The organism is Synechococcus sp. CS-1332 (genome assembly GCF_025127995.1).
Classification (GTDB): Bacteria; Cyanobacteriota; Cyanobacteriia; order PCC-6307; family Cyanobiaceae; genus Cyanobium.
In genome coordinates, this window is record NZ_JAHLYP010000038.1 from 110,244 (window position 1) to 164,777 (window position 54,534).

55 protein-coding genes, 1 tRNA gene and 1 other RNA gene (2 of these 57 running past the window's edge) are annotated in these 54,534 nt (G+C 66.9%); 29 read left to right on the plus strand and 28 right to left on the minus strand.

Annotated elements, in window-relative coordinates:
* From mfd to KQ305_RS07895, 3 genes are all read left to right on the plus strand, one after another.
* Positions 1 to 2,416, plus strand: partial view of a transcription-repair coupling factor gene (gene mfd / locus KQ305_RS07885; protein WP_259724860.1) — the 3' portion only. Its footprint begins 1,193 nt before the window's first position; only the last 2,416 of its 3,609 coding nucleotides appear in the window; its start codon lies beyond the left edge, outside the window; it ends in the stop codon at positions 2,414 to 2,416.
* 67 nt (positions 2,417 to 2,483) lie between these two features.
* Positions 2,484 to 3,725 carry a hypothetical protein gene (locus KQ305_RS07890; protein WP_259724861.1) on the plus strand — a complete coding sequence of 414 codons (1,242 nt, stop codon included), beginning with the start codon at positions 2,484 to 2,486 and terminating at the stop codon, positions 3,723 to 3,725.
* Between the two features lie 59 nt (positions 3,726 to 3,784).
* The gene (locus KQ305_RS07895) at positions 3,785 to 3,952 is read left to right on the plus strand and encodes a hypothetical protein (RefSeq protein WP_259724862.1); all 168 of its coding nucleotides are present in this window, start codon (positions 3,785 to 3,787) and stop codon (positions 3,950 to 3,952) included.
* A gap of 10 nt (positions 3,953 to 3,962) precedes the next feature.
* Here the strand turns inward: KQ305_RS07895 and KQ305_RS07900 are convergent, their stop codons facing one another.
* The 4 genes from KQ305_RS07900 to KQ305_RS07915 all read right to left on the minus strand — a co-directional run bounded on the left by KQ305_RS07900 (position 3,963) and on the right by KQ305_RS07915 (position 7,540).
* The gene (locus KQ305_RS07900; protein WP_259724863.1) at positions 3,963 to 4,184 is read right to left on the minus strand and encodes a DUF6737 family protein; all 222 of its coding nucleotides are present in this window, start codon (positions 4,182 to 4,184) and stop codon (positions 3,963 to 3,965) included.
* A gap of 2 nt (positions 4,185 to 4,186) precedes the next feature.
* Positions 4,187 to 5,518: a S41 family peptidase gene (locus tag KQ305_RS07905; protein ID WP_259724864.1), complete on the minus strand. Its 1,332-nt coding sequence runs from the start codon at positions 5,516 to 5,518 to the stop codon at positions 4,187 to 4,189.
* A gap of 69 nt (positions 5,519 to 5,587) precedes the next feature.
* Entirely contained in the window at positions 5,588 to 6,841 is a 1,254-nt protein-coding gene (gene ispG, locus KQ305_RS07910) for a (E)-4-hydroxy-3-methylbut-2-enyl-diphosphate synthase (protein WP_259724865.1), read from the minus strand.
* Between the two features lie 30 nt (positions 6,842 to 6,871).
* Positions 6,872 to 7,540 (minus strand): uracil-DNA glycosylase family protein, encoded by a 669-nt coding sequence (locus KQ305_RS07915; protein ID WP_259724866.1) that lies wholly within the window; start codon positions 7,538 to 7,540, stop codon positions 6,872 to 6,874.
* A 66-nt stretch (positions 7,541 to 7,606) separates the two neighbouring features.
* Here KQ305_RS07915 and KQ305_RS07920 point away from each other — a divergent pair, with 66 nt between their 5' ends.
* The 3 genes from KQ305_RS07920 to KQ305_RS07930 all read left to right on the plus strand — a co-directional run bounded on the left by KQ305_RS07920 (position 7,607) and on the right by KQ305_RS07930 (position 10,663).
* Positions 7,607 to 8,785: a pyridoxal phosphate-dependent aminotransferase gene (locus tag KQ305_RS07920; protein WP_259724954.1), complete on the plus strand. Its 1,179-nt coding sequence runs from the start codon at positions 7,607 to 7,609 to the stop codon at positions 8,783 to 8,785.
* A 44-nt stretch (positions 8,786 to 8,829) separates the two neighbouring features.
* Positions 8,830 to 9,501 (plus strand): GDSL-type esterase/lipase family protein, encoded by a 672-nt coding sequence (locus KQ305_RS07925; protein WP_259724867.1) that lies wholly within the window; start codon positions 8,830 to 8,832, stop codon positions 9,499 to 9,501.
* Between the two features lie 166 nt (positions 9,502 to 9,667).
* On the plus strand, positions 9,668 to 10,663 hold the full coding sequence (locus KQ305_RS07930; RefSeq protein ID WP_259724868.1) for a sigma-70 family RNA polymerase sigma factor: 996 nt from the start codon (positions 9,668 to 9,670) through the stop codon (positions 10,661 to 10,663).
* On the opposite strand, the gene KQ305_RS07935 is transcribed toward KQ305_RS07930, so the two are convergent.
* A complete protein-coding gene (locus KQ305_RS07935) occupies positions 10,587 to 11,348 on the minus strand; it encodes a DUF92 domain-containing protein (RefSeq protein WP_259724869.1) in 762 nt (253 codons plus the stop codon). The genes KQ305_RS07930 and KQ305_RS07935 overlap by 77 nt on opposite strands.
* A gap of 79 nt (positions 11,349 to 11,427) precedes the next feature.
* Between KQ305_RS07935 and KQ305_RS07940 the strand changes: the two genes are divergently transcribed.
* On the plus strand, positions 11,428 to 11,808 hold the full coding sequence (locus KQ305_RS07940) for a hypothetical protein (RefSeq protein WP_259724870.1): 381 nt from the start codon (positions 11,428 to 11,430) through the stop codon (positions 11,806 to 11,808).
* On the opposite strand, the gene KQ305_RS07945 is transcribed toward KQ305_RS07940, so the two are convergent.
* Together KQ305_RS07945 and KQ305_RS07950 are read right to left on the minus strand one after the other, a co-directional pair.
* Entirely contained in the window at positions 11,774 to 12,565 is a 792-nt protein-coding gene (locus KQ305_RS07945; protein ID WP_259724871.1) for a 16S rRNA (uracil(1498)-N(3))-methyltransferase, read from the minus strand. The genes KQ305_RS07940 and KQ305_RS07945 overlap by 35 nt on opposite strands.
* A gap of 11 nt (positions 12,566 to 12,576) precedes the next feature.
* Positions 12,577 to 13,023 carry a DUF3531 family protein gene (locus tag KQ305_RS07950; protein ID WP_259724872.1) on the minus strand — a complete coding sequence of 149 codons (447 nt, stop codon included), beginning with the start codon at positions 13,021 to 13,023 and terminating at the stop codon, positions 12,577 to 12,579.
* A gap of 80 nt (positions 13,024 to 13,103) precedes the next feature.
* Between KQ305_RS07950 and KQ305_RS07955 the strand changes: the two genes are divergently transcribed.
* On the plus strand, positions 13,104 to 13,757 hold the full coding sequence (locus KQ305_RS07955; RefSeq protein ID WP_259724873.1) for an ABC transporter ATP-binding protein: 654 nt from the start codon (positions 13,104 to 13,106) through the stop codon (positions 13,755 to 13,757).
* A 25-nt stretch (positions 13,758 to 13,782) separates the two neighbouring features.
* Complete coding sequence (gene hslO, locus KQ305_RS07960; protein ID WP_259724874.1) at positions 13,783 to 14,700, plus strand: Hsp33 family molecular chaperone HslO; 918 nt, start codon at positions 13,783 to 13,785, stop codon at positions 14,698 to 14,700.
* 25 nt (positions 14,701 to 14,725) lie between these two features.
* On the opposite strand, the gene KQ305_RS07965 is transcribed toward hslO, so the two are convergent.
* From KQ305_RS07965 to KQ305_RS07975, 3 genes are all read right to left on the minus strand, one after another.
* Positions 14,726 to 15,412 (minus strand): CPP1-like family protein, encoded by a 687-nt coding sequence (locus KQ305_RS07965; protein ID WP_259724875.1) that lies wholly within the window; start codon positions 15,410 to 15,412, stop codon positions 14,726 to 14,728.
* Positions 15,413 to 15,436: 24 nt separating this feature from the next.
* Positions 15,437 to 15,676 (minus strand): hypothetical protein, encoded by a 240-nt coding sequence (locus KQ305_RS07970; RefSeq protein ID WP_259724876.1) that lies wholly within the window; start codon positions 15,674 to 15,676, stop codon positions 15,437 to 15,439.
* Positions 15,677 to 15,788: 112 nt separating this feature from the next.
* Positions 15,789 to 17,441 (minus strand): peptide chain release factor 3, encoded by a 1,653-nt coding sequence (locus KQ305_RS07975; protein WP_259724877.1) that lies wholly within the window; start codon positions 17,439 to 17,441, stop codon positions 15,789 to 15,791.
* 146 nt (positions 17,442 to 17,587) lie between these two features.
* On the opposite strand from KQ305_RS07975, the gene KQ305_RS07980 reads away from it, so the two are divergent.
* Together KQ305_RS07980 and KQ305_RS07985 are read left to right on the plus strand one after the other, a co-directional pair.
* Complete coding sequence (locus KQ305_RS07980; protein ID WP_259724878.1) at positions 17,588 to 18,373, plus strand: MinD/ParA family protein; 786 nt, start codon at positions 17,588 to 17,590, stop codon at positions 18,371 to 18,373.
* Positions 18,370 to 19,269 carry a hypothetical protein gene (locus KQ305_RS07985; RefSeq protein ID WP_259724879.1) on the plus strand — a complete coding sequence of 300 codons (900 nt, stop codon included), beginning with the start codon at positions 18,370 to 18,372 and terminating at the stop codon, positions 19,267 to 19,269. The genes KQ305_RS07980 and KQ305_RS07985 overlap by 4 nt, the downstream gene beginning before the upstream one ends.
* Positions 19,270 to 19,302: 33 nt before the next feature.
* Here the strand turns inward: KQ305_RS07985 and KQ305_RS07990 are convergent, their stop codons facing one another.
* Positions 19,303 to 20,091 (minus strand): cyclic nucleotide-binding domain-containing protein, encoded by a 789-nt coding sequence (locus KQ305_RS07990; RefSeq protein WP_259724880.1) that lies wholly within the window; start codon positions 20,089 to 20,091, stop codon positions 19,303 to 19,305.
* Positions 20,092 to 20,327: 236 nt separating this feature from the next.
* Entirely contained in the window at positions 20,328 to 21,005 is a 678-nt protein-coding gene (locus KQ305_RS07995; RefSeq protein WP_259724881.1) for a class I SAM-dependent methyltransferase, read from the minus strand.
* A gap of 145 nt (positions 21,006 to 21,150) precedes the next feature.
* Here KQ305_RS07995 and nrdJ point away from each other — a divergent pair, with 145 nt between their 5' ends.
* Positions 21,151 to 23,508: a ribonucleoside-triphosphate reductase, adenosylcobalamin-dependent gene (gene nrdJ, locus KQ305_RS08000; protein ID WP_259724882.1), complete on the plus strand. Its 2,358-nt coding sequence runs from the start codon at positions 21,151 to 21,153 to the stop codon at positions 23,506 to 23,508.
* A gap of 85 nt (positions 23,509 to 23,593) precedes the next feature.
* Here the strand turns inward: nrdJ and siaD are convergent, their stop codons facing one another.
* The 4 genes from siaD to KQ305_RS08020 all read right to left on the minus strand — a co-directional run bounded on the left by siaD (position 23,594) and on the right by KQ305_RS08020 (position 26,773).
* Positions 23,594 to 24,451 carry a biofilm regulation diguanylate cyclase SiaD gene (siaD, locus tag KQ305_RS08005; protein ID WP_259724883.1) on the minus strand — a complete coding sequence of 286 codons (858 nt, stop codon included), beginning with the start codon at positions 24,449 to 24,451 and terminating at the stop codon, positions 23,594 to 23,596.
* Between the two features lies 1 nt (position 24,452).
* On the minus strand, positions 24,453 to 24,896 hold the full coding sequence (gene siaC / locus KQ305_RS08010) for a biofilm regulation phosphoprotein SiaC (RefSeq protein ID WP_259724884.1): 444 nt from the start codon (positions 24,894 to 24,896) through the stop codon (positions 24,453 to 24,455).
* Positions 24,853 to 25,401, minus strand: a complete 549-nt coding sequence (siaB, locus tag KQ305_RS08015) for a biofilm regulation protein kinase SiaB (protein ID WP_259724885.1) — start codon at positions 25,399 to 25,401, stop codon at positions 24,853 to 24,855. The genes siaC and siaB overlap by 44 nt, the downstream gene beginning before the upstream one ends.
* 88 nt (positions 25,402 to 25,489) lie before the next feature.
* On the minus strand, positions 25,490 to 26,773 hold the full coding sequence (locus tag KQ305_RS08020; RefSeq protein ID WP_259724886.1) for a SpoIIE family protein phosphatase: 1,284 nt from the start codon (positions 26,771 to 26,773) through the stop codon (positions 25,490 to 25,492).
* Between the two features lie 177 nt (positions 26,774 to 26,950).
* Between KQ305_RS08020 and cax the strand changes: the two genes are divergently transcribed.
* The 3 genes from cax (at position 26,951) to KQ305_RS08035 (ending at position 29,344) form a co-directional block, all read left to right on the plus strand.
* Positions 26,951 to 28,066, plus strand: coding sequence for a calcium/proton exchanger (cax, locus tag KQ305_RS08025; protein WP_259724887.1), 1,116 nt, complete (start codon positions 26,951 to 26,953; stop codon positions 28,064 to 28,066).
* Positions 28,063 to 29,241: a pentapeptide repeat-containing protein gene (locus KQ305_RS08030; RefSeq protein ID WP_259724888.1), complete on the plus strand. Its 1,179-nt coding sequence runs from the start codon at positions 28,063 to 28,065 to the stop codon at positions 29,239 to 29,241. The genes cax and KQ305_RS08030 overlap by 4 nt, the downstream gene beginning before the upstream one ends.
* An 18-nt stretch (positions 29,242 to 29,259) precedes the next feature.
* Positions 29,260 to 29,344, plus strand: a tRNA-Ser gene (locus KQ305_RS08035).
* Between the two features lie 44 nt (positions 29,345 to 29,388).
* On the opposite strand, the gene KQ305_RS08040 is transcribed toward KQ305_RS08035, so the two are convergent.
* Entirely contained in the window at positions 29,389 to 31,899 is a 2,511-nt protein-coding gene (locus KQ305_RS08040) for a ligase-associated DNA damage response DEXH box helicase (protein ID WP_259724889.1), read from the minus strand.
* A 13-nt stretch (positions 31,900 to 31,912) separates the two neighbouring features.
* The gene (locus KQ305_RS08045) at positions 31,913 to 32,122 is read right to left on the minus strand and encodes a DUF350 domain-containing protein (protein ID WP_216908808.1); all 210 of its coding nucleotides are present in this window, start codon (positions 32,120 to 32,122) and stop codon (positions 31,913 to 31,915) included.
* Between the two features lie 54 nt (positions 32,123 to 32,176).
* Here KQ305_RS08045 and KQ305_RS08050 point away from each other — a divergent pair, with 54 nt between their 5' ends.
* The 4 genes from KQ305_RS08050 (at position 32,177) to KQ305_RS08065 (ending at position 35,646) form a co-directional block, all read left to right on the plus strand.
* Positions 32,177 to 33,211, plus strand: a complete 1,035-nt coding sequence (locus KQ305_RS08050) for a hypothetical protein (RefSeq protein ID WP_259724890.1) — start codon at positions 32,177 to 32,179, stop codon at positions 33,209 to 33,211.
* 1 nt (position 33,212) lies between these two features.
* Complete coding sequence (locus KQ305_RS08055) at positions 33,213 to 33,446, plus strand: hypothetical protein (RefSeq protein ID WP_259724891.1); 234 nt, start codon at positions 33,213 to 33,215, stop codon at positions 33,444 to 33,446.
* On the plus strand, positions 33,443 to 34,990 hold the full coding sequence (locus KQ305_RS08060; RefSeq protein ID WP_259724892.1) for a polyamine aminopropyltransferase: 1,548 nt from the start codon (positions 33,443 to 33,445) through the stop codon (positions 34,988 to 34,990). The genes KQ305_RS08055 and KQ305_RS08060 overlap by 4 nt, the downstream gene beginning before the upstream one ends.
* 62 nt (positions 34,991 to 35,052) lie before the next feature.
* Entirely contained in the window at positions 35,053 to 35,646 is a 594-nt protein-coding gene (locus tag KQ305_RS08065) for a DUF4178 domain-containing protein (RefSeq protein ID WP_259724893.1), read from the plus strand.
* On the opposite strand, the gene KQ305_RS08070 is transcribed toward KQ305_RS08065, so the two are convergent.
* The gene (locus tag KQ305_RS08070) at positions 35,637 to 37,301 is read right to left on the minus strand and encodes an ATP-dependent DNA ligase (RefSeq protein ID WP_259724894.1); all 1,665 of its coding nucleotides are present in this window, start codon (positions 37,299 to 37,301) and stop codon (positions 35,637 to 35,639) included. The genes KQ305_RS08065 and KQ305_RS08070 overlap by 10 nt on opposite strands.
* A 4-nt stretch (positions 37,302 to 37,305) precedes the next feature.
* A complete protein-coding gene (locus tag KQ305_RS08075) occupies positions 37,306 to 38,355 on the minus strand; it encodes a ligase-associated DNA damage response exonuclease (protein ID WP_259724895.1) in 1,050 nt (349 codons plus the stop codon).
* 118 nt (positions 38,356 to 38,473) lie between these two features.
* On the opposite strand from KQ305_RS08075, the gene KQ305_RS08080 reads away from it, so the two are divergent.
* Positions 38,474 to 39,559 (plus strand): class I fructose-bisphosphate aldolase, encoded by a 1,086-nt coding sequence (locus KQ305_RS08080; protein ID WP_259724896.1) that lies wholly within the window; start codon positions 38,474 to 38,476, stop codon positions 39,557 to 39,559.
* Between the two features lie 15 nt (positions 39,560 to 39,574).
* Here the strand turns inward: KQ305_RS08080 and nadA are convergent, their stop codons facing one another.
* Positions 39,575 to 40,540 (minus strand): quinolinate synthase NadA, encoded by a 966-nt coding sequence (nadA, locus tag KQ305_RS08085; protein ID WP_399231036.1) that lies wholly within the window; start codon positions 40,538 to 40,540, stop codon positions 39,575 to 39,577.
* A gap of 68 nt (positions 40,541 to 40,608) precedes the next feature.
* Between nadA and KQ305_RS08090 the strand changes: the two genes are divergently transcribed.
* The 3 genes from KQ305_RS08090 to KQ305_RS08100 all read left to right on the plus strand — a co-directional run bounded on the left by KQ305_RS08090 (position 40,609) and on the right by KQ305_RS08100 (position 43,626).
* On the plus strand, positions 40,609 to 41,484 hold the full coding sequence (locus tag KQ305_RS08090) for a TIGR04168 family protein (protein WP_259724897.1): 876 nt from the start codon (positions 40,609 to 40,611) through the stop codon (positions 41,482 to 41,484).
* Positions 41,478 to 42,578: a hypothetical protein gene (locus tag KQ305_RS08095; RefSeq protein ID WP_259724898.1), complete on the plus strand. Its 1,101-nt coding sequence runs from the start codon at positions 41,478 to 41,480 to the stop codon at positions 42,576 to 42,578. Before KQ305_RS08090 ends, KQ305_RS08095 begins: the two co-directional genes overlap by 7 nt.
* A 301-nt stretch (positions 42,579 to 42,879) precedes the next feature.
* Entirely contained in the window at positions 42,880 to 43,626 is a 747-nt protein-coding gene (locus KQ305_RS08100; protein WP_259724899.1) for a glycoside hydrolase family 104 protein, read from the plus strand.
* Between the two features lie 28 nt (positions 43,627 to 43,654).
* Here KQ305_RS08100 and KQ305_RS08105 read toward each other — a convergent pair whose 3' ends face one another.
* Positions 43,655 to 44,539 carry a TPM domain-containing protein gene (locus KQ305_RS08105; RefSeq protein ID WP_259724900.1) on the minus strand — a complete coding sequence of 295 codons (885 nt, stop codon included), beginning with the start codon at positions 44,537 to 44,539 and terminating at the stop codon, positions 43,655 to 43,657.
* A gap of 50 nt (positions 44,540 to 44,589) precedes the next feature.
* On the opposite strand from KQ305_RS08105, the gene KQ305_RS08110 reads away from it, so the two are divergent.
* On the plus strand, positions 44,590 to 45,780 hold the full coding sequence (locus KQ305_RS08110) for a class I SAM-dependent methyltransferase (protein WP_259724901.1): 1,191 nt from the start codon (positions 44,590 to 44,592) through the stop codon (positions 45,778 to 45,780).
* 55 nt (positions 45,781 to 45,835) lie between these two features.
* Positions 45,836 to 46,123, plus strand: coding sequence for a hypothetical protein (locus KQ305_RS08115; RefSeq protein WP_259724958.1), 288 nt, complete (start codon positions 45,836 to 45,838; stop codon positions 46,121 to 46,123).
* A gap of 6 nt (positions 46,124 to 46,129) precedes the next feature.
* On the opposite strand, the gene KQ305_RS08120 is transcribed toward KQ305_RS08115, so the two are convergent.
* From KQ305_RS08120 to recQ, 3 genes are all read right to left on the minus strand, one after another.
* A complete protein-coding gene (locus KQ305_RS08120) occupies positions 46,130 to 47,218 on the minus strand; it encodes a DUF4912 domain-containing protein (RefSeq protein WP_259724902.1) in 1,089 nt (362 codons plus the stop codon).
* A 64-nt stretch (positions 47,219 to 47,282) separates the two neighbouring features.
* Positions 47,283 to 48,425: a 3-dehydroquinate synthase gene (aroB, locus tag KQ305_RS08125; protein ID WP_259724903.1), complete on the minus strand. Its 1,143-nt coding sequence runs from the start codon at positions 48,423 to 48,425 to the stop codon at positions 47,283 to 47,285.
* 27 nt (positions 48,426 to 48,452) lie between these two features.
* Complete coding sequence (gene recQ / locus KQ305_RS08130; protein WP_259724904.1) at positions 48,453 to 50,282, minus strand: DNA helicase RecQ; 1,830 nt, start codon at positions 50,280 to 50,282, stop codon at positions 48,453 to 48,455.
* A 97-nt stretch (positions 50,283 to 50,379) separates the two neighbouring features.
* On the opposite strand from recQ, the gene KQ305_RS08135 reads away from it, so the two are divergent.
* The 3 genes from KQ305_RS08135 (at position 50,380) to ssrS (ending at position 52,822) form a co-directional block, all read left to right on the plus strand.
* Positions 50,380 to 51,276, plus strand: coding sequence for a carbohydrate ABC transporter permease (locus tag KQ305_RS08135; protein WP_259724905.1), 897 nt, complete (start codon positions 50,380 to 50,382; stop codon positions 51,274 to 51,276).
* A 76-nt stretch (positions 51,277 to 51,352) separates the two neighbouring features.
* Positions 51,353 to 52,633: a 5-(carboxyamino)imidazole ribonucleotide synthase gene (locus KQ305_RS08140; RefSeq protein WP_311134331.1), complete on the plus strand. Its 1,281-nt coding sequence runs from the start codon at positions 51,353 to 51,355 to the stop codon at positions 52,631 to 52,633.
* Positions 52,634 to 52,639: 6 nt separating this feature from the next.
* A non-coding RNA gene (gene ssrS / locus KQ305_RS08145) (6S RNA) lies at positions 52,640 to 52,822 on the plus strand.
* Positions 52,823 to 52,850: 28 nt separating this feature from the next.
* Here the strand turns inward: ssrS and KQ305_RS08150 are convergent.
* The gene (locus tag KQ305_RS08150; RefSeq protein ID WP_259724906.1) at positions 52,851 to 53,498 is read right to left on the minus strand and encodes an NAD(P)H-dependent oxidoreductase; all 648 of its coding nucleotides are present in this window, start codon (positions 53,496 to 53,498) and stop codon (positions 52,851 to 52,853) included.
* A 53-nt stretch (positions 53,499 to 53,551) separates the two neighbouring features.
* Here KQ305_RS08150 and KQ305_RS08155 point away from each other — a divergent pair, with 53 nt between their 5' ends.
* On the plus strand, positions 53,552 to 54,022 hold the full coding sequence (locus KQ305_RS08155) for a hypothetical protein (protein WP_259724907.1): 471 nt from the start codon (positions 53,552 to 53,554) through the stop codon (positions 54,020 to 54,022).
* Here the strand turns inward: KQ305_RS08155 and KQ305_RS08160 are convergent.
* Together KQ305_RS08160 and clpS are read right to left on the minus strand one after the other, a co-directional pair.
* The gene (locus tag KQ305_RS08160) at positions 53,967 to 54,242 is read right to left on the minus strand and encodes a DUF2103 domain-containing protein (RefSeq protein WP_259724908.1); all 276 of its coding nucleotides are present in this window, start codon (positions 54,240 to 54,242) and stop codon (positions 53,967 to 53,969) included. The genes KQ305_RS08155 and KQ305_RS08160 overlap by 56 nt on opposite strands.
* 9 nt (positions 54,243 to 54,251) lie before the next feature.
* On the minus strand, positions 54,252 to 54,534 hold the 3' portion of the coding sequence (gene clpS / locus KQ305_RS08165) for an ATP-dependent Clp protease adapter ClpS (RefSeq protein WP_259724909.1). Its footprint extends 11 nt past the window's final position; the window shows 283 of its 294 coding nt (coding positions 12–294); the start codon falls outside the window, past its right edge — the gene reads right to left on this strand; it ends in the stop codon at positions 54,252 to 54,254.

The following is a 54,534-nucleotide window of genomic DNA, read 5'->3' on the forward strand; positions in this document are numbered from 1 at the left end:
GCAGATCAAGGGGCACCTGCGCGAGAAGGCCCGGCCCTGGATTGTCTCCGCCCAGCCGTCAAGGGCTGTGGCGCTGCTGGAGGAGCACGACTGCGTCACCCGCTTCGTGCCCAACGCCCGCGACTTTCCTGCCATCGAGCGGCTGGTGGAGCAGGCCACCCCGGTGGCGCTCAAGCTGCGCGGCACCGCCGAACTGGAGGGGTTCCAGCTGCCGGCCTGGAAGCTGGTGCTGTTCACCGACCGGGAGATCTTCGGCCAGCACAGCCTGGCCGCCGGGGGCTACGTGCGCCGACGCCGCAAGGCGGCCAGCCGCACGGTGGATCCCAACAAGATGCTCCCCGGCGACTTCGTGGTACACCGCAACCACGGCATCGGCCGCTTCCTGAAGCTGGAGAAGCTGGCCATCGGCGGCGAGGCCCGCGACTACCTGGTGGTGCAGTACGCCGACGGCTTGCTTCGGGTGGCGGCCGACCAGCTGGGCAGCCTCGGCCGCTACCGGGCCAGCAGCGACAGCCCTCCCGAGCTGAACCGCATGGGCGGCACGGCCTGGACCAAGGCCAAGGAGCGGGCCCGCAAGGCTGTCGTCAAGGTGGCGATGGATCTGGTCAAGCTCTACGCCGAGCGCCACCAGGCGCCGGGCTTCGCCTTCCCCGCCGATGGACCCTGGCAGAGCGAACTGGAGGATTCCTTCCCCTACGACCCCACACCCGACCAGCTCAAGGCGATCGTGGACGTCAAGCGCGACATGGAGCGGGACCAGCCGATGGACCGCTTGGTGTGCGGCGATGTGGGCTTCGGCAAGACGGAAGTCGCGATCCGGGCCATCTTCAAGGCGGTCACCGCCGGCAAGCAGTGCGCCCTGCTGGCCCCCACCACCGTGCTGGCCCAGCAGCACTGGCGCACCCTCAGCGAGCGTTTCGCCCCCTACCCGCTCAAGGTGGCCTTGCTCAACCGCTTCCGCACCGCCGCTGAGCGCAAGACGATCCTCGAGAGCCTGGCCAGCGGCGCCACCGACGTGGTGGTGGGCACCCACCAGTTGCTCGGCAAGGGCACGGGTTTCCGCCAGCTGGGCCTGCTGGTGGTGGATGAGGAGCAGCGCTTCGGTGTCAATCAGAAGGAAAAGATCAAGGCGCTGCGCAAGGACGTCGACGTGTTGACCCTCTCGGCCACGCCGATCCCCCGCACCCTCTACATGAGCCTCTCGGGCGTGCGGGAGATGAGTCTGATCACCACGCCGCCGCCGCTGCGGCGCCCGATCAAGACCCACTTGGCCAGCCTCCATGAGGAGGCGGTGCGTAGCGCCATCCGCCAGGAACTCGACCGCGGCGGCCAGGTGTTCTACGTGGTGCCGCGGGTGGAGGGCATCGAGGAGGTGGCGGGCCAGCTGCGGGCGATGCTGCCGGGGCTGCGGTTGCAGGTGGCCCACGGCCAGATGCCGGAGGGGGAGCTGGAGAGCGCCATGGTGGCCTTCAATGCCGGCGAGGCCGACGTGATGCTCTGCACCACGATCATCGAGTCGGGCCTCGACATCCCCCGGGTGAACACGATCCTGGTGGAGGACGCCCACAAATTCGGTCTGGCCCAGCTGTACCAGCTGCGGGGCCGGGTGGGCCGCAGCGGTATCCAGGCCCATGCCTGGCTGTTTTATCCGGGCGATGCCTCCTTGAGTGACGCAGCCCGCCAGAGGCTGCGGGCGATCCAGGAATTCGCCCAACTGGGCTCGGGCTACCAGCTGGCCATGCGCGACATGGAGATCCGCGGCGTCGGCAACTTGCTGGGGGTGGAGCAGAGCGGCCAGATGGAGGCGATCGGCTTCGATCTCTACATGGAGATGCTGCAGGACTGCCTGGCCGAGATCCAGGGCCAGGACATTCCGGCGGTGGACGAGACCCAGATCGACCTGCCGGTGACGGCTTTCATCCCGGCCGACTGGATCACCGAGGCCGACGAGAAGATGGCCGCCTACCGGGCCGCCGCCGAGTGTGGCGGCAAGGCGGCCCTGGTGGAGCTGGCCGCCGGCTGGGCCGATCGCTACGGACCCATCCCGGCGCCGGTGCAGAGCCTGCTGCAGCTGATGGAACTGAAGCTGCTGGCGCGCCGCTGCGGCTTCTCGCGCATCAAACCGGAAAAACCCAACATCGCCCTGGAAACGCCGATGGAGGAACCTGCCTTCCGCCGTCTGCGTCAGGCCCTGCCCCAGCACCTCCACGGCCGGTTGGTGTATCAGGGCGGCGCCGGCAGCACCGCCAAGGTGCTGGCCCGGGGCCTGGGCGCCCTGGGCCCCGCCCAGCAGCTGGAGCAGCTGATGGAGTGGCTCACGGCCATGGCCGGCCAGATCCCCGAGGCCGACGGGCTCACCTCCGGCCAGCGCGCCGACGAGCAGAGCGCGAAGAACGCGGCGGTGCTGGTGGTGTGAAGGGGAAACGCTGGGGCTTGGGGCCTGGGGCGCTTCTTGCTAGCAGAGGGGCTGTTCCGCTTTACCGATGATCGATCTCGCCAGCTACCGGCCCAAGGGCGACAAGCGGAACACGCCCTTCTTCGAGACGTTTCTGCCCCGGGTCTATGCCCGGCGGGCCAGCTCGGGGCTGGAGCAGGTGTTGGGGCCGATGGCCGCCCTCGTCATCCAGGTGGACCACGGCAACGGCCTGCCCTATCTGGCCGAGCTGGCGCTCACCGGCCCCTACCGCTACCAGGAGTGCTGGATCAACGCCACCCACCGCCTCTACCTGCTCAAGGGGGGCGAGGCCTTTCCGCGCCTGATCGTGCTGGAGCCGCTCTTCGATGATTTCGAGGATGAGGTCACGCGCTGGAACGCGATGTATCCCCTCTCGATCGACAAGCCCAACGCCCGCTACATCGGCGAGATCTTCCAGGTGTCCTGCTGCCACGATCTGCGCGCCATCCTCGAACCCCAGAACATCCGTTTCGCCTATCCCGGGGAGACCGCCAACCCCTTCTATGCCTCTAAGCACCTCTGTTTCACGTTTCTTTCCGACTACACCTACAACCGGGTCGGTTATGTGGACCGGCCGCTCGATGGCCTGGCGGCCCTGGATCTGGGCGATCGGGTGCTGCTCGATGCGGACGCCCTGGCGCCCATCACCGAAGCCGCCCGATGCCACCGGGAGCACGGCCTGGAGGGCAAGATCCTGGGCATCGATCACCTGGCCACCCGGGTCCTGGCCGGTGAACGGGAGGATGCCATCCTCGAATATCTGACGATGGTTCCCTACTACTACTGGGGCTCCTATGACATCGCCGAGATGAACTCTTCTACCAATGTCACGCGCCATCCCTCGGTGGGGGACGACAAGCTGTCCCCCGCCCGCGTCTTCACGGCCAACAACACCCCCTCCTATCTCAACTCCCTGACCAACCTGCCCATGCCCACCGAAGACTTCGTGCGCAATTTCGGGCGGCGCATGCATCACATGGCCTATGAGGTGGTCGATGGCGACAGCAACGGCGAGAAGAACGTTGATGTGGTGGTGCACACCCTGCGCGAGCTGGGCATCCCCTTTCTCGCCGACATGGTGGGGGAATGCGGTGACGAACCGAATCTGCGCCAGATCTTCTCGAGGAGCTCGCCCTATTCCCAGCTCATCACCGAGTACGTCGAACGCTGCCTGGGCTACGACGGCTTCTTCACCCGCGAGAACGTGGCGGCCCTCACCGAGGCCGCGGGCCATGCGGAGCGCTACGAGCACGGCCACGTCTTCGACTGAACGGGCCACAGGAATGAGAAGGAACGTTAAGATGGCTACATCTTTCGTTACGTGGCCCCATGGGTGAGCTGATCGAGGTCGCAGGCGCCACCCAGAATCCCCTGCTGCTGCCGGCCTTCCTGGGGGTCCTCGGCCTCGGTTTCTTTGCACTGTTCCAGTCCGGCGCCGGCAACAACGACGACGACGACTCCTCCCCCGGTGGCGGCCTGATGCAGCCGGTCGCCTGATCTCAGGGGCTCAGCTGTTCTCGCCGCTGGCCTGCGACCGTTTCCAGGCGGCTGGCATCAGCACCAGGAACAGCAGCCACCAGGCGCCAATCACCAGCGAGACCCCGGCGGTGATCCACCAGAGGTGCAGCACCAGCCAGCTCACTCCGACGATGCCCAACCCTGTGAGCAGGATGCTCCAGGGCTGACACCACCACGGCTTCAGTTGCCAGACCGATTCAGGAAGAGGCAACTTCAGGGTTTAGCAAGGGCCGCCGGCAGATTGGCACTGCCGGGCTGGAAGGCCTTCTGCAACACGGCGCTGGCCTGCATCTGCTTGCGCAGGGTGGATTCGGCCGCCCGGTACTGGCTGTCCCGGTTAGTGCCGATGTCTTCCAGTTTGAGGCGCTGCACCTCCTGCTCGGTCATCTTCACCGGCACGTCCGGGTTGATGCCGTGCTTGTGGATGTCCCGGTTGAGGGGTGTCAGGTACTTGGCGATGGTCACGGTCATGCCCGAGCCATCCGACAGGCCGCGCACCGACTGCACCAGTCCCTTGCCGAAGGTCTTCTGACCCACCAGCACGGCGCGATTGTTGTCCTGCAGCGCGCCGGAAAGGATTTCGCTGGCGCTGGCGGAACCCTCGTTGACCAGTACCACCATCGGTTTGGTGGTGAGGGCCTGGCCGGTGGCCCGCTTGACGTCCTGGATGCCATCGCGGGTCTTGGTGGAGACAATGATCCCTTCGTTGATCCACTGGCGGGCGATCTCAACGCTCGCCACCAGCAGACCGCCTGGATTGCTGCGCAGATCAAGCACGTAGCCCTGCACACCCTGAGACTCCAGGTCCCTCACCGCCGCCCGCATGTCCTTGGTAGCGGTGGCGCTGAACTGCTTCAGGCGGATGTAGCCGATCTTGGTGCCGTCGGGGGCGGTGTTGACCTGGTGGTTGACCGCGTGGATCTCGATCAGCTCCCGGGTGAGGGGGGTGTCGAGGTTCTGGCCCTTACGGCGCAGCACCAGATTCACCGTGGTGCCGGCCTTGCCGCGGATCAGCTTCACCGCGTCCTCGGTGCTCATCCCCTTGGTGCTCTTGCCGTCGATCGAGACGATGACGTCCTTGGGCTGCACACCAGCCCGCGAGGCCGGCGAGCCCTCGATCGGTGAAATCACCACCAGTTCCTTGGTCTCCTTGTCGACACTCAGCTGGATGCCCACCCCGGAAAGCTCGCCGGAGGTGTCGATCTGCATCTCCTTGAATTCCCGCGGATCCAGGAAACGGGTGTAGGGATCGTCGAGGGTGCCCAGCATGCCCCGGATGCCCTCGTAGGCATCTTTGGGGGTGCTGTAGCTCTTGGCCAGCACGCTGCGCCGCAGTTTGCGCCACTGGTCAGGCGTGTATTTACCCGTGGTGTCCAGGTAGTCGCGGAAGACGATCTGCCACGCCTGGTCCATCACCTCCTTGGGGCTGTCGCTGATCGACACGGTTCCCGTGGGGGCCAGCACCATGTCGCGCGCCATCACGGCGGTAGCGGCGCAGGCACCGAGACCAACCAGCACCACGACGGTGGCGCGAGCTCTTCCCATGGTGGGGATCCTCAAGGAGTCTGAAATGTGGTTCCAACGTAGCGCCGTTGCCGGGGCAGGGCCCCCCGTTCAGGGGTCGACCCAGCGACCGTCCTCCTTGATCAGGGCGATCAGCGCCTCCACCCCCTCGGCTTCCGGCACCCGGCGGATCTCCTCCCGCCCGCGATAGAGGGAAATCGTGCCAGGTGTCTTGCCCACGTAGCCGTAGTCGGCATCGGCCATCTCGCCGGGACCGTTGACGATGCAACCCATCACGGCAATGTCGAGCCCTGTCAGGTGGGCGGTGGCGTTGCGCACCACGTGCAGAACCTCCTCAAGGTTGAACAGCGTGCGGCCGCAGCTGGGGCAGGCCACGTACTCCACCATCGTCTTGCGCAACCCCATGGCCTGCAGGATCGAATAACAGACGGGAATTTCTTTCTCCGGTGCCTCGGTGAGCGAGACCCGGATCGTGTCCCCCAGGCCCTCGGCCAGCAGGGTGGCGATGCCGGCGGTGCTCTTGATGCGGCCGTAGTCGCCGTCGCCAGCCTCGGTGACGCCCAGATGCAGGGGGTAGTGGAAGCCCTCGGCGTCCATGCGGAACGCCATCATCCGGTAGGCCGCCAGCATCACCGGGGCCCGTGACGCCTTCATCGACACGACGATGTTGTGGAAGTCGAGCCGGTCGCAGATGCGGATGAATTCCATGGCGCTCTCCACCATCCCCAGGGGGGTGTCGCCGTAGGTGAACAGCATCCGTTCGGCCAGGGAGCCGTGGTTGACGCCGATGCGCAGGGCCTTGTCCTGCGCCTTGAGCAAGCTCACCAGCGGCTCAAGGGTGGTCTGGATGCGCTCGCCGATGGCTGCCACCTCTTCGGCCGTGAACTCGGTACGGTTGGGATCAGGCTTGTCGAACACGTACAGGCCCGGATTGATCCGCACTTTGTCGACGTGCTGGGCCACCTCCAGGGCGATCTTCATGCCGTTGTGGTGCACGTCCGCCACCAGGGGCACCGGCTGGTAGCTGTCCTCCAGCCGCTGGCGGATCTCCTTCACTGCCTTGGCGTGGGCCAGGCTCGGCACGGTGAGGCGCACGATCTCGCAGCCCACCTCATGCAGCCGGCGGATGCCGGCGGTGGCCCCCTCCACGTCGAGGGTGTCCTCATTGATCATCGATTGGACCACCACGGGGTGCTCGCTGCCCACCCACATGGCGCCGACCCGGACGCTGCGGGTGGGCCGGCGACGGATCACCGTCTCGAAGCGGGGATCACTGGCCCAGTCGGCCGGTAGGGGGGAGGTCCCAGGGGCAGAGGTGGTGGGAGTGGCCAGGGTGCCGGTCATCTCGCGTGGGCCGGTGGTGGCCAAAGCCTGTCACAAAGTGGGCGGCGGCGGCGGCTGGTCCAGCTCCAGCCGCCGCTGCACCTCCTTGAGGTCCTGCCAGGTGAGCCATTTGGGGGAGCCCTGCTCCCGTGAGGGATTGCGCAGCAGATAGGAGGGATGGAACACCGGCATCACCCAGCGGCCCTGCCAGGGATGCCACTGGCCGCGCAGCCGGGAGATGCCCCCCTTGATGCCGAGCACCCCCTCCAGGGCCGTGGCACCGGTGAGCAGGAGGATGGCGGGATCCACGGCGGCGATCTGAACGGCCAGCCAGGGGGCGCAGGCCGCCATCTCCTGGGCCGTCGGTTTGCGGTTGTCCGGCGGGCGGCACTTCACCACGTTGCAGACGTAGGCGTACCGCTCGCTGTCCAGCCCCACGCTGGCCAGCATCTGGTCGAGCAGCTGGCCGGCCCGCCCAACGAACGGCCGGCCGCTGGCGTCCTCCTGGGCCCCGGGCCCTTCGCCGATCACCATCAGCCTTGCCGCCGGATCGCCCCGGCTGATCACCACCTGCTGGCGGCCTGCGGCCAGACCACATCGCCGGCACTCCTGGCAGCTCCGTTGCAGTCCGTCCAGGCCGGGCGTATGGCCTGCGGCGAGCGCCTCACCCAGAAGGGACGGTTGCAGGGGGTCGCCGGCCATCGCGCCATTCTTGGCCATGGCCGAGGGGCGTAGGGCAAGATGGCCGGATTGCCGAATCGCGCCCTCCAGACGCCGCTCACCGCCATGCCGGCCCCGTTGTCGCTCTCCGCCCGGGCGCAGGCGTTGCAGCCATCGCTCACCCTCGCCATCACCGCCAAGGCCCGTGAGCTGCGCACAGGCGGCAAGGACATCTGCAGCCTCAGTGCCGGTGAGCCCGATTTCGATACGCCCGCCTTCATCCGCCAGGCGGCGTCTCAGGCCCTCGAGGCCGGCCACACCCGCTATGGACCGGTGGCCGGCGAACCGGAGCTGCGCCAGGCCATTGCCGCCAAACTGAGCCAGGAGAATGGCGTCCCCACCCGGGCCGACCAGGTGCTGGTGACCAACGGCGGCAAGCAGGCCCTCTACAACCTGTTTCAGGTTCTGCTCGATCCCGGGGACGAGGTGCTGCTGCCGGCGCCCTACTGGCTGAGCTACCCGGAAATGGCCCAGTTGGCCGGGGCCAGCGTCCGCTGCCTCACCACAGAGGCCAGCGGCGGCTTCCGCTTCAGCCCCGAGCAGCTGGAGGCGGCGATCACCCCCTCCAGCCGGCTGCTGGTGCTCAACAGCCCCTCCAATCCCACCGGCATGGTGCTCAGCCGCGCCGAACTGGAGGCGATCGCCGCCGTGCTGCGCCGCCATCCCGCCGTGGCGGTGGTGTGCGACGAGATCTACGAAATGCTGCTCTCCCCGGGTCACAAGCACCACAGCCTGGCGGCGCTGGCCCCCGATCTGGCCGAGCGGATCTTCATCGTCAATGGCTTTGCCAAGGGTTGGGCCATGACGGGCTGGCGCATCGGCTGGCTGGCGGGGGCCCGCCATGTGGTGGCTGCCGCCAGCGCCCTGCAGAGCCAGAGCACCAGCAACGTCTGCACGTTCGCCCAGTACGGGGCCCTGGCGGCCATCAGCGGCTCGCGGGACTGCGTCAAGGAGATGGCGGCCGAGTTCAGCCGTCGGCGCGCCCGGCTCAGCGAAGGTCTGATGGCGATCCAGGGCCTGAACTTGCTGCCCCCCGAGGGGGCCTTCTATGCCTTCCCAGACGTGAGCGCCTGGGGCCTCGATTCGATGACCCTGTGCGGCCGGCTGTTGGAGGAGGTGGGACTGGCGGTGGTGCCCGGTGCCGCCTTCGGCGATGACCGCTGCATCCGCCTGTCCTGTGCGGCCTCCCCCGCCACGATCGACGACGGTCTGGAGCGGCTGCGGCGCTTCGGCGAGAGCCTCTGAGCGCCCCGTCGGTGCTGAATGCTCGCCCCACGACGGGCTCACCGATGCAGATCCCCAGGAAGCTGGTGGTGCTGGGGGACAGCGGGGTGTTCGGCTGGGGTGATCCGGAGCAGGGGGGCTGGTGCGAGCGCCTGCGCCGCCATTGGATGGACCTGCCCCAGGGGCCGGTGTTGTACGGCCTGGGGGTGCGCGGCGACGGCCTGGAGCGGCTGGCGGCCCGCGCCGAGGCTGAAGTGAGCCACCGGGGCGAGTTGCGCCGCCAGCGACCCCAGGGGATCCTGCTCTCGATCGGCCTCAACGACACGGCCAGGGTGGGGCGGCCCGACGGCCGGTTCCAGCTGGCGCCCGAGGCCTTCCTGTTCGGCCTGCAGCAGCTGTTGCCCCGGCTGCAGGCCATCGCGCCGGTGTTCGTGCTGGGCCTCACGCCGGTGGACGAGGCCGTGATGCCCTTCGCCGAGCTGCTGTGGTACGACCTGGCCAGCGTGCGGCTCTACGAGGGCCTGCTGGAGGAAGCCTGCATGGAGGCGGATGTGTCATTCCTGCCCCTGCTCGATGGCCTGCTGGCCGACCCCCTCTGGCTGCAATGGCTGTGCAGCGACGGTCTGCATCTCAATGGCGACGGCCACGGCCAGCTCTACCGACGGCTTCGCTCCTGGAGCCCCCTGTTGCATTGGGCCGAGCTGGATCCCCACAGCAGCGTGACGGTGGCGCACTGATCCCGGCTCACGCCTCACGCCTCACTCCTAACTCCTCACTGCTCACTGCACCCAGCTGGCCTTGATGGCATCACCCGATCGGAGGAAGGGAACTCCTCCCATCCGGTGAACCTCCGCCGCCTGCCTGCGGCGACTCTGAAGAAACGGACCCTGCTGGAACACCTCCATGGATCGCCCTCCGCCATCCCCCCCTCCACCGGCCCCCGCGCTGCTGGCGACCCGCCGGGCGCCCCAGCCAGACCTCTGCCTGGGCTGCCGTGAGATCCCTGAGGCGATCGTGGATCGCCGCACCCGCAATCGCCGCCGGCTCAAGGCCTTCGCCAACGCCACCGATCCAGAAAGCCGGCTGCATTGGCGCAACTTGCTGGTGGAGGACAACCTGCCGCTGGTGTACGCGATCGCCGGACGCCAGGGCGCCGACACTGGCCTGCCCTTCGAGGATCTGGCCCAGGTGGGCAGCCTTGGCCTGATCAGGGCCGTCGAAGCCTTCGATCCTGATCGCAACGTCAGCCTCAGCAGCTTCGCGGTGCCTTACATCCAGGGGGCGATGCGGCGGGAACGGCGGGATCGCCAGCCCATGGTGCGTCCGCCCCGGCCCCTTTGGGATCTGCACCAGCAGGTGCTCAGCCTCCAGGAAGCCCGCCGGCGCAAGGGACTGGAGCCATTGCCGTCCGCTGCCCTCGCCGATCGGTTGGCCTGCGACCCGACCCGGCTCGAGGAAGCCCTGGGTGTCCACAGTGCCGCCAGGGTGCGCAGCCTGGATGCCCCCCTTGGCCAGGGTGGAGGCGATGCCGACGCGGCCGGCTGCCTGCTGGATCTGCTGGCGTCCCCCGCCGCTCCCGCTGGGGACGACGAGATGGCAAGCGTCAGCGACGCCCGCAACGCCCAGGGTCAGTGGTTACGGCAGCAGCTGGCGGACCTTGATCCCCTGGAGCGGGAACTCCTGGTGGGCCGCATCGATGTGGGTTGCACCTGGGTGGAGCTGGGCCGGAAACTCGGGATCCCGGCCCGCCAGGCCCAGCGCCGCTGCGACGCCGCCCGCGATCGCCTGCGCCGCGCCGCCCTCGCCTGGCGGCAGCAGGTCCTCAGCCCGCCCCAGGGGCCAGCCCGTGCACCAGACCCATGGCCAGCAGGGCCGCCAGCAGCGTCTGGAGCCCGTTGACCACTTCATTGCTGAGCCAGCCCCAGCGCTGCTGAAGGCTGGCTCCCACAACACTTTCGGCCAGTGTGGCCACCAGCCCGACGCCGCTGACCAGGAGCGCCAGAGGCCAGCCACTGATCATCCCGAGGACCATCATCGTCAGGGTCATCAGACCGCTGCCCACCAGGCTGGCGGCCGTGCCCTCCAAGCTGATGGCCCCCTCGGTGCCGGGCGGCACCGCCCTGAGACTGGTGATCAGCACAGTGTGGCGACCCCAGCGTTTACCGATCTCGCTGCCGAAGGTGTCACCGAGCTTGGCGGCGAAGCTGGCGGCGAACCCGGCCAGCAGCAGCGGCACCGCCGCCAGCGGGGCCCGGCAGGCCAGCAGGGCCAGCACGGTTCCCACCAGGGCCGAGCCCCAGACGTTCTCGGGACCCCGCCGGCCCTCGCGGGCCTCCGCCAGCCCCAGTTCCCGTTTGCGGCGGAAGCCGAGCTTGGTCACCAGGCTGCCCAGGGCCAGATAGGCGACCACCGCCAGCCAGCCACGCCAGCCCAGGCTCCCCCACAGCAGGGTGCCGAGCACCCCGGCATGCACCCAGCCCGCCCGCGTCAGCAGGGGCAGACGCTGGGCGACGGCGATCAGCAGCCCATTGATCACCAGGGCCGCTAGCCAGTGCAGGGGGTCCTGGGGCGGTAGCGACACCATGGTGGGCACCCGACTGTGTTGCACAGATCTAAGCGAGCCGCCCCCTGGTACCGCCTTCGGCGGATAATCCCTGCATCCGGTGGTGCTCCGAATGGTCTTCAAACGACCCAAGTTCTTCCTTGATCTGGGCGGCGGCGAAGGCAACGACCCCTCGGTGCTGGTGGCCCCCCCCATGGCCAAGGTCTCGCCCGAAACCACGGACGCCCCTCAGGCGGCCGAGGCCCAGACCAGCGTGGCAGCGGAGGCAGAAGTCTCCCTTCCCCCCGTCTCTGGCCTCACCACCGCCGAAGAGATCGCCGCCGAACTGGCTGCCGCCGAGGCGCTCCGGCCCGCTCCGACGATGGCCACCTTCGCCCCCGACTGCGTCACAGCCGGTGGTGCCACCCCGATGAAGCGCCGCACCCCCGGGGCCAACCTGGGCCTGTTCAAGGAGATGGCGGCCGGCATGATGCGCTCCTGAGCGCCCGCCAGTCGGCCAGCACGGCCAGGCCGCCCACCGCGGCCGTGGCCGTGCGCAGGATCGATCCCCCCAGGCTGACGGGATGCCAGCCGGCTGCTTCGGCCCGTTCCTCCTCCTCGGGGCTCCAACCCCCTTCCGGACCGATCGCCAGCCGGATCCCGGCGGCGAGCTCGCTGTGGCTGGCCCCATCGGCCAGTTGCCGTAGCCGCTGGCTGCAGAGCGGCAGGGCGTCCCGGCGGGTGGTGGCCAGCAGGGCGATCCCAGTGGCCGGCCGGGCCAGCCAGGTCCCGGCTTCGCACGGGGATTCAAGCAGCGGCTGCCACAGCCGTTCGCACTGCTCGGTGGCCTCCCGCACGATCCCCCGCCAGCGATCGAGCGGGCAGCGCTCAGCGGCGGTGCCGCGCGCGGCCAGCAGGGGTTGCAGCCGGTCGGCGCCCAGTTCGGTGGCCATGCGCCAGACCAGATCCGCCTCCCGCTTGGGCACGGCCATGGACAGCTCCAGGGATGGCGTGATCGGAGCCTCCTTGCGCAGGGGCGCCTGGGGGGCTTGCTCCAGCCGCAGCCGTCGCTCCGGTTCAAGCAGGGCCGTCCAGAGCTGGCCGACGCCATCGACCAGCGCCAACCGATCACCGGGCCGATAGCGCAGCACCCGTTCCAGGTAGTGGCTTTCCTGGTCCTCCAAAATCAGACAGCGGCCATCGCCCCCCCGCTGGGCCAGGGCGGCGATCCGCTCCGGGGCGATCAGCAGCCGGCGCAACTCCCGCCCCATCAGTCCCTGGAGAACGGGCTGTCGGGTTCCTCCTCGATCGGCCAGTCCTCGTTCAGCCCGCCGATCACCAGCTCGGTGATCTCCAGCACGTCATTGTCGAGCTGGCGCAGGGCGTTGATCAGCACATCAAGGGCCAGGGCATCGCTGGTGCCCAGGTCGACCCAGCACCGCGCCCAGTCGTCCTGATACTCCATCGGTCCCATGTTGTGCATCAGGGCCGGCAGGCAGCGCTCGGCGGTCTCGGTGTCGTAGGCGAGCCAGCCGAGATCCACGCCACCTTCATGGGTCTGCAGGTTCTCGGCGTTGAAGGCGCCCAGCTTGCCGAGGAAGAACCAGCTGTCGAAGGCCGTTTCCACATAGCCCCGCTCGGCGCCACCGGGCTGGTCGGTGAAGTGCATCCAGATCCAGCAGTTGAACGGATCCACCTCGCGAAATCGGACATCCATGGGGGAAGGGGGCAAATGGCGCGCATGTCCCCCCATCCAACACGCTCCACCGCCGCAGCGCCGGACGGCATGCTGGTGCCATGCTCGATGTCCTTGGTCTGCGGTACCACCCCGCCACGGCGCCGGCGCCGGTGCTGGCGGACGTGTCGTTGCAGCTGACGGTGGGAGCCCCGGCCCTGGTGGCCGGCCGCAGCGGCAGCGGCAAGACGACGCTGCTGGAGGTGATCTGCGGCCTGGCTGAAGCTGAGGCCGGTCGCTTCCTCTGGCAGGGCGAGGCCCTCAACAGCCGCCAGCGCCGCTGGCTGTGCGGCCTGGTGTTCCAGTTCCCGGAACGCCACTTCCTCGGCCTGACGGTGGGTCAGGAACTGAAGCTGGGCCAGCGCCGCCTCACCGCCGAGAAGGCCGAGGCCGTCCTGCAGCAGGTGGGCCTCGGCAACCTCTCCCTGCAGCAGGCGCCGGAGCGCCTCAGCGGCGGCCAGCAGCGCCGTCTGGCCCTGGCGGTCCAGCTGGTGCGTGAGGCCCGGGTGCTGTTGCTGGATGAGCCCACCGCCGGCCTCGATTGGACCGTGCGGGAGGAGGTGCTCCAGCTGCTCGGGGAGCTGGCCAGGGAACGGGCCCTGCTGGTGGTCACCCACGAACCCGAACTGTTCCGGGGCGTCATCGAGCGGGGCTGGCGGCTCGAGCAGGGAACCCTGAGGCCCCTGGAAGTGTTGCGATCCAGCTCCTTACGATGACCATCGGATCGCACGGGATGAGTTGATGGCGGATCGCATGCTGAGGGCCACCGGTGCCGGCGGCGGCATCCGCTTGGTGGCGGTCACCACCACGTCAGCCAGCCGTCAGGCCAGCGAGCGGCACGGGCTCTCCTTCCTCACGACGGCCCTTCTGGGCCGGGCCATGACGGCCGCCCTGTTGCTGGCCAGCTCGATGAAGGTGGCCCATGGTCGGGTCAATCTGCGCATCCAGTCCGACGGCCCCCTGCGCGGCCTGATGGTGGACGCGGGCCGGGATGGCACCGTGCGGGGCTACGTGGGCCGGCCGGAGCTGGAGCTGGATCTGTTGACCGATGCGGACGGTGGCCACCGGTTCGACTTCCGCCGCGCCACCGGCACCGGTTACCTGCACGTGGTGCGGGACCGGGGCCAGGGGGAACCCTTCAGCAGCACCGTGGAGCTGGTGAGTGGCGGCATCGGTGAAGACGTGGCCTCCTATCTGCTCCACTCGGAGCAGACCCCTTCGGCCCTGTTCGTCGGGGAGACGATCGACAGCACCGGCGTGCGCTGTGCCGGGGGGGTGCTGGTGCAGGTGCTGCCGAAGGCGGCGCGGGAACCGGCTCTGGTGGCGCTACTGGAGGAGCGCTGCCGGGAAATCACTGGATTCAGCGATCGGCTCGCCGCCAATGCCGACCAACTCCATGCCCTGTTCGAGGACATCTTCCCGGACCTCGATCCCCAGCCCCTCGGTGTGGGCTCCGTCGAGCAGCCCGTTCAGTTCCACTGCCCCTGCAGCCGCTATCGCAGCGTCAGTGCCCTCAAGCTGCTGGGCCGTGATGAACTCACCGCCATGCTGGACGAGGACGGTCAGGCGGAACTGACCTGCCATTTCTGCAATGAGGTGTATCGGGTGGAGGCCGCTGAGTTGCAGGAGCTGATTGATGAGCTGGCCCCTGTGGTCTGAGCCCTGCTGATCGCCTAAGCAGAACTCAGGCGATCAGCAGAGCGCCCAGCAACAGCAGCAGGATGGCTGGGATGCTCTGGAGCTGCAGGGTGTTGATCGGCAGGGACTGGCTGAGGGAAGCTCCCAGCCCACCAGCCAGCAGACCGCCAAGGACCAGACCCAGGCAGAGAAGCGCGAAGGACCAGCCCACCGCCCCCAGGAAACGCCCATGGCGCCGCTGCAGGTTGAGCACGGTGACCCCGGTGGCCAGCGCCGTCAAGAGTTCGGGGGCGGCCCCGGGCATCAGCACGAGCAGCACCAGCAGCACCCCATCGGCCGCCAGAGGAAACCAGAGGTCCCGGCCGCTGGCCAGCTGCAGCTGGGGCAGGGAGAAGCTGGGTCGGGGAAGGCGTGAGGGGGGAAGCTGGGGCAGGCTCGGCAGGGCGGAGAGTGCCGGACGGCTCGGAGGCGGGGACGCCTGCTCCCTCTGGGAGGCCGAGCGGGCGGCGCTGCTGACCCTGCCCTGCTGGCGTTCCTTCAGCCGATCCATCAGCACCGCGTCGTAGGCCGACTCAATGCGAGAACGAACCAACGGATCATCACCGGCCTCTCCCAGCCGAGCCAACTTGGCCTCCTGGACCGTGTCGAAGGAGGCATCAGGGGCGACCCCGAGCCGCTCGTACGGATCGGAAGCGTCAGGGGACGGTTGGGGCTGGGCAGATCCTTGGTTCATGCCATCGAGCGTATCGAGGCGAGGCTAAAAAAGCGGTTCGCTGCGGTGATATCCCGCTTCCTGTTGCAGTCGGCGCGTGCAGGCCTCGGCCTCCTCAATAGCCAGCGAACGGCGCCGTTTGAGCAGAGGCATCTGGGGAGGCAGGTGGCTGCCTTCGCGCATCTCCACTGCCCCTTGCGAGGGCTGGAAACTGACGTAATCACTGCCCCCGTCGCTGCGGGGACGCACCAGCCAGAGCGGGAGTGGCGTCACGGATCGAGGCATCGCTGTGACCGTCCGTTGCGGCGTGACGAATTGTTGCTTCATTCTGCCCCCTCTGATCGCCTGACGCGAGGGAGGGTTCCCCTCCGTTGCGGCCGCAGCCAGGAGGCCCGGCTCAGAGGGCAATCGGTTCCACACCGCTCACCACAGGCGCCACCCCATGCAATTCCAACTGGGGATGGTCCTCCTGCAACTGGTGCAGGTTCCAGTCGTTGCGGAACAGCAGCACCGGCCGGTCCCAGGCGTCTCGGACCGTCTTGCAGTTGAACAGGCGGCCGACGCTTTCGAGGGCCGGCCAGCCTCCGCTCACCCAGCGGGCGACGCTGAATTCGAGAGGTTCGAGCCGGCTGGTGACGCCGTACTCGTTCTCCAGCCGGTACTGAACCACTTCGAGCTGCAGCTGGCCCACCGCCGCCAGGATCGGATCCCGCTTGCTCGGGTCGGTGTCGTAGAGGACCTGAACGGCCCCCTCCTCGCGCAACTCGTTCACCCCCTTGCGGAAACTCTTGAACGCCGAGGGATTGGGATTGCGCAACCAGGCGAAGATCTCCGGGCTGAAGCAGGGAATCCCTTCGTATTCCACCCGGGAACCGGTGTAGAGGGTGTCGCCGATGGCGAACATGCCGGGGTTGTTGAGGCCGATCACATCGCCGGGATAGGCGTCGTCCACTACCTCCCGGTCCTGGCCGAACAGCTTCTGGGGGCGAGACAGGCGGATGGTGCGCCCGCTGCGGGCGTGGCGCACGTTCATGTCCTTCTCGAAGCGGCCGCTGCAGACCCGAACGAAGGCCACCCGGTCCCGGTGGCGGGGGTCCATGTTGGCCTGCAGCTTGAAGACGAAGCCGCTGAACTCCGGCCGCAGCGGATCCACCGGTCCCTGGTCGCTCTCCCTGGCCACCGGGGGCTGGGCCAGTCCCAGGAAGGCATCAAGGAAGGGACGCACCCCGAAATTGGTCATCGCTGAGCCGAAGAAGACCGGACTCAGCTCACCGGCATGCACCCGCTCCAGATCCAGTGCTGCTCCGGCGCCCTCCACCAGCTCCAGTTCCTCCAGGGCCTGCTCCAGCAACTCGGCTTCCACCCGCTGAGCGCGGTCGGGATCGCCGGGGGCGAGGCGCCGCTCCAGGCTCTGCCGGCCCCGTTCGGCGCGCTCGAACAGCAGCAGATCCTGGGAGCGCCTGTCGATCACCCCACGGAACCGGTCGCCGCTGCCGATCGGCCAGTTCACCGGCCAGCAGGCCAGTCCCAGCTCCTGCTCGATTTCATCGATCAGCTCCAGGGGTTCTCGCCCCGGCCGATCCATCTTGTTGATGAAGGTGAAGATCGGGATCCGCCGCATCCGGCAGACCTCGAACAGCTTGCGGGTCTGAGGTTCCAATCCCTTGGCCGCATCCACCAGCATGACGGCGTTGTCGGCAGCGGCCAGAGTCCTGTAGGTGTCCTCCGAGAAGTCCTGGTGCCCTGGGGTGTCGAGCAGGTTGATCGTGCTGCCGGCGTAGTCGAACTGGAGCACCGTGGAGGTGATCGAAATGCCGCGCTGCTTCTCCAGCTCCATCCAGTCGGAGGTCACCTTGCGTTGCTCCCCTTTGGCCTTCACCGCCCCGGCCTGCTGGATGGCCCCCCCGTAGAGCAGCAGCTTCTCGGTAAGGGTGGTCTTGCCCGCGTCAGGGTGCGAAATGATGGCGAAGTTGCGTCGTCTCGACACCGCCTCCGCCAGCGCGGCAGCGTCGGGATCAGGGGCACTGGCAGAGGGAGGAGGGGAGATCATCAAACCAGCCTGCCAGGCTGACGGGCCAGGCAGGAAGGCCGAGTGCGCCCAGGGGAGGCGCAGAGGTCGTTGACGGTCGGGGGTGGAACCTGATTGCATGGTCAGGCACGCTCGGATTCACCGTCGGCGGGAGAACAGGGATTCTGATGTCGAAGCCTCGAATTATTGCCACGCACAGCTATCGAGGTGGAACAGGAAAATCGAATGTTACAGCCAATATTGCCATTGAATTTGCTCGATTAGGTTTGCGTGTTGGCATCGTAGATACCGACCTGCCGTCCCCAGGAATTCATATTCTATTTGGTCAGGATCAGCCTCTGAAAACCGTCAATGGAGTTCTTCAAAAAAGGTATCCTTTGCATGAAGCGATTGTGGATGTTACTCCGGAAACAATCCAGAGTCAGGGCGCTGTTCTATTGCTTCCCGGAAGTCCAAAGCCAGGAGATATTGCCCAAATCGTCAAAGAATCCTATTCCATGGAGGCCATGGTTGATATCTACAGGGATTACATCAAGTCGGCGGCACTCGATCTTCTGCTGATTGACACCCATCCAGGGCTCAATGAGCCGACGCTCTACTCGATCACGGTATCTGATTTGCTGATCATGGTCTTACGGCCTGATCGGCAGGACTATCAAGGTACAGCGGTCGCCATCGATGTGGCAAGGAAGCTTGGTGTTCCCGCCATCAGTCTGCTGGTCAACAAGGCGTTGACCTCTTCGGACTGGCCTCAACTGAAGACCACCATCGAAGGCACCTATGGTGAAAGGTGCCTGGGCATCCTGCCCCAGTCCGATGACATTATCCGTTACGGGGGAACGGGTCTGTTCTGCCTGCAGGAGCCCAACCATCCACTCGCCCGTGGTCTTCAGATGATGTCTGCGGCGATTCTTGAGTTGCTGGACATCAAGGTTGAAAACGTCGCCCCATGAGTCTGCTCCTCCCTGTCGCAGCCGTTCGGGGCGCGTTCGATTCCCTAGCCACGGCTTTGATGGTGGTCCCGTCGGCGGAAGCGACCTCGCTGAAGTCAATGCCACCTGCGGCGTCACTCAGTCTGATGGTCCTGTATAGCTTGCTGTTGGTCTTTGGATTTTGTGCGCCGATGATCAATCGATCGATTAATCGCAGCAAGGATAGCTCTTTGCCGAAACACCGTTCCTGGCCCTTCGCGATCAGATCCTTTGCCGGCGGAATGGCGGCTTCCTATGTTTTCATCCTGTTGATCCCAGAGATGGGGCTTTTCAACAGCGAGATCAAGATCCCCTTTTTTAACACCTACTCCCTGGCCTTGCTGGGGTTACTGATTTTCAAAGGGCTGCAGCATTACTGTCGACATCTGGCCGAGGAGCGGACCAGAAGTATGGAGGAATGGGCATTCGTTCATTCCAAATCCCATGAAAAGCATTTAGCCTTCAGAATTTCTGGATATGTTTTTATTGCCTATTCGTCGCTCATCCTGCTGACCCTTCCTTACCAAGTCAGCCATCTGGCCCCAGGGATGGGAGTCTTTCTGTATCTAGTCACCTTTTCATTTCATCTCTGCTTTGAATTATTGAGTCTGAATGATGAAGGTGTCAAGCACTACAATCAGTATGTCCCCATTCCGTTGGCCATTTCGCTGACGGCGGCTCTTGGGCTCGCGCTCAGCGAGGCCATGCCGCAAGCCTATTTGCTGGCATGCATCTCGCTTCTGGCTGGGATCATTATTTATAACGTCTTTCTCGTTGAGTTGCCCAATCCAGATCGGTCTTCCTATGTCTGGTTTTTGGTTGGAGCCGTTACGTTCGTTTTGCTGAATTCACTGACTCTGCGTTCGGTGCCTCACTGAACGATGTCACTGTGGCTGGCTGTGGCCAGGCACTTAGAGACCCTCCCGGCTGCGGGAGCGAATGCTTTGGGCCTTACCAAGCAGATCCAGAAAGCCTTCGGCATTGGAGATCTCTTCCACCTCCAGCTGGGCGCGGGCATGGTCGATTTCGATGCTGAGCGTGCGGATCTTTTGCTGAAGCTCATGCTCCCGTTGTTTAACTCTCTCGAACATCTGTGTGAATGAGGCCCGCGCATTCATGATGGAAGTGTCGCCACCATCAGCGGTCTCGTTGATGTATCTCTGCACATCCCCGTAGCTTCCGGAGGCGATCATCTGAGTCAGATTGCTGAATTCATCAATGTAGGCAAGCATGCTGCGTGATCGCTGAATCAGTGCGCTGAACAATGAATCCCGCAACTTCAGATTTCGATCCAACAGACTGATGGCGATCGCATTGGAAAAGCTCAGCAATGAGGCCTCATCGCTCTCAACAGCGCAGGACGCTGATCGTGTCTTTTCGCCAAATAGGGTCATCTCTCCGATGATGCTGTCAGCCCCCAGGCTGGCAATGGTGATTTCCTGCCCACTTGCATTCTGGATGAACACCCGGATACGGCCTGACTCAAGCAGATACAAGGAGTCAGTGGGATCACCTTCGCGAAACAGCAATTCATTCTTTTTGATCACGACCAATCCCTTGCTATCGTTCGCGCTGGATCGAAACAAGTCTGCCAATTCCGATGTCAGGGAATTGGTTGAAACGGGAACGGATGCCAGCCTGGACATGGGCGGAATCTGCTGATCCATGCCTACACCGTTCTCCAGCGGGTCTGCGGTCATGACGTTATCGGTGGGGGGAGCTGAGTGACATGGCGTTGCTCCGGCCGATCCGCACCATGGCCTGGCTTGAATCGTACGTTGATCCTGGGTGAGGATCAATCGGTAGGGCGGCGATCCACCCGGAACCGGCCGACTCGGATCGGGGCGTTGGGCCCCGTTTTGGTGGACCTGTCGTGGGGGCGATCAGGAGGTCGCGCCATGGGAAGGCCTGGGGGTTGGGCCCCCCCCTTCGGCGCTCACTCCAGTCTCCCGTGGATCTCCAGGTAGCGGTCCTCCACCTCTTGCACCTCCAGCCCATCCAGCCCGGCGGCCTTGAGTTGTCCCATCACGTCGGCCCGGGTGAAGGCCGCCCGCAGTGAATGGGCGTAGTCCCGCCGCAGCACCTCCGGGGCCGAGGCGGCATGGCGGCACACCAGGGCCTCCAGCTCCGCCAGGGTGGCGGGCCGCCGCAGATCCCTCACATAGAGCTGGGTGCCTGGCGCAGACAACTGCCGCACGCTCCGCCAGAACACGCCTGGCTCATGCAGATGGTGCAGCAGGCTGTTGCTGACCACAGCACTGCAGGGTCCCTGCAGCTGGGGGCTCGGCAGAACCAGTTGCCGGAATCGCAGGCGCCGCATGGCGGTGGGATCTCCGTGTTGCCTCCGCTCGGCGATGGCCAGCATCGCCGCAGAGCCATCGAGGCCCAGCACGCTGGCCCCGGGCCATCGCCCGGCCAGCAGAAAGCTGATGTTGCCGGGACCGCAGCCCAGATCCACAAAGCTCATTCCTTCCCCGTCCCCCTCCCCCCGGGGACCCAGGAGAGCTTCGATCCTTTCGAGCACGGCCCTGTCACCACGCGAGAAATCCGCCGCTGCATAGGCCTCGGCCTGCAGGACGTCCTCCATCAGCTCCGGTTCACAGATCCGCTCCATGGCTCCAGCCCCGTTGTCCACCCCGCCGTGTTCTACCCAGCCGGGGGGCCGTCAGCCGCAGCAGGCACCGTGGCTGGTGGGGGGGTGCCGTTGCAGACCCTACGGGTGGCGTTATGGTTTCCAGCACGCATCGGCCGTACCCACCGTGACCCTGTCCGCCGCCCGTCCAGCCACGTCCGCCGAGGCGGTGATGTCCTCCGCAGGCGACGGGACCCTCACGCCGGCGGCTGATTTTCCGCTGACCGCCCCAGCGGCCTATCCAGTCTTCTACCGCACGTACAGCCGCAAGACCCCAAGTGGTGGTAGGGAGAGCTGGCATGAGGTGGCTGAGCGCAACCTCGAAGGGCTGCGGGTGCTGGGTTCCCTCTCCATGGACGAGGTGGAGCTGATCCGGCGCATGCAGCGCCACCAGATGGCCCTCCCTTCTGGCCGCTGGTTGTGGATCGGGGGCACCGAGTGGATCGAGCAAGCCGAGAACTTCTCCGGTGCCTACAACTGCACCTCCACCAACCTGGTGGATTGGGAAGCCTTCGCCTTGATGATGGATCTGGCGATGATGGGCTGTGGCACCGGCGCCATCATCGAGCCCCATCTGATCAGCCGGCTGCCGAAGGTGCGCAACACCCTCGTCATCGATGCCGTCACAGACATCGGCGTCACCCCGATCGGATCCCGCCAGCAGCAGACCACCCACCAGATCGAGGGTCAGCAGGTCAGCGTGCGGGTGGGTGACACCCGATCCGGCTGGGTGGAGAGCTACAGGCTGCTGCTCAACCTCTGCAGCGATGAGCGTTTCGACGGCCCCGTCCACGTGTCGGTGGATCTTTCTGACGTGCGGCCCGTGGGCGAAACTCTCAAGGGTTTCGGCGGCATGGCCAACCCCGTGAAGCTGCGGGATCTCTACGGCCGCGTCGCCCAGATCCTCAACAAGGCCAAGGGCCGTCAGCTGACTTCAGTGGAGTGCTGCCTGCTGATCGATGAGGCGGCGGTGACGATCGTGGCCGGCAACATTCGCCGTAGCGCCGGCATGCGCCAGTTCTGCGCCGACGATAATTCCGCCCTCGGTGCCAAGGAGAATCTGTGGCAACAGGATGCCCAGGGCCATTGGCGCATCGATCCCGAGCGCGATGCCCTGCGCATGGCCAATCACACGCGGGTGTTCCATGGGCGCCCCAGCCGTGAGGTGGTGTTGGAGGCCGTCAACAAGCAATTCCAGTCGGGTGAGGGAGCCATCCAGTTCGCCCCCGAGGCGATTGCCCGCTCCAACGCCGACCTGCTCACCACTCCCCAGCTGCGCACCGAATTCATCGGCATCTACTGCGACCAGGGCAAGGAAGAGGCTGGACGCTGGTTGCAGCTTCACCATCCGGAGATCGGTGAGGCTGAGCTGGACCATCGTCTCGGCCGCTACGGACTCAATCCCTGCGGTGAGATCCTCGGTGCCGATTTCCACTGCAACCTGGCCGAGATCCACCTCAACCGGATCGATCCCCACGATCACCAGGCCCAGGCGGACGCCTTCAAGGCCGGAGGACTGGCGGTGGCCTGCCTCCTGAACCACCGTTTTGAGGTCGAGCGCTACCGCCAGAGCCGCGCCTGGGATCCGATCGTGGGTGTCAGCTTCACGGGCCTGTTCGATTTCTTCGTGCACGCCTTCGGCACCCCCTGGCTGCGGTGGTGGGAAGCCGGACGCCCCGACACGGAAGAGGGTCGCTCCTTCCGGGCCGAGGAAGAGGCCTACCTCACGCGCTGGAAGCAAAGCGTCCATGATGCGGTGTGGGACTACTGCGATCGCCACGGCATGCGTCGTCCCAACCGCTGCACCACAGTTCAACCGGCCGGTACCAAGAGCCTGCTCACTGGAGCCAGCCCCGGTTGGCATCCCCCCAAGGCCCAGAGGTTCATCCGTCGCATCACCTTCCGCAAGAACGACCCGGTGGCCCTGGCCTGCATGGACTATGGCTACGCCATCGTTCCCTCCCAGTCGGACAAGGATGAGCAGGGACGTCTGCTGAATGATCCCTTTGATCCGCGCTGCACCGAGTGGCTCGTCGAGATCCCCACCGAGGTCAGTTGGGCCAACCTGCCGGGAGCCGATCAGGTGGAGATCAACAACTTCTCCGCCCTGGCCCAGTTCGATTTCTACATGCAGGTGCAACGCCACTTCACCACCCACAACACCTCAGCGACCGTCGAGTTCCGTGAGCATGAAATCGGTGCCCTAGCCACCGCGATCCATCAAGCTATCGAGAATGGTGAGGGATACATCTCAGCCGCTCTTCTTGCCCGGTTTGATGCCAATGCCACCTTCCCCAGATTGCCCTTTGAGCCGATTGATCAGGCCACCTATCATCAGATGGTTGGTGAGGTTGAGCAGCGTCGCCAGTGCGGTGACTTCTTCCTTGCTTTGCAGAAGTATGACCGCGGCGAGCTGATCGAAGCCGGTCCCGCTGGCTGCGACTCTGATAAGTGTCTGCTGCCTCTGGCCAAGCCCGAGAACTGAACGATCTGGATGGTTTCAGATCACTCTCTTCATCGCTTTGCGCTCCCCTCAGGAAGCCTGGGGGAGATTGAAGGGGGAAGAGAAGTTACTCAACACCAGAAACTAGGGCGCTGATCTCCCGATGGGTGAGGGGATCGTCTGGGTCAATCACCATCAACCTGTCACGGCCTGCATTTTTGGCCATGAGCAGGGCTTTGTCGGCACGCCGGAACGTGGCATCGTAGTTCTCATCTGGCTTGTGCTCTGTCAAACCTAGGCTGGCCGTCAGACTCAACTCCATGTCGTCGATGGACACTCGCATGCTGCGAATGTTTGCCAACATTCGCTTGGCCACAATTTCAGCTGTGGAGAGATCGGCATCAATCAGTAAGGCCATGAATTCTTCCCCACCCCATCGGGCAATGATGTCGTAGTGACGCAGGCTGCTGGAGAGGGCCTTGACGAAATCAACCAGCATCATATCGCCGGTAGCATGCCCATAGTCGTCGTTGATCAGTTTGAAGTGATCCACATCAAGAATGATCATCGAATAGGTAGAGCCATGCCTGGAGGCTCTTTGGTCTTCTTCGAGGCACCGTTCCGCCATAAAGCGGCGGTTTGATATCCCCGTCAGAGAATCATGGGTAGAGGCCTCAAAGAGCGAAAGATTCGACTCTTTTAATGAGGCCTGATACAAATCGGAGATCCGCACAACTCGCTTGATCTGGCGCAACTGCTTCTCGTAGCGATTCGTCAGACTGCGGTTGCTTTCGAGCACATGCGATTGGTAAAGATCAGAGATGTCAGCGACTCTCTCCAAACGTTCAACCTGATCTTCAATGCGGTTCCACAAGCGAGCTAGCAGATGACGCACCGGGTCATCATCATACCGACTGTCTGCCAGAATCGCCATGACTTCCTGCTCTAACTGATTATCGGATTTGGGGCAGGACGGGTCAGCCATGTTAGGCGTTGATCGAGAGGATCAAGAATGGGAAAGTGTAATCTTCCTTGAACTCCGCGCCGAGTTCGGCTGAACGAGGATTCCTATCATCGAACATCCACTGCACCAACACTTCCTTGCCACTCTCAAAGGCAGACTGCAACAAGTCGAAAATATCTATCATGAAACGAATGCTGCTCGTATTGAGGTAGTTCAAATGCAACTCCAGTGTCAGGGAATGTTCGGCACTGTTGAGGTAGCTGTCAATCCATTGAATCAGCTGGTCGTAGAGTTCGAACGAATTCTCCGGATAGGACTCGCCACTCATAACCACAACACCCGCCTTCCAATCCGCCCGGATCGAGGGACTTGATTGGGAGCCGGGTACGGAGAGATTGAGTTCTTCGCTGCTACTCATGGGATCAGATGATGGCCCGAAGGCTAAAGAAGGCACGACCGTGCTCAAGGGGATCAAGGGAGGCCTCCATGGGTTGGCTTGAGCGTCTGGCGATCTCGATGAGACCCAGACCTGCTCCCTGCCCGGGGGTCTGGGCGTGGGGCTGGCGCAACTGCTTTTTGTAGAGCTGCTTGAGCTGGGCCTTGTCACAGTCCGCGAGGTCGTGGATCCGTTCCAGTAGGGCCTGACCGTCCCCCATTTCTACGAGGTTACCTGCACACACAGCGTAATGGCCAGCCTCAGCTGCCGCTATGACGACGGTGGCTGAGGATTCGGAATCGCTCAAGCCATGACTTGTTGCATAATTCTTGATATTCTGACTCATTTCGATATAGACACTGAACACATCCATGACCTCCAGTTCGGGAGCGTGATTGGATTCAATGTGTTCTTTCAAAGCTGATCCTATCTCCCCGATCACGGTGGTGGAGATCGGCCCGTTGAAGCAAATGAGGATCTGATGATTGCTGAAAAACTCTCTCAGCGAGATCAGGCTGGTGGTGCTGATGGTCATCGCATCGTGTCCGAAGCGCACATTGGACTTGTCTTGATCAGAGGAGAGCTGGGGCTGCTGTTGTTCAGCGGGGACATCAAGGAACTCCCTAGGAGAAGCGGAAGGATAAGATCGTGATGTCGTCCCGCTGCGGGTACCGTCCGCGGAACTGTTCCAGGGCATCGGCGAGGGCTTGACGCTGCTGCTCCAAGGGCTGCCGGGCCAACTGGATCAGCCATTGCTTGAATTTCTGGGTACCCAGCGAGAAACCGTCTTCGCCGCCCGATTGATCCAGCAATCCATCGGTGGTCAGGTAGTACGTACAGTCAGGCTGCAACGGTACGTCGTGGTCCGTGTAGGCACCAACGCGCTGATCACAGATCGCCCGGTGGTCTCCCCTGAGCATGTGCATGGTGTGCCCATCACTCCAATAGAGACTGATCTTTGCACCAGAGAATCTAAGCGTTCTGGCTTCAAAGTCAAGGCGCACAAGCCCAATGTCCATGCTGGTCGCGATGGACTTGCTCATCCTGGCCCCATGCAGCAGCGTTCGCATGGCGGTATCGGTGCAGCTCAGAATGGCGGCAGGGGAGGTGATGCCCACCTCCATGATGGAGCGATCAATCCCTGCCCTCGCCAGCATGGTCATCATCGCCCCTGACACCCCATGCCCGGCGCAGTCGGCCACGCCTGCAAGGCAATGACCACCTTCGGAGTGGAAGATGTAGTAGTCACCTCCAACTGTGTCTCGGGGCAGCCAGAGGATGAAGTAATTGTTTCCAAACGTTTCCTGGAGCTGGCGATCCGGCAGGATTGATCGCTGCAGCAGGCCGGCGTAGTTGATGGAGGCCTCGATCTGCCGATTGGCTTCCGACAATTGCTGATTGCTGGCTTCCCCAGCAACCAGTGCCTGCCGCATCTTGACGAGCACGACGTTGAAGGCCTGAGCCAGTTTCGAGATTTCGTCGTTGCTTCGGATCGTCAGCAGGCTGGTCATGTCATCACTCTCGATCTCACTGGCTTCGCGGACAAGGCGAGCGATCGGAAGGATGATTCGCCTGGTGATGATCTGGTACGAAATGATCGCCAGGATGACCAGCAGCAGCGTGAGAATCAATGAGACATAGATCTCGGCAGAATGGACGCCGGGAACCATCAGCAGCTGGACGGCCGCGATAACCAGGTACAGAAGAACGAGCCCATTGACAATCGCGATGAGCGTGAAGACCTGCTGGATGGAGGCCACCGTGCGTCTGGATGAGGAGGGATGACTCATCCCCTTGTTGTTGGTCTCACCGTTGGAATTAGGCTCCATGGCGTCAGGCCCCAGGGCTGGGATTTTCATCGCCGGAGGCTTCTTTGAGCCCAAGGCGGCCTGCAGGGTGTCGGGCAATCAGGAGAATGCTGCTCAAGACATTCTGGGCAGAAAGTCCCTGATGCGCAGTCAACAGCACGACGGTGCATGGCGTAAGGCCTGACCAATCTCGTCGAGATCGCGTTGATGGCTGGCTGGGCCATGGACTCACTGGTCACCTGTCGGTCACAATGGGGCTGATCAATCCTCCGCTCCATGCCTGCTCGCCTGCGCATCGCCATCGGCCTGCTGGCGATGCTGCCGGTCGCCGCTGCCGCTGACCGGTTCCATTGGGGGGATGGATTCGTCTTCATTGCCTCCATCCTGTCGATCATTCCACTGGCGATCCTGCTGAGCACCGCCACCGAGGAGCTGTCCCTCACTCTCGGCCCCTCCATCGGGGCCCTGCTCAATGCCCTCTTCGGCAACGCCACCGAACTGATCATTGCCCTGGCGGCCCTGCGGGCCGGCCTGGTGGACATCGTCAAGGCCAGCATCACGGGCACGGTCATGGCCAACCTGTTGCTGGCCCTTGGCCTCTCGATGCTGGTGGGGGGCATCGGCCGCAGTGAGCAGCGTTTCCAGCCGGTGGTGGCCCGGGTCAACGGTTCGGCCATGACCCTGGCCGTGCTCGCGATCCTGATCCCGAGCCTGCGGGGGATGGTGGGCGGCGATGCGGGCGGGTTGGACGCGGGCGCCGCGGAGTCCTTCTCCCTGTTCGTGGCCTGGGTGTTGCTGGCCGTCTACGGCCTGACCCTGCTGTTTTCCCTGGGGACCCACCGCACCCTCTATGCCGTGGCAGAAGCGGACCTGCTCGTGGAGGGAGAGGATCCGGGCCACGACGGTGAAAGCGGCCATCGGCCGCCGTTGCTGCCCTGGGTGGCTGTGCTGCTGGCAGCCACCGTGGGCCTGGCCTATGCCTCCGAGCTGTTCGTGGGCGTCGTGGAGACCGTCACCGAGTCCCTGGGCCTCTCCGCGCTGTTCACTGGTGTGGTGCTGCTCCCCCTGCTGGGCGGCGCTGCCGAATACCTCACCGCGGTGAGCATGGCGCGCAAGGACAAGATGGATCTCGCGGTCTCGGTGGCCATGGGCTCCACCCTGCTGGTGGGGCTGCTGGTGGTGCCGGTACTGCTGCTGGTGGCCCCCCTGCTCGGCCACCCCCTCGATCTCAGCTTCAACGTCTACGAGGTCGTGGCGGTGGCCACGGCCGTGCTGGTGAGCAATCTGGTCAGCCTCGACGGCCGCTCCGACTGGCTCGAAGGTGTGCTCCTGCTGGCGGCCTACGCCATCCTCGCGGCCGGGTTCTTCTTCCAGAGCAGCTCCCTGTCATGAGCCCGAAGCCGGACGATCGCTCCCTTGCCGCTGCTTCCCCGCCCGTTGCGCTGCGGGCCGGTGGCGCCTGGACGCGCTTGCGCCATGGGGCCGGTCTGCAGCTGCTGCTCACACTCTTGATCCTGCTGGCAGCCCTGCTGCTGGGACTGGCCTGGCTGGCCCTGCTTGCCGCCCTGCTGACCGTGGCTCTGGCCCTGCGCCAGCTTCTGCCACCGCTCTGGCAGCTTCTGGTCCGCCACCTCGAAGACCCCCCCACGGTCCGGCTGGTGGCAACCCTGGCACTGGTCCTGGCCCTGCTCTCGATTCCCCTGGCCCTCGGCTGGCTAGACCCACTGCTGGCGATCTACCGCAACGGGGACTGGGAGGCGATCGGTGCCTTCGGCGAGGGGGTGATCGGGGCCGTTGGCTCGATCCTGGTGGCCCTGGTGGCCCTGATGATCGCCTGGCGCCAGGTGATGGTGGATCAGCGGCTCACCACCCAGCAGAACCGCATCACCCAGGCCCAGACGATCGACAGCTTCATCCATGGCATCTCGGAGCTGATCAGCGACGAGGAGGGCCTGCTGGAGGACTGGCCCCTTGAGCGCATGCTGGCGGAGGGACGCCTGGCGGCGGTTTTGAGCAGCATCGATGGCGACGGCAAGGCCAGGATCCTGCGCTTTCTCTCCCACGCCAGGCTGCTCACCCCCCTGCGCCGCGACCAGCGCCTGGGGCGCGCCATCCTCGATGGCGAGGGCAGCTACGAGGAGGACCGACCGAGGGGGGTTCCCGTGATCCGCCTGCAGAGCATGCTCAGGGGTGCCGATCTCGCCGGCACCGACCTGCGCGCCATCGACTTCAATGGCGCCGATCTCTCCGGCGCCGACCTCTCCGGTGCCGATCTAGCCGAAGCCAACATGGCCGCTGTGAATCTCGCCGGTGCCAACCTCCAGGGCGCCTGCCTCCAGGCGACGCGTTTCTTTTACGGAGAGGCGCTGGCGGCTTCCCCGCACCAGGCCCAGCAGTCGCCGGATCACATCGGTGGCGCAGGCACCGGGGCCTTGGTGGAGAACGTCAATCTCTCCGGTGTGCGGCAGCTGGATCCCGACAACCGCGCCTACCTGGCCGCCTGGTGCGGTGTCCGCTCCCGCCAGACCCTGCCCGGAGGCGTCAAGGGGCTCCCCAACCGGCTGTAAGGTCGGGCCGTCCAGCCTGGAGGGGTGGTCGAGTGGTTGATGGCTCCGGTCTTGAAAACCGGCGAATCGCAAGATTCCGTGGGTTCGAATCCCACCCCCTCCGTCTTTCTCTCCACCACCGGCACTGGCCCCAGCGCCTTAAGCGCCTCAGGGCCCCTCGGCGCGCTCCGCCTGTTGCCGCAGCTTCTGGAGCCGCTCCAGCAGCGTTTCATTGCTCATGCGGTTGTTGAGCCGCTCCGCCAGCAAAGGGAAGGCCATCGGACCGGGCCGAGGCAGGTGCCGCTGCAGCCACTCGCTCCCCTGCAGCCGCTGCAGGGTGCTGAGCAGGCGCCCGAGGTCGAGTTGCTCCTCCAGCACTTCGCTCCTGGCCTGGGCCAGCAGCAGGTTGCCGGGTTCATGGCGCTCGAAGACATCGAAGAGCAGGCCGGCGCTGATCTGCAGCTGGCCGCCGGAGCGCGCCTGGCCGGGGTAACCGTTCACCACCAGGCCGCTCACCTGGGCGATGGAACGGAAGCGGCGGCGGCACAACTCCGACAGGTTGACCGCCCGCTCCAGATCCTCCAGCAGGCCTTCAGGATCCAGCAGGGTCTGGCCATGGAGCTCGAGCAGCTCCTCGAAGGGGTAGTCCCGGGCCGCCAGCAGCTCAAAGCCGTAGTCGTTCACCGACACCGTGAAGGTGCCGCGATTGTGGCGGGCCAGCCGCCAGGACCAGAGGAAGCCCAGGCCCTCATGCACGAAGCGGCCTTCGAAGGGAAAGGCGTACAGGTGGCTGCCTTCCCTGGTGTGGCACACCTCCACCAGAAACTGCTGCTGCCGCGGCAGGGCGGAGAGCAGCACCTGGCGCTCCAGCAGCGGTCGCAGGGCCTGCAGTTCGGCGGTGTCGAGCGCGAAACCCTCCTCCCCATCGAGGGCGCGGGCGCAGCGATCCACCTCCTTGCGCAGATGGGCGCTGAGCAGATCGGAGAGGGCCATCTGGCCCCCGCCCCAGGCGGGCACCATGGCGCTGCGGCGCGTCGTGGCCTTGACCATCGCGGTCATCTCCCGCAGCCGCACGAACTCCAGCTGCCGGCCGGCAAAGAAGAACACATCTCCCGGTTTGAGCCGCCCGATGAACACCTCCTCCACGTGGCCCAGCACGGCCCCACGCACGAAGCGCACGGTCACGGCCCGATCGGCGCTGATCGTGCCGATGTTGAGCCGGTGCAGGCGGGCCACGGCCTGCTCCCGCACCACGAAGCGCTGGGATACCCCACCGCCGGCCTCCGGCGGCTCCCGTTCCAGCTTGCGGTAGCGCGGGTAGGCCCCCAGGCAGTCACCACCGTCCTCGAGAAAGCGCAGACACCAGTCCCAGCGGCTCCGCTCCAGCTGGCGGTAGCTCCAGGTGCGGCGCACGGCCTCAAAGGTGGCTTCGGGCTCAAAGCCAGGACCGCAGGCCAGGGAGACCAGATGCTGCAGCAGCACATCGAGCGGTTCCTGGGGCGGGCGGCGGTGTTCCACCAGCCCCTCTCCCAGCCCCCGCCGCATCGCTGACACCTCCAGTAATTCCAGGGCGTTGGTAGGCATGAACAGCACCTGGGCGGTGCCGCCGGGGGCATGGGCCGAACGGCCCGCCCGCTGCAGCAGCCGGGCCAGGTTCTTGGCACTGCCGATCTGCACCACCCGTTCCACCGGCTGGAAGTCGACCCCCAGATCAAGGGAGCTGGTGCAGACCACCCAGCGGATCGCGGCGGCCTTCACCCCCGCCTCGATGGCTTCGCGGGCGGCCCGGTCGATGGCGCTGTGGTGCAGGGCCAGGGAGCCTTCCATCTCCGGGCAGGCGAAGCGCAGGCACTGGTGCCAGCGTTCGGCCTGGTTGCGGGTGTTGGTGAACAGCAGCGTGGAGACATCCGGCTCCATGGCCGCCACCAGCTCCTCGTACATGCGCAGGCCCAGATGGCCGGCCCATGGGAAGCCGTCGATCGTGTCGGGCAGCAGGCTGCGGATCTGGGTGTCCCGGCGGATCCGGGCCGTGATGATGCGCGGCTCGACACCCACGCCCACCGCAGCCCGGGCCGCCTCCTCGAGGTTGCCGATGGTGGCGCTGATCGCCCAGGTGCGCAGGGCCGGACGCTGGCCCCGCAGCCAGCTCAGGCAGAGCTCGCTCTGGGAGCCGCGTTTGCTGCCCATCAGCTCATGCCATTCGTCGATCACGACCGCCTCGAGGTCCGCGAACAGCGCCTCGGCCCTGGGGTTGGCCAGAAGCAACGAGAGGGATTCGGGGGTGGTGATCAGGATCTGCGGCGGTGCCTTCAGCTGCTTGCCGCGTTCATGGCTGCTGGTGTCGCCGTTGCGCAGTCCCACCCGCAGCGGCCAGGCCATGCTGTCGATCGGCTCCCGGATCGCCAGCAGCAGGTCGCGGCTCAGGGCCCGCAGGGGCGTCAGCACCAGCAGGCGCAGTCCGCCATCCGGTCCGGCGCCCCCCTTCTCGGCCAGCATCGCCGCGATCGGCCCCATCACGGCGGCGTAGGTCTTGCCGGAGCCGGTGGGCACCTGGATCAGGCCGCTGGCCCCCTCCAGATAGGCCTGCCAGCATTGCCGCTGGAACGGCATCGGCCGCCAGCCGCGGCGGCAGAACCAGGCCTCGATCGGGCGCAGCGCTGCCGCAAAGGGACGGGTCAAGGGGCGCGGCGGGTCAGGTGGAGAGCACCGCCACCACCACGGCGGCGATGGCCAGGATCACCGCCCCCAGCACCACACCGGCGGCAATGTTGCCGCGGCGGATCTCGGCGCGATAGTCGATCGGGGAAAGTCGATCGAAGAGCAGCAGCCCGAGGTAGATGAGGATGATGCCCAGAAAGGTCCAGCCGACCATCAGCAGCATCTGGAGCAGTGGTTTGACCATCCCCTCGTTTCAACGCCGCCCCCACCGTAGGGATCCACAGGAGGCCAGCCGCTGATGGGGTCGTCATCCCTGGGCGGGCGGCGGGATCCGGCCGTGTTGCTCTGGCCCCTGGCCAGCCTGCTGCTGCCGCTGCTGCCCCTGATGGTGCTGCTGGTGTCGGCCTTGGAGTGGCCTCGCCGGCTGGTGATGGTGGTGCCCGAGGGTCAGCGGGTGCTGAGTGCCCCCTTCGAGCTGCAGGACGGCTGGCTGGGCAGCCCCCGGCTGGCGCTGACGGCCGAGATACCTCCCAACAGCACGATCGAGCTGGATGTGGCCCTCCTCGATGGGAACGGCCGCACCGTACTGACTCTCACCAAGGACGGATGGCGGGCCAGTGGCACCTGGGCCGAGGAGGGGGAGAGCGGCACCTGGGAGGAAGACGATGCGGGACTGGCGCTGGCCATGCGGCCCGGGCAGAGCGGTCGCTTCCAGCTGGCCGTGCAGCTGCAGGATCTGCTCGATGAAGCGGGCCAACCTCTGCCCAACCCGGTTGTCGTGCGCGGCAGCGTCAGCAACCACAGCGTCGATGCTCCCCTGTTGTGGTTCACCGCTTTGCTGACGCTGGCGTTGGCGCAGGTGCTGCTGCTGGCCTGCTACGGCGTCAGCCGGGGCCGCTGGGTCCAGCGCAGCCAGCAGGCCAGTGCCGCGATCCGTTGTGAGGCCGGTGGCCCTGGACTGCTCCGGTTGGTTGTGGTGGCGCGTTGGGAGTTGCCCCACGACAATCCACCCCTGGGGCAGCCCCCAGACCCGGCGGCCCTGGAGCTGCGGGTGAGCGATGCCCAGGGGCGCATCCGCCTGCAGCATCGGGAGATGGTGGCGGTGGCCCACCGCTCCAATGATGGCGACCACTGGTTGTCCGTTCGCCACACCCTGCACCTGCGGCTTCCGGAGCGCGGCAGCTACCGCTTCCGGCTGCAGCTGCCGGAGGAGTTCCGCGTTGATGGCGACACCTGGGACATCGAATGGCTGCAGCTCAGCGTCGAGGACGGTCGGATGACCGCCTGGCCGGTGTCCGTTCTGCCCCTGGATGGGGCGGTGGAGGGCCGCTGAGATGGCCGATGAACGCGGGGTGATGCTGGTGCTCGCCGTGGCGGTGGTCGCCATCGGCACCGTCACGGCCGTGACCCGCCCCGGCCTCTGGCGCCTTGGCCAGGACGGCACCCCCGCCGCCGGCAGCGGTGTGCGCTACGGCGGCAGCTACCGGGCCGGGCGGTGGGTGGCGGCCCCCCCCCGCCGGCAGGATTGGTCCGGCTTCCAGGGGCGTGGACCGGGCTCAGCCAAATGACGCCTCGGCGCTTAGCGGCCCTGACGCCTCTACAGGTCAGGGTGCTGCTGGCGGCGGCGGCCCTGTCCTCAAGTGTCAGCCTGGTGCTGGAACTGATGTTGGCCACCCAGGCCAGCTACCTGCTGGGCGACCACGCCCTGGCCACCGGCGTCGTGATCGGCACGTTCCTGGCCGCCATGGGACTGGGCGCCTGGTTGAGCCAGTTCCTGGCCGCTGGCCCCGAGCCCGGCTTCGCCCTGCTGCAGTGGTTTCTGGCCGTGGAACTGGCCCTGGCGCCCCTGTGCCTGCTGGCGCCCCTGGCCCTGTTCGCCCTCTTCCGGCTGGGCGGTCCGGTGTGGCTGGGCCTGGTGATCTGCACCGTTCTGGTGGGGGTGCTCGGTGGCATGGAGGTGCCGCTGCTGACCCGGCTGCTGGAGTGCGGTCAGCAGCTGCGGGTGGCTCTGGCACGGGTGCTGGCCCTCGACTACCTGGGTGCCTTGGTGGGGGCCCTGCTCTTCCCCCTGGTGCTGCTCCCCTGGCTTGGTTTGCTGCCCACCGCCGGCCTGCTGGCCCTGGTGCCCCTGGCCAGTTGCGTGGCCATCGCTGCCGTCTTCCCTGTGGGGCGCCGCTGGCGCAGCTCGATCGCCGTGGCCTTTCCAGTGATCGCCCTGGCCGGCTGGGGGCTCGTTCCCCTGGGGGACCGGATTGAGGATGGCCTCTACGACGATCCGGTGGTGAGCCGTCTCCAGAGCCGCCACCAGCGCATTGTGCTCACCCGCCGCCGCGACGACCTGCGCCTGTTCCTCGACGGTCAGCTGCAGTTCTCGAGCCTCGACGAATACCGCTATCACGAGGCCCTGGTGCATCCGGCGATGGCGTTGCAGGGCCGGCCGCAGCGGGTGCTGCTGCTGGGGGCCGGCGATGGCCTGGCCCTGCGGGAGGTGCTGCGCTGGCCCGCGGTGCGGCAGGTGGATGTGGTGGAACTTGACCCGGCCATGGTGCGCCTGGCGAGGGAGCAACCGTTCCTGCGGCGCCTCAACGGCGCCAGCCTGGAGGACCGGCGGGTGCGGCTCCTGATCGGCGATGCCTTCGAGCGGGTGCGGCAGCTGCGGGGCACCTACGACGTGATCATCGCCGACTTCCCCGACCCGGCGACGCCGCCGCTGGCGCGTCTCTACAGCGTCACCTTCTACGGGCGCCTGCTGCGGCGTCTGGCCCCCGACGGGATGCTGGTCACCCAGGCCTCGACGCCCTTCTTCAGCCCCAAGGTGCTGGCCTCAATCCAGGCCACCCTGGCCGAGCTGAACCTGGCCACAAAGCCCTACGGCGTGGACGTGCCCAGCTTCGGCCCCTGGGGTTTCGTGCTGGCCCATCGGGGCCAGCCGCGGCCGCCCCGGGGGGTGCTCCCCTTCCAGGGCCGCTGGATCGACCAGGGGCAGCTGGACCGGCTCTTCCCCCTGAGCCGGGATCTGGCCCTGCCACCGGGAGAGCGGGTGTTGCCCAACCGCCTGCACCGGCCCGTGCTGGCCGACTACCAGCGCCAAGGGCGCTGGCGGGAGAACTGATCAGTGCCTGCGTCCATAAGCTGAGCCAGCCGGCCTCGATGGTCCGGCCACCGAGCACAACGATGGCTGTCTGGTTCCTTCTGCCCCTGCTGCTGCTGGCCGCCGTTGCCCTGCTGCTGCTGCGGCGCTCGCGCCTGCGCCGCCAGGCGCCCAAGCTCCTGGGCCGCACCCTGTTCAACCTGACCACCGGCGACATCGTCCAGTACGACGGCCGCGACTGGGTGGTGGAGGACCGGCTCCTTTACGACGACGCCGGCTTCCAGTGGCTGGAGTACCTGCTGCGGGACGGCGGCGATGGCCGTTGGCTCAGCGTCTGCGAGGACGACTGGCTGGAGGTGAGCTGGCTGGAGGACGCCCCGGCCACGGAGCTGGAGGGTCTGACCGCCGACTTCCCCGATCACCTGCGCTGTCGCGGCCAGCTGTATCAACTCAAGGAAACGGGCCGGGCCTCGGTGAGCGCCGCCGCCCGGGTGATGAACCGGCGCATGCAGGGCTGTCGCTTCGGCGATTACGAGGGGGAGGAGGGCCGCGTGCTCTCGCTGGAGCGCTGGGCGGAAGGGGACGATCCTGGCCAGCCGGAGCTCAGCCTGGGCCGGCGCATCGACCCGGCCGCCCCGGTGCTGCTTCCCGGCGATGGACGCACGGTCTATCGCTGAGCAGTTGATCGCTGAGCAGCTGGATCCTCCAGCAGGGCCAGGGCACTGCTGAGGCTGTCGGCCGATTCGGGGGTGCGGTCGCGACGCCAGCGCAGGATGCGTGGGAAGCGCACGGCCAGGCCGCTGCGGTGGCGGCTGGAGCGTTGCAGGCCCTCGAAGCCCAGGGTGAAGACCTGCAGCGGATCGACGGCCCGCACCGGGCCAAAGCGCTCGGTGGTGTGGCGGCGGATCCAGCGGTCCAGCTCGTTGATCTCGCTGTTGTCGAGCCCCGAATAGGCCTTGGCAAAAGTGACCAGATGGCCGTCCCCATCCCAGAGACCAAAGGTGTAATCGGTGTAGAGGTTGGCGCGGCGGCCGCTGCCGGCCTGGGCGTAGAGCAGCACCGCATCGAGCTCCATCGGCTCCAGCTTGTGTTTCCACCACAGCCCGCGGCGCCGTCCGACGCCATAGGCCGAATCGAGGGCCTTGAGCATCAGCCCCTCGGCGCCCACTGAGCGGGCCTGCTGCCGCAGCGCTTGCAGCTCGTCCCAGCTCCCCAGCGGCAGCACCGGGGAGAGGCGCAGGAGCCCGGCGGCGGGGGTGGCAACCGCCTCCTGCAGCTCCTGCACCAGAGCCTCCAGGGCGGTGCGGCGTTGGCTCAAGGGCTCGGGCCGCAGGTCCTGTGCCCCCCTTTCCAGCAGGTCGTAGGCAATGAAGGCCGCTGGGCACTCCCGCAGCAGGGCGGCACCGGGCTTCTGGCGCCCCAGCCGCCGCTGCAGGGGGCCGAAACCGGCGGGTTGGGGCGCCTGCGCCAGCCAGACGGTGAGCTCCCCATCCAGCACCGTGCCCGGCTCCAGCCGCTCGGCCATTCCCTCCAGCTCGGGGAAGCTGGCATTGATCAGCTCCTCGCCGCGGCTCCAGAGGAAGGTCTGGCCGCTGCGCCGGATCAGCTGGGCCCGGATTCCGTCCCACTTCCACTCCACCTGCCAGCCGGCGGGGTCGGTGGCGGCCAGGTGCTCCGGCTCCAGCGGCGAGGCCAGGCAGAAGGGATAGGGACGGCTGATCGGGGCGGCCGCGCCGTCCTCGATGGGCGCCAGCAGGGCCTCCATCGCCGCGGCGGAGGGGTCGAATCCGCCCATCAGCCGATGGGCCAGCTCCGCCTCCTCCAGCCCTGACACCTGGGCCAGCGCCCTGGTGACCAGGCCAGCGGCCACGCCCACCCGGAAGCCGCCGGTGAGCAGCTTGTTGAACAGGAAGCACTGGCCGTCCGGCAGGGCCGCCCAGATCGCCAGCACCGCCTCTGCCTGCGCCTCAGACTCCAGAGCGGCCAGGGCCGGCAGCCGCGTTTCCATCCATGTGGCCAGGGACAGCTCCAGGGGTGGGGCCGGCGGCAGGGCCAGTTCGGGGAGCAACAGGGCAATGGTCTCGGCCGAGTCCCCCACCTGGGCGTGGCAGGAGTCGAACAACCACTCCGGCAGCCCCGAGCGTTCCAGGCAGATCTGCCGCAGCCGCCGGCCTGTGATCAGCCGCCGCCGCCGCTTGCCCAGCAACAGGGCCAGGGCCCAGGCGCCATCGGCCGCCTCGGCCGCCTGGAGATGGGTCGCCAGCGCCGTCACCCGGTCTTTCGTTCCGGCACTGCGCTCCAGCTGCTGGATGAGGTCGGCGAAGGCCTGCATCGGCTCAGGCCACAGAGGGCGCTGCCGCCCCTTCCAGCTCACCCTCCTCGCTCCGCTGCCCCACGAACGCCCGCCCCAGCGGCTCCGCCGCCAGGCCTCGCTCCTCCCGCAGAAAACGGGCCAGTCCGTCGCTGTTGCCGTGGGTGACGTACACCTGGCGGGCACCGCAGTCGTGGACGCTGCGCAGCAGGCCGTCCCAGTCGGCGTGGTCGCTGAGGGCGAATCCCCGCTCGAAGCCCCGCCGCCGCCTGGCTCCCCGCACCGCCATCCAGCCGCTGACGAAGGCCGTCTGGGGAGCCTTGAACCGCTTCATCCAGGGGGAGCGATGGGCCGAAGGCGGTGCGATCACCAGGCGCCCCGCCAGCGATTCGCCGCGGGGGAGTTCGCTCAGCGGCCGCGTCGGGGGCAGTACAACCCCTGCGCTCCTGTAGGGCGCCATCAGCGTCTGCACCGCCCCGTGCAGCAGCACCTCCTCCTCCACCCCCAGGGCGGCCAGTTCCGCCAACAGCCGCTGGGCCTTACCGAAGGCATAGGCGAACAGCAGCGAGGGTCGCTGGGGGGCCTCGCGCCACCAGGACAGGATCTCGGCGGCCACCTGCCTGCCGGGTCGCCAGCGGTAGATCGGCAGCCCGAAGGTGGCCTCGGTGATCAGCACATCGGCGGTCACCGGCTCAAACGGGGCGCAGCTGGGGTCGTCATCCCGCTTGTAGTCCCCACTGATCAGCCAGGTCTCGTCGCCTGCCGTGATCCGGATCTGGGCCGAGCCCAGCACGTGCCCGGCGGAATGGAACGACACCAGCGCCTCGCCGAGGCGCAACTCCTCGCCGTAGCCCACCCCCGTCAGGGCAATGCCGGACCCCAGCCGTTGCCGCAACACGCCTTCGCCGCTCCGCACCGCCCAGTACGCGCCGCAGCCCGGTCGGGCGTGGTCGGCGTGGCCGTGGGTGATCAGGGCCCGGCTCACCGGCCGCCAGGGATCGATCCAGGCGTCTGCGGCTGGGCAGTAGAGCCCCTGGGGGGTGAGTTGGATCAGGCCGTCGCCCGGCAGGGCCATGGTGCGCGCAGGCTGCGATGGCGCCGCTGACGGGGAAGGCCCGCATCCTGGCGAGCCAGGCCCGTTGACGGCGGGGGCGCGCCCCCTTAGCCATGGGTCAGGCATCTCCACGGGCCCCATGACACTCGACACCCACCGCGAGGAACTGGAGGCCACCGCCATCGCCCTGGCCCGGCCGGGCACCGGCCTGCTGGCGGCCGATGAATCCACCGGCACCATCGGCAAGCGCTTCGAGGCGATCGGGCTGGCGAACAGCGAGGACAACCGCCGTGCTTACCGCACCCTGCTGGCCACGGCCCCCGGCCTCGGCGAGACGATCAGCGGCGTGATCCTCTACGAGGAAACTCTGTTTCAGGAGGTCGCCGCCCTTCCGGGCCAGTCGGGGGGATCGATCCTCGAGCTCTTCCAGGCCCAGGGGCTGGTGGCTGGGATCAAGCTGGATCTGGGCGTGGAGCCCCTGGCGGGAGGCCTGCCCGGCGAGACCTGGTGCACCGGACTGCAGGGGCTGCGGGAGCGGGCGGCCCGCGCCTATGCCCAGGGTGCCCGCTTCGCCAAATGGCGGGCGGTGCTGCGCATCAGCGCCGATGGCTGCCCCTCGGAGCTGTGCGTGCGCGAGAACGCCTGGGGGCTGGCCCGCTACGCCCGCACCGCCCAGGAGGAGGGACTGGTGCCCATCGTGGAGCCGGAGATTCTGATGGATGGCGACCACGACATCCTCACGACTGCGGCGGTGCAGGAGTGGGTGTTGCGCAGCGTCTACGAGGCCCTGGGCCAGAACGGGGTGTTTCTGGAGGGCACCCTGCTCAAACCGTCGATGACCCTCCCCGGCGCCGACGGCCCCGAGCGTCCCACCCCCGAGCAGGTGGCCGACTTCACCGTGCGCACCCTGCGGCGCAGCGTGCCGCCGGCCGTGCCGGCGATCCTGTTCCTCTCAGGCGGCCTGGGTGAGGAGGAGGCCAGCGTGTTCCTTTCGGCGATCCACCACGCCGCCCACGACGCCCCCTGGCACCTGGGCTTCTCCTATGGCCGGGCCCTGCAGCACTCCTGCCTCAGCCACTGGCAGGGAACCGATACGGCGGCGGGTCAGGCGGCCCTGCTGGCCCGCGCCCGGGCCAATGGGGCGGCCGCCCGCGGGACCTACCTGGCCGGGTCCGAACCCTCCGATGACGCCGCCTCTCTGTTTGTGGCCAACTACAGCTATTGAGGCAGAAGCCGTACCTCAGGCACTCATCGCCAACATGCGCTCGATCGGCACCAGGGCCTGGCGGCGGATGTCCTCGTCGAGTTCGAGGGCCGGCGCCATGGTCTCCAGGCACTGCCACAGCTTCTCCAGCGTGTTCAGCCGCATGTAGGGGCAGGCGTTGCAGCTGCAGCCATCGGCCCCGGGGACCTCGTAGAGGGTCTTGCTGGGGGAGCGGCGTCGCATCTGATACAGGATGCCTGGCTCTGTGAGCACGATGAAGGAGGGGGCGGCACTGGTTTCAGTGCGCTGCAGGAGCTTGCTGGTGGAGCCGATGAAGTCGGCCAGATCCAGCAGATGCTGCTGACACTCCGGATGGGCGATCACCTCGGCTTCGGGGTGTTCCAGGCGCAGCCGCAACAGGGCCTGCTCACTGAAGGTTTCGTGGACGATGCAACTGCCCGGCCAGAGGGTCAGCTCCCGGCCGCTTTCTCGGGCCACCCAGCGACCCAGGTTCTGGTCGGGGGCGAACAGGATCGGGCGATCGGCCGGCAGCTGCTGCACCAGCTGCACGGCGTTGCTGCTGGTGCAGATCAGGTCGCTCTGGGCCTTCACGGCCGCAGAGCAGTTGATGTAGCTCACCACGATGTGCTCCGGGTGCCGGCGGCGGAAGTCGGCGAAGGCGTCTGCAGGACAGGCATCGGCCAGGCTGCAACCGGCCTCCAGATCGGGCAGCAGCACGGTCTTGCCCGGGTTGAGGATCTTGGCGGTCTCGGCCATGAAGTGAACGCCACAGAAGACGATCACCTCGGCTTCTGTGCTGGCCGCCCTGCGGGAGAGCTCGAGGGAATCGCCGATGAAATCGGCGCTGTCCTGGATGGCGTCGTCCTGGTAATAGTGGGCCAGGATGATGGCCCTGCGCTCCTTCTTGAGCGTTTGGATCGCGGCAGCCAGGTCCGCCGGGTCAGCCAGATTCCGGCCAATCTCTGGGGGTGTCTGGGTCAGCGTCTGCGTGAAGACCAACCGATGCCCCGTCCCATGCACGATGATCCCACTCTAGGAAGCGGTTGGTATTGGCTGAGCTGAACATCGCCATCGCGGGGGATCTGCACGATCAATGGGATCGGAGCGACCACGACGTGCTCGATCTGATCCGTCCCGATGCCCTGCTGTTGGTAGGTGATTTCAGCGACGGCAAGAGCCGCATCCCCGAACTCCTCGCCACCTTGGAGCTGCCTCTGGCCTGCGTGCTCGGGAACCACGACGCGGGCAAGGACGGCAGCGGCCGCACCCTGCGGCACCAGCTGGAGCTGCTGGGAGATCGGCACTGTGGCTGGGGGCTCAGGGAGCTACGTCCCCCCGGCCTCGCGGTGGTGGGGGCCCGTCCGGGGACTGCCGGCGGTGGCTACCACCTCTCCAAGGCCGTCAGAGCCGTCTATGGGCCGGTGGGACTTCATGAGTCCGCTGAACGCATCACCCGGGCGGCCCTGTCAGCCGATCCGCAGCTGCCGCTGGTTCTGCTGGCCCACTCCGGCCCCAGTGGCCTGGGCACCCAGGTGGACGACCTCTGCGCCCGCGACTGGAAGGCTCCCGCCTGCGACTGGGGGGATCAGGATCTGGCCCTGGCGTTGGATCAGATCCGTCGTCGCCGCCCACTGCCCCTGGTGATCTTCGGTCACATGCACCATGCCTTGTGCCATCACCAGGGGGAGCGACGCAGCTTCCGCCGCGACGCCCAGGGCACCGCTTTCCTCAACACCGCCTCTGTTCCCCGTCACGGTGTGGACCAGCAGGGTCGGGCCCTGCGCCACTTCAGCTGGGTCGTCTTCTCAGGCGGTGACCTGCGCCACATCAGCCACCGCTGGTACGGCATCGATGGCGCCCTCCACTACGAGCAGACCCTGTGGAGAGCGGCCCTGCCGGCGGCGGGCGTCCTCAGCCCTTGCTGATTTACGCCTGCATCAGCAGCCATGGCTTCGGCCACGGCTCTCGCACGGCCTCGGTACTCGCTGAACTGGCCTCTTTGAAGCCCGACTGGCGCCTGGTGCTCTCCACTGGACTGCCGCGAGCGTTTCTGAAGCTTTCGCTCGGCCCGGTGCCCTTTGAGCATCGCCCCTGCCGGTGGGACGTGGGGGTGATCCAGGCGGATGCCCTGGGTGCCGACGCCCCCGCCACCCTGGCAGCCCTCGAAGACCTGGACGGGAGCCTGCCGGGGCTGGTCGAGGCCGAAGCCACCTGGCTGGAGGCCCAGCACCAGCCGCTACTGGTGCTGGGTGATGTGCCGCCGGCGGCGGCCCTGCTGGCCCGACGGCTGCAGGTGCCGCTGGTGTGGTTGGCCAGCTTCGGCTGGGACACGATTCACGCTCCCATGGGCTCGGGCTTCCAGCCCTGGGCAGAACGACACCGGCAGCTGTACGCCCAGGGGGATCTGCTGCTGCGCTGCCCCCTGTCCCTGCCGATGGACTGGGGCCTGCCGGAGGTGCGGCTGGGCCTGACGAGCTCCAGTCCGCGGCTCGACCTGGAGTGGCTGGCCCAGGATCTGGCCCTGCCGCCGGATCGGGAGCAGGTGGTGCTGGTGAGCTTCGGTGGCCTTGGCATGGCCATGGACCCGGCCCTGCTGACCCTTTGGCCGGAGCACGTGTTCATCGGTCCGGATCCCCTGCTGGCGACGGTGCCCAACGGCCGTTGCCTGCCGGCCGGGGTGCGCCCCCTCGACCTGATGCCCCTGACGGGACGGCTGATCACGAAACCCGGCTACAGCAGCTTCTGCGAGGCCTTCAGCCAGGGCGTGGGGATCCACCTGGTGCACCGGAGCGGATTTGCTGAGGCGCCTGTGCTGGAGGAGGACCTGCGCAACCACGGCTGGCATCGGCTGCTGAGCCAGGAGGCGTTCCGCCGGGGCGACTGGCAGCTGGATCAACCCCTGGAGCCCCCCCGGCGCGGCCCCCTGGCGGTGGATGGGGCCACAACCGCAGCGCGGGCCCTCATTTCGCTGCTGGAGGGACGATCAGCACTGCCTATGGGGCCTGGCTTCAGGATTTGATCATCTGTTCATCGACGTCGAAGAACTTCAGTGCCTGGCTGTAACTCGAATGCAAAGCGTCATTCTTGATACCAGTAGACAGTTGTTCGACCGTCACTTACACCGAATCGTTTCGGCGCATTCATCGGCAAATTACCGCCAAGTCTCGGTGCAAGGAATCACTATTCCTCGCCACGGGATCACTGGTTCTTCCTGATGCCGTTCCCCAGAAGACCTGGTCACACCAAGCACATTCCGTCGGATTAATTCCGTTATCCATCTAGCGGATTTTTCCCCCACTTGTCCTTCACGACCGTTTCTCTTGCCGAACCTTCAGCTCCGTCCCCTCGTCCTCGCCATCGCCGGCCTGACCCTGGCAGGCCCAGTCAGTGCCGCTGAGGCCTCTGGCGCCTGGCAGCTGGGTCCTGAGGCCCGTGTGGCCCCCGCTCGGGTCGCGATGCTGACGCCGCTGCCGGCAGCGCCCCGCGTGTTCGCGATCACGCCCGAGCGACGGGCGCTGCTCAACACCATCCGCTACGCCGAAGGGACCTGGGCCAACGGCCAAGAGGTCGGGTACCGCATCTTGTTCGGCGGCAGCCTCTTCCATTCCCTCGATCGCCATCCCAATCGGGTGATGCGCACAGCCCGCTACGCCAGCGCGGCGGCGGGTGCCTACCAGTTCATGCCCTTCACCTGGGACATGGTCACCCGGGCCCTGGGTATGCCCGATTTCGGTCCTGAGTCCCAGGACCAGGCCGCCCTGTTCCTGGTGCAGCGCCGCGGTGCCCTGCACCTGGCTGATCGCGGTGAGTTGAGCCCCGACCTGGCGGCCCGTCTGGCCCCTGAATGGGCGTCTTTCCCGACCCTGGCCGGCCGCAGCTACTACGGACAACCCGTCAAGCGCCTCAATGACCTGCGCCGTTTCTACGAGGAGAATCTGGCCCAGCTGCGCAACGAATCCTCTGCCGTCTGGGAAAACGTGGCCATTCGTCAGGTGCCCCCGCCCTGCAGCGATGACAGCCTCAGCTGCCAGCTGGAGCGGGTGAGTGGTCCGTCAACCGCCCGCTGAGCCGGATCCTCGACCCACTCCGGGGCGTTCAGCCTTCGCCCTTGCCCTGCAGGCGCACGCCGCCCAGGGTTTTCTGGGCAATCAGGTAGGCCACCACTGAAGCTCCGAGGAACCCCAGCACGTTGCGCAGCAACGGCAGCACGTCGTTGGTGCGCGTGATGATCGGCCCCATGCCAAGGGCCACGAACAGGATCAACCAGAGGGGAGAGAGCAGCAACACCCAGGTCCATTCGACCCGGCGGCCCTCCTGACGTGGGAAGGCGGCGAACCCCACGATCAGACCGCCCAGGATCGACGTGCAGAGCGTGAGGATCCACTGCTCCTGGGGCAAGCCCGGCACCACCTGGCAACCACCGATGGCCAGGCATCCCTTCACGGCATGGATGGCCGACAAGATTGAGCCATCCTCCCCGTGGTCCCGCACATAGAACTGGTTGCCGTAACGGGTCTGAAGTTCCACCCAGAAGGTGCGGGGCATCAGGGCGAAGAGGGCCTCACCCACGTTGAAGTTCAACAAGTTGCCGCCACGGGGATCGGCAACCAGCAGCAGGCTGCGCTCGTCCAGGTCCCAGAACCCCTTGACCGCCAGGCCGGGGGTGCGCTCGTACTGGGTCAGCACCCTGAGCTTCCAGCCGCTGGTGGTTTCGAAACTCTCCAGTTCAGCCTCCAGTTCGCCACGCTCACCGTCGGTGAGGGCCTTGGCCAGGTCGATCACCGGGGTGGGGTGATCGGGCAGCAGCTGGGGGTTGTCAGCGGCGTAGGCGGTCGCCCCCAGCCCCGGCAGCAGCCAGGTCACGAGCACCAGGGTGAGGGTGGCCAGGCCGGCCCCCAGCCGCCGACCGAGTCCGCCACACCAGCCACGCCCCCGCTGATCCCGTTGCGTTCCCGCCGCTACCGGTGTGCCTGTCGCCATCGCTCGTGCTCCCATCGTTCAGCATTCTCACTGAGTCACCCTGACGCCGCGTGCTGACCCCCCATCGACGCTCCACGCCGGTTCCCGATTGGCTCCTGCGGCGGTTGCGGGCGGCGGGTGGTTCGGTGCCGTTCCAGGACTACATGGAATGGGTCCTGCACGATCCGGACCACGGGGCCTACGGCAGCGGCCGCCTGGCCATCGGCCCCCGAGGGGACTTCGCCACTGCCCCCTCGCTCGGGGCGGACTTCGCCCAGCTGCTTGCCCCCCAGGTGGCCCAGTGGCTGGCCCTGCTGCCGGCGCAGGCCCCCCTGGCCCTGGTGGAGACCGGACCGGGTGAGGGGCACCTGGCCCAGCAGTTGGCCGAGGCGCTCCACGCCGGCTGGCCCGAACTGGCCGGGCGCACCGAACTGGTGCTCGTGGAGCCAAATGCGGGCATGGCCCAGCGGCAGCGGCAGCGGCTCAATGCGTGTCCGCTGGCGGTGCGCTGGATCGATTTCTGCGCCTTGGCCAGCGCCCCCCTGCGGGGCATCGTGCTGGCCCACGAAGTGCTCGACGCCCTTGCCATCGAGCGGATCGAGCGCCGGGACGATCACTGGTGCCGCCAGCGGGTCGTTCTGCGGGGGGACAGCCTGAGCCTGGAGGCCGCTGAACCCCTGGACGGGCCCGTGCTCGAGCAACTGGCATCCCTCGGCCTGCTCCCCCTGGATGGGAGCCGCCCTCAGGGCTGGAGCACGGAGCTCCACCCAGGGCTGGAGCCCTGGCTGGCCGCCTGCGGTGGAGCACTGAGCGAGGGGTGGTTGCTGGTGATCGATTACGCCCACGAGGCCCGTCGCTACTACGCGCCCCAGCGCTCCGGCGGCACCCTGATGGCCTACCGGCGCCAGCAGGCCAGCGATGATCCCCTTCTGGAGCCTGGTCTGTGGGACCTGACCGCCCATCTCTGTCTCGAGAGCCTGGAAACAGCAGCCCGGGCCGCAGGCTGGCAGCCCCTGGGCGGATGCCGCCAGGGAGAGGCCCTGCTGGCGCTTGGTCTTGCCAGTCGCCTGCATGCGCTTCAGCAGGAGCCGGCCTCTCGGCTGGCGGAGCTGCTGCAACGGCGGGAAACCCTGCTTCGGCTGGTGGATCCCGCCGGGCTCGGTGCCTTTCGCTGGCTGGCCTTCCGCCGGGATCCACCGGGGCAAGGGATGGCCGAAACGCTGCAGCCAACGCCCCTGTTTCTGAGCCTGCCGTCGCCCTGATCGATGCCGACCCCTTTACATCTCCACATGAAATCTTGAGCATTCCTGCTCAATCGTGGAGGAGAAACCTGTGGCTAACGGTAGGGTGAAATCCCAATCGGAAGGCGTGGTGATGGGAATGGCAATGGACAATGTTCTTGGTGACCAGACGGTGGCTCAGTTTGTTGGTGCAACGTTCCATCTCGACCCAGAATCTTCAAGCAGCATTGATGCTCTCAGTGCCGACGTTGATGGGATGGGCGACGATCCCGTCGAGACTTACTTCGCCTGCATCACCACGTGCTCCCTTGATGACGGTGACTGCATCACCGTCTGCACCGAGCAACTGCGGGAGAGCCACTGAGGCGGTTCAGAACCACTCCGACTGGGCTTGCTCCTTGGGATTGACGTTGGCGTTGGGGGTCGTGCGGCGGAACTCCATGGTGATGCTGCGCTTCTGCTCCCCATCGGCCGCTAGGGCTTCGATCGGATAGAGCTGCTGGCCATCCCGGAAAGGCACCTGGAGGCGAAACGTGCCATCGGAGGAGAGGGGAATCTCCTCGCCGCCGATGCTCAGGCGGGCGGAGGGGTCGGTGGCGCCATAGACGATCAGTTCGGCATCGGCCACCAGCCAGAAAGAGCGCTGGCGGGCGGCCACGCCACCGATGCCGGAGCCGCTGCGCCCGGACGCCCACGGGCCCGCGCCGGAGGCGGAGAAGTCGGAACCGCCCTGCAACCCAGAGGCGGAATCGATCTCATGGAAGGCCTCCGAACCGCGGCCGAGACGGCGCCAGGGGCTGGTGGCGCTCTGGTAAAGCCGCTCGTGCAGGTCGTTGATGATCTCCCTGGTCGGAGCCGGTGCGGGAACGCCCTCCGCCGACGAAGGCATGGTGAAGGCCACGAAGGGATCGGGCATGCTGACGATCGGGCTGTCCAGGACAGGAACATGGGCTGTCGCGGAGAAAGCCAGGGACATCCAGCCGCCGCGGCCACCCTTGCGGAAGCCAAGCTCCACCCTGTAATCACGACCGGACAGGGGCACCGGCAGGTACCACTCGCTGGCCTGGCTTTCGACCACCACCTCCTGCAGGGTGTGGGGATGGGTGGACCCCCCGTCGAGTCCAGTCACGTCGGCAACACGGAGGCAAAGCTGGGTCGCCCCATCGGCCTGGGCCCGGAGCCTGTCGGCCGGGGTAATGGCCCAGCGCACCTGGGACCACTGGGGATCGCGTGGCAGAAAGGCGACCCATGTGCTTCCCCCGCCGCCCCCGCTCGGCGCCGCTACGGCAGGGCTGGCGGGGATTGGGGACGCTGCCGCAGGGGAGGGATCCTGAGCGGGCGATGACGCCGGCCCGGCGGGCTCGTCCCGGCCCCCGAGACCGATGGTCCTGGCCAGGGCGCCGAGTCGTCGCAGGGGCTGGCTCAGAAAGGTGTTGAACCAGCTTGGGCGACTGCTCATGGGCCGTGAGGAATAAAAACCTTCCGGTGATGGTCCCCGATCTTGGGGGCCCGCGCCTTGCCTGTCAGCGAAAGGCCACGTTCGAAGCGGCGGCCGCGAGGGCGGCCCTGATCGTGGCGGGATCGACGTCGTCGCGGATCGTGACCGATCCCACGCCGGTCGGCAGCACGAAGCGCACTTTCCCCTGACGCACCTTCTTGTCCGCCTGCAGGGAGGTCAGCACCGCTTCCGGATCGAGGGCCGGCCAGCCCATCGGCAGCCCAGCGGCCGCGACCAGGCGGCGCTGCCTGTTCTGATCCGCCTGACTCCACAGACCCATCGCTACGGCGATGTCACCGGCAGCCAGCATGCCCAGACCCACGGCCTCTCCGTGCAGCCAGCTGCCGTAGCCGCTGAGGTTCTCCACCGCATGGCCCAGGGTGTGGCCGTAATTAAGGATCGCCCGCAGGCCCCCTTCCCGTTCGTCGGCGGCCACCACCCGGGCCTTGGCGGCTGCCGAGCGCTCCAGCAGGCGTTGCAGCAGCTCGGGGCCGATGGCTTCGCGGCTGGCCAGACCACCCTGGGGATCCCGGCCGGCGGCCTGCTCCAGGTCGTCGAAGAGCTGCCCATCGCCGATGACCGCGTACTTGATCACCTCCGCCATGCCGGCGCGGAACTCCCTCTCCGGCAGGGTATCCAGCACCCGCGGGTCGATCAGCACCAGCTTCGGTTGGTGGAAGGCGCCAATCAGGTTCTTGCCCCCTGGATGGTTCACCCCGGTCTTGCCACCAATGGCGGCGTCCACCATCGCCAGCAGGGTGGTGGGAACCTGGACCACGGCGATGCCCCGCAACCAGGTGGCGGCAGCGAAGCCGGCCATGTCTCCCACCACACCGCCCCCGAGGGCGACGATCAGGGAGCCGCGCTCCAGACGGTGATCAAAGGCGGCGTCGTAGATCGCCGTCACGGTGGCCGGGGTCTTGAGCTCCTCCCCGGCCTCCAGCACCAGGCTTCGCACGGCGTACCCGCTGGCCTCGAGGCTCGTCAGTGCCTCGGCACCATGGAAGCCCTGCACGTCGGGGTTGGTCACCACCAGCACCCGGGTGCCGCTCTGGAATCCACGCTCGATCAGAAACGAGCCCAGGCGGCCGAGCAGGCCCTCGCCGATCAGGATCGGATAGGGATCGGCGGCAAGGGACACCGTGATGGTGCGGATCTCCTGCGGCACGGACGGGGCGTCAAGGGTGGGCTGAGGCTAGGCCGGTGCCGTCTGGCTCCCGACCACCGCCAGCACCGCTTCGCCATAGCTGGCGAGCTTGGCCCTGCCGATGCCGGTGATGCCGGCCAGGTCCTCCAGGGCCGTGGGACGGCGTTCGGCAATGGCGATCAGGGTGCGGTCGTGAAAGACCACGTAGGGCGGCAGCCCCTGTTGGCGGGCCTGTTCCAGCCGCCAGGCCTTCAGGGCCGCCAGGAGATCCGGATCGGCGTTGTCCGCTGTGGCGGCCGCGGTCGCTCCGGGCCCGCCCCCTGCCGCCGCGCCCCGTCGCTCCTTCGCCACCGGGGGCAGACGGATCTCCAGGCGGATCTCGCCGCGCAGCAGGGGTCTGACCAGGGCGTCGTCGCCGAACTGCAGGCCCCCATGGCCGTCGGCGGCCGCCACCAGGTACCCCCTGGCGCTGAGCTGGCGGAACAAGCTGCGCCACTGGCCCCGATCCAGCTCCTTGCCGATCCCATGCACTCCCAGCTGATCGTGGCCGAGGCTGCGGATCCGGGCCGTCGCGCCCCCCAGCAGCACGTCCACCAGGTGGGCGGCGCCAAAACGCCCCCCGGTCCGGTAGACAGCGGAGAGGGCCTTGCGGGCCGGTTCGGTCATGTCCGCACCCTGGTTCGGCTCCAGGCAGACGTCACAGTTGCCGCAGTCGCTGCCGTCCGCCTCGCCCAGGTAGCTGAGCAGGATCCGCCGGCGGCAGCTGGAGGCCTCGGCGAAGCCGATCAGGGATTCGAGGCGGCCGTGCTCGATCCGCTTCTGGGCCGGATCGGCATCGGAGTCGTCGATGAAGCGACGCAACGGCGGCACGTCACCGGAGCCGTGCACCATCCAGGCAACGGCCGGCAGGCCATCACGGCCCGCCCGGCCCGTCTCCTGGTAGTACGCCTCCAGGCTCTTGGGCAGGTCGACATGGGCCACGAAGCGCACGTCTGGCTTGTCGATGCCCATACCGAAGGCGATGGTGGCCACCACGATCACGCCACTGCCAAGGCGGAAGTGCTCCAAGGCGTCGCTGCGTCTCTCCGGCGAGAGCCCGGCGTGGTAGGGCAGGGCGTCGTGGCCAGCGGCCTTCAGGGCGGCAGCGAAGTCGTCTACTCGCTTGCGGGAGCGGGCGTAGACGATGCCGGAGTGGCCTTGCTGGGTGGCGAGAAATTCGAGCAGCTGGCGCTTGGGTTCGCTCTTGTCGCGCAGCAGGTAGCGGATGTTGGGCCGATCGAAGCTGGCGATGAAGGTGGCCGCCTGCTCCAGGCTCAGGCGCGCCACGATCTCGGCCCGGGTGCGGGGATCGGCGGTGGCGGTGAGGGCGATGCGGGGAATCGCGGCGAAGCGCTCGGCAAGCACCGCCAGCTGTAGATACTCGGGCCGGAAATCGTGGCCCCACTGGGAGACGCAGTGGGCCTCATCAATGGCGAACAGGGCCAGGGGCAGCGCCGCGAGGCGCTCGATCAGATCGCCACCCAGGAGTCGCTCAGGGGAGACGTACAGCAGATCGAGCTGCCCGGCCTGGAGCTCCCGCCAGGTGGCCGCCGCCGCGTCGCTGCTTTCGGCCGAATGCAGGGCGGCTGCCCGCACGCCCGCCTGCCGCAGGGCGCCCACCTGGTCCTGCATCAGGGCGATCAGCGGCGACACCACCACCGCCGTTCCCGGCCGGCAGAGCGCCGGGATCTGATAGCAGAGGGATTTGCCGCCTCCGGTGGGCATCAGCACCAGGGCCGAGCCCCCCGCGCAGACGTGCTCAACGATGGCGGCCTGGGGACCTCGGAAGGCGTCATAGCCGAAGACGTCCCGCAGCACCTGCTTCGGATTCGCCGTCATCGGCATGGCGGATCGAACGGCGGCTGATCAAGCGGCATCAGTGGTCTCCAGCCTCCGCTCCGATTGTGCAACGCTCCACCTCCGGCAGGATGCACCGATGGCCACACCCTTCCCTTCCGCCCCAGCTCCCAGCCGCTCTGCCTGGGCGTTTCTGGCCCCCGCCCTGCTGCTGCTGGCGGTGTCGGTGCTGATTCCGGCGGCTATGGCCCTGGTGATCAGCTTCACCCGCACGGGACTGGATGTGAGCGAGCCGCTCACCTTCGTGGGCCTGGCCAATTTCCGCCGGCTGGTGGCCGATCCGATGCTGCTGCGGGTCACCGGCACCACCTTTCTCTATCTGGTAGGGGTGGTGCCGCCGATCGTCCTGGGGGCCCTCGGCCTGGCGGTGCTGGTCAATCGCCAGCTGCCTGGCATCCACTGGTTCCGCGGCGCCTTCTACACCCCGGTGCTGGTGTCCCTGGTGGTAGCGGCGATCGCCTTCCGCTGGCTCTATGCCGAAAACGGTCTGGTCAATGGTTGGCTCGGCGCTCTGCTGGGCGATCGCTTCACGCCGATCGGCTTCCTGACCTCCACGGGCCTGGCCCTGCCTTCGGTGATGCTGGTCACCCTCTGGAAGGGCCTCGGTTACTACATGGTCATCTTCGTGGCCGGACTGCAGGGGATCTCCGCCGATCTCTACGAGGCGGCGGCCCTGGATGGCAGCGAGGGCTGGCGTCGCCACATGGACATCACCCTGCCCCAGCTGCGCCCGTACATCACCCTGGTGGCGGTGATTTCGGCGATCGGGGCCACCAAGGTGTTTGAGGAGGTGTACCTGATGACCCAGGGAGGTCCGGCCGACAGCACCCGCACGATCGTTTACTACGTGTACGACCAGGCTTTTTCGGAGCTGGAGATCAGCTACGCCTGCACCGTCGGCCTGGCACTGTTTCTGATCGTGCTGCTGCTCAGCCTGCTCCGCTACGCCTTCGCCGCCGAGAATCCTCTGCAGTGAGGCCCGGCACCAGCTTCCGGGGTGGGCCCCGACGCCCTGGTGGCAGGCTGGTGCCCGGTTCGAACGACCACCCAGGGTGCAGACCACCGCTGACCCCGATCCCCAGGCCACAGCCGCTGCGAGCGATGCGATCGGCATCGTGGGGGGCGGCCAGTTGGCCTGGATGCTGGCCCAGGCCGCCAGGGAGCTCGGCGTCGCCCTGCATGTGCAGACTCCCGGGGCCGATGATCCGGCCACCCGCGAGGCGGTCAGTGTGGTGCTGGCGCCCGTCGATGACGTGGCCGCCACCCGGGAGCTGGCCAGCCGCTGCCAGGCCATCAGCTTCGAAAACGAGTGGATTCCGCTGGAGGCCCTGCGGACGCTGCAGGGGCCTGGCCTGCAGTTTCTGCCGGGGCTCGACGCCCTCCAGCCCCTGCTGAGCAAGGCGGGCCAGCGGCGCCTCCTGGGTGACCTTCACCTGCCGGCCCCCCGCTGGTTCCCCCTGGCGGATGTCCTTCAGCCCGCGGCGCCTACCCCAGCGGACGGGGGTGAAGGCGCGCTGGCGTGGGGCTCCCCGCGCTCCCTGCGGTCGCCAGCCTCTCCCCGCCTGCCTGAGGGCTTCGACTTTCCGATGATGGCCAAGGCCAGCCATGGGGGCTACGACGGCCGGGGAACGATCCCCCTGGTCGATCTGGCCGCGCTTGAGGGGCTGCTCGCCAGCGTCGACCCCGACGACTGGATCCTTGAGGAACTGGTGCGCTTCGATCAGGAGCTGGCGCTGGTTGCTTGCCGCGACCGGCACGGCACGGTGTCCTGCTACCCCCTGGTGCAGACCCACCAACACTGCCGCGTCTGCGACTGGGTGCTCTTTCCCGCCCCGGTGGATCACCGGGTCGAGGTGTTTGCGCGCAACGTGGCCGCCTCCCTGCTCACCGCGCTCGACTATGTGGGTGTGCTGTCGATCGAGTTCTTCTATGGGCCCTCGGGCCTGCAGGTCAACGAGCTGGCCCCCCGCACCCACAACTCCGGCCATCTGACCATCGAGGCCTGCCGCACCAGCCAGTTCGCCCAGCAGGTGCGCATCGTTGCCGGTCTGCCGATGGGAGGCACCGAGGCGGTGGTTCCTGGCGCCTTGATGGTGAATCTGCTGGCTCCAGAGGGCGGCGATGCCGACCAGCTGGATCGGCGCCGGGCCCTTGAGGCGCTCCCCGGAGCCCACCTTCACTGGTATGGCAAGCACGGGGGTAGGGCCGGCCGCAAGCTGGGCCATCTCACCCTGCTGCTGGAGGGCCGCACGGACGGGGTGCGAGAGCTGGAAAAGCAGCGCCGGCTGGCAGAGGTGCGGGCCATCTGGCCGCTGCCCTGTTCACCCACTTAGGATGCAGTTGGACTGCTGTGTTGGTGACTGCCTTTCACAGTTTTCTGATCTGACTCCCTTTCGACGCGGGGGGTCTTCAGCGACGGCAACGTATACCGGCTTCACGGCCGGAAACGAAGCCCCGCCCCTGACTCCCCACCTGGTTCATCCAGGTCGAACACTGGGGCAAGACGGCACGGCGGTCCACCCCCTTTCCGTAGCGATCAGCGGGTTTCGATCAGAGGGTCTCAATCAGATCCTCTGCGGAGTAGCGCACCTTCGCGAGAGCTGCATAGCGGTCCTCGGGGTCGCGATAGCCCGCTGCACAGACCACACAGCTCCGGTAGGGGCTGGTGTCCAGCTTGAGAATGCTGTCGTAGTCGGCCGGTGAGAAGCCTTCGATCGGGCAGGTGTCCACGGACAACAGCGCTGCCGCCGTCAGAAAGGTGCCGAGGGCGATGTACACCTGGTTGCTGGCCCAGCGATCGATCACCGCGCTGCGGGGACCATGGATCAGATCTTTTTCCATCATTCCCCGGTAGGGGGCCAGCTGGTCCGGGTTCAGCCCCCTGGCTCCAGCCGTGGCCTGGATCAGCCGATCCAGATCGGCCTCCTCGATCGTCCGCCGGGCCAGAAACACCACCAGATGGGAGCAGTCCGTGATCTGGGATTGGTCCCAGGAGTGGGGTTTCAGGGTCGTGCGAAGGGATGGGTCCTCAATCACGAGAAACTTCCAGGGCTGCAGTCCGTAGCTGGAAGGGCTCTGCACCAGGGCGTCCTCCAGGGCAGACCAGGTGGCTGACGGAATGCGGGCACCGGCCTGAAAACTCTTGGTGGCGTAGCGCCAGCGCAGGGCGCCGGAGAGGTCCTCAGGGGTGAAGGCCATGGGAAAGGGGCTGGGGACCCGCATCATGACGGGCTCATCCGGCAGGCATGCTGGTGGAACGTCCATCCGCCGCCGTGATCAGCGAGCCTCTGAGCTTCCAGCAGTCCTTCGAGCGGCTGCTCGCCCGTGCCCCGGGCCCCGTGTTTCCCCGTGCCCGGGCGCTCTATCTGCAGAAATATCCCCTGGAAGGGGAGAGCCAGGACGACTTCCGCACCTTTCTGCTGGAGGAGGAGATCCAGGAGAGCCCGGCCGGTGCCCTGCGGATCCGGGCCCTGGCCCTAGCCATTGTGGCCTGGGGCCAGCCGTGTTTCGAGCCCGCCGCGGCGTCTGCCTACCTCGAGCGGCGCTGGGGGCTCCGTCCCCACGACCTCCAGGAGGTGGAAGGGGCGAGCTGGTTCCGGGAGTCCGGTCCCTTTGGCCGCTTCCGCACCCTGGCTGTCTACGAACGGGTCGCCCCCACCAGCCTGCTCAGTTCGTCAGCCGATCCAACTCCTCCTGCAGCTGATCCCGGCTCAAGCGGGTGACCACGAAGACTTCCTGGGCCGTGGTGCCCCTGCGGGCCAGCAGCTTGTGGCCTCCGGTGATCGGGCTCGACACCCGCAGCCGCAGCCCGATGCTGCGGCCCTTCACCCGTGAGATCACCGCCGGGGTGATCGTGTCGATGTCCGACAAGGTGGCCAGCCGCCTCAGCAACGGGATCAGGCCCTCCACGTAGGTGCTGTGGGTGATCACGAGCCGGGCCATGGCCGTTCCTCAGCCCGGGCCCAGGGGGGCCATCGTCAGCCCCTCGGCGCTGAGCAGCTGGTGGTAGAGCTCGCCCTGTTCCAGGGGACCACTCCAGACCACCGCCGACCCCTGCCCATCGATGCGGTGGGCCAGATCCCAGGCCTTATCGGGCTGCATGCCGGGAAGGTGCCGCACGAGGACCTCCACCACGTGCTGGAAGGTGTTGACGTCGTCGTCGAGGACGATCACGTTCACGTTGGGGTAGCGCTCCTGGAGGCGCTGCCCTGCCTGGGCGGGACTTCTCGATGGA

Coding starts and splice junctions, on each gene's coding strand:
- KQ305_RS07905 (WP_259724864.1), bottom strand. CDS start 5,518: ATGGGAAGAGCTCGCGCCACCGTCGTGGTGCTGGTTGGTCTCGGTGCC.
- cax (WP_259724887.1), top strand. CDS start 26,951: ATGCCTGCTCGCCTGCGCATCGCCATCGGCCTGCTGGCGATGCTGCCG.
- KQ305_RS07975 (WP_259724877.1), bottom strand. CDS start 17,441: ATGATCTCCCCTCCTCCCTCTGCCAGTGCCCCTGATCCCGACGCTGCC.
- KQ305_RS08080 (WP_259724896.1), top strand. CDS start 38,474: ATGACACTCGACACCCACCGCGAGGAACTGGAGGCCACCGCCATCGCC.
- siaD (WP_259724883.1), bottom strand. CDS start 24,451: ATGGCTGACCCGTCCTGCCCCAAATCCGATAATCAGTTAGAGCAGGAA.
- KQ305_RS08065 (WP_259724893.1), top strand. CDS start 35,053: ATGGCTGTCTGGTTCCTTCTGCCCCTGCTGCTGCTGGCCGCCGTTGCC.
- KQ305_RS07980 (WP_259724878.1), top strand. CDS start 17,588: ATGTCGAAGCCTCGAATTATTGCCACGCACAGCTATCGAGGTGGAACA.
- KQ305_RS07995 (WP_259724881.1), bottom strand. CDS start 21,005: ATGGAGCGGATCTGTGAACCGGAGCTGATGGAGGACGTCCTGCAGGCC.
- KQ305_RS08120 (WP_259724902.1), bottom strand. CDS start 47,218: ATGAGCAGTCGCCCAAGCTGGTTCAACACCTTTCTGAGCCAGCCCCTG.
- KQ305_RS07970 (WP_259724876.1), bottom strand. CDS start 15,676: ATGCCTCGATCCGTGACGCCACTCCCGCTCTGGCTGGTGCGTCCCCGC.
- KQ305_RS07990 (WP_259724880.1), bottom strand. CDS start 20,091: ATGACCGCAGACCCGCTGGAGAACGGTGTAGGCATGGATCAGCAGATT.
- KQ305_RS07915 (WP_259724866.1), bottom strand. CDS start 7,540: ATGGCCAAGAATGGCGCGATGGCCGGCGACCCCCTGCAACCGTCCCTT.
- ispG (WP_259724865.1), bottom strand. CDS start 6,841: ATGACCGGCACCCTGGCCACTCCCACCACCTCTGCCCCTGGGACCTCC.
- KQ305_RS07955 (WP_259724873.1), top strand. CDS start 13,104: ATGCTCGATGTCCTTGGTCTGCGGTACCACCCCGCCACGGCGCCGGCG.
- KQ305_RS08105 (WP_259724900.1), bottom strand. CDS start 44,539: ATGGCGACAGGCACACCGGTAGCGGCGGGAACGCAACGGGATCAGCGG.
- KQ305_RS08135 (WP_259724905.1), top strand. CDS start 50,380: ATGGCCACACCCTTCCCTTCCGCCCCAGCTCCCAGCCGCTCTGCCTGG.
- KQ305_RS07935 (WP_259724869.1), bottom strand. CDS start 11,348: ATGGTGTCGCTACCGCCCCAGGACCCCCTGCACTGGCTAGCGGCCCTG.
- KQ305_RS08055 (WP_259724891.1), top strand. CDS start 33,213: ATGGCCGATGAACGCGGGGTGATGCTGGTGCTCGCCGTGGCGGTGGTC.
- KQ305_RS07895 (WP_259724862.1), top strand. CDS start 3,785: ATGGGTGAGCTGATCGAGGTCGCAGGCGCCACCCAGAATCCCCTGCTG.
- KQ305_RS08150 (WP_259724906.1), bottom strand. CDS start 53,498: ATGGCCTTCACCCCTGAGGACCTCTCCGGCGCCCTGCGCTGGCGCTAC.
- KQ305_RS07920 (WP_259724954.1), top strand. CDS start 7,607: ATGCCGGCCCCGTTGTCGCTCTCCGCCCGGGCGCAGGCGTTGCAGCCA.
- KQ305_RS07950 (WP_259724872.1), bottom strand. CDS start 13,023: ATGGATGTCCGATTTCGCGAGGTGGATCCGTTCAACTGCTGGATCTGG.
- KQ305_RS07930 (WP_259724868.1), top strand. CDS start 9,668: ATGGATCGCCCTCCGCCATCCCCCCCTCCACCGGCCCCCGCGCTGCTG.
- KQ305_RS07925 (WP_259724867.1), top strand. CDS start 8,830: ATGCAGATCCCCAGGAAGCTGGTGGTGCTGGGGGACAGCGGGGTGTTC.
- KQ305_RS08070 (WP_259724894.1), bottom strand. CDS start 37,301: ATGCAGGCCTTCGCCGACCTCATCCAGCAGCTGGAGCGCAGTGCCGGA.
- KQ305_RS08060 (WP_259724892.1), top strand. CDS start 33,443: ATGACGCCTCGGCGCTTAGCGGCCCTGACGCCTCTACAGGTCAGGGTG.
- siaB (WP_259724885.1), bottom strand. CDS start 25,401: ATGACCATCAGCACCACCAGCCTGATCTCGCTGAGAGAGTTTTTCAGC.
- KQ305_RS08030 (WP_259724888.1), top strand. CDS start 28,063: ATGAGCCCGAAGCCGGACGATCGCTCCCTTGCCGCTGCTTCCCCGCCC.
- KQ305_RS08075 (WP_259724895.1), bottom strand. CDS start 38,355: ATGGCCCTGCCGGGCGACGGCCTGATCCAACTCACCCCCCAGGGGCTC.
- KQ305_RS07890 (WP_259724861.1), top strand. CDS start 2,484: ATGATCGATCTCGCCAGCTACCGGCCCAAGGGCGACAAGCGGAACACG.
- hslO (WP_259724874.1), top strand. CDS start 13,783: ATGGCGGATCGCATGCTGAGGGCCACCGGTGCCGGCGGCGGCATCCGC.
- KQ305_RS07985 (WP_259724879.1), top strand. CDS start 18,370: ATGAGTCTGCTCCTCCCTGTCGCAGCCGTTCGGGGCGCGTTCGATTCC.
- KQ305_RS08160 (WP_259724908.1), bottom strand. CDS start 54,242: ATGGCCCGGCTCGTGATCACCCACAGCACCTACGTGGAGGGCCTGATC.
- KQ305_RS08050 (WP_259724890.1), top strand. CDS start 32,177: ATGGGGTCGTCATCCCTGGGCGGGCGGCGGGATCCGGCCGTGTTGCTC.
- KQ305_RS07965 (WP_259724875.1), bottom strand. CDS start 15,412: ATGAACCAAGGATCTGCCCAGCCCCAACCGTCCCCTGACGCTTCCGAT.
- KQ305_RS08045 (WP_216908808.1), bottom strand. CDS start 32,122: ATGGTCAAACCACTGCTCCAGATGCTGCTGATGGTCGGCTGGACCTTT.
- recQ (WP_259724904.1), bottom strand. CDS start 50,282: ATGACGGCGAATCCGAAGCAGGTGCTGCGGGACGTCTTCGGCTATGAC.